We start from the raw sequence: 54,646 nt of genomic DNA, 5'->3' as shown, positions 1-54,646 counted from the left end.
CCACCTCCACCATCGTCCGGGGCTTCCTCAACGTGGACATCATGGGCTTGCCCAAGGAATTGCAGGACGTCATCGAGGCCACCATCAGCGAATCCGAAAAGGACATGTTCTAAACGGAGTTCGACCATACGAGGGACGTGCGCAATTCACCTTGCCGGGGTCCGGGGGGATGATCCCCCCGGTGGGGCCAGGGCAAAGCCCTGGCCGCCGGAGGCGTCCTTCTACGGCGAATGCTGATGTCTCGCATACGCACGCCAACCGCCGCGACCGGACAGGTCGCGGCGGTTTTTTGCTTGCCAAGGCCGGGCCGCTTGTCGTAATCCCCGGACCGGTCGGCAGTTCACCCAGGCGTCGCCGCCCCGCAAGGGGAGCTAAACCTGCCGCGTTTCTCCATTCCGCACCGACACCTTATCCCGTGCCGCGTCGGAAGCCGGCGACCACCGACATCCTCCTTCCCGGACAGGCACGCTTGCAAGGATAAGCGATGTCACGAGAGTCTTTTCCCTTTTCCGTGGACGACATTTCCGCCTTGGCCAAGGCCCTGCGCGGCGGCCTCGCCGACGCCGAGGGCACGCCCGGCCATGTCGAGATGCTCAACATCCTGGCCCGGGCAGCCGGCTGCCGCAATTTCCAGCACTTCCGGGCCAACGCCAAGGCGCAAACCCGCCTCGACGCGCCTGCCGCCCCGGCCGTACCGGCGCAGCCCGTGGATTACGCCCGGCTGCGCCGGCTCCTGCGCCACTTCGACGCTGCCGGCCGCCTGGTGCGCTGGCCCTCCAAGTGGAGCGAACAGCAAGTGATCTTGTGGTTGCTCTGGTCGCGCCTGCCAGCCCGGCAGATCATGACGGAAAAGGCGGTCAACGCCTGCCTGGAGGCCTGCCACACCTTTGGCGACGCCGCGCTGTTGCGACGGATGCTGTGCGACGGCGGCTTGCTGGCCCGTACCCCGGATTGCCGGGAGTACCGGCGGGTGGAAGCCCGGCCCGAGGCCACCGGCCGGGAGCTCATCCGCCGCCTGGGCCGGGTGGGTGAAGCCGGGGAGACGCCACGATGAACGCCGGATTGTCCCCCTGCCGCATTGAGACGTCTCTTGGTCCGGTGGAGTACGCCGCTTACGGCGACGGCCCACCGCTGTTGTGTCTGCACGGAGCCATGGGCGGCTTCGACCAAAGCGCGATCCTGGGCCGGTTGCTGGCGCCCGAGGGCTGGCGAGTTCTGGCCGTATCGCGTCCGGGCTACCTGGGCACGCCCCTGGGCGTCCGGGAGGCGCCCGAAGCCCAGGCCGACCTGTGCGCCGCCCTCCTTACCCAGCTGGCTGTTGGGCCTGCGGCGGTCATGACCGTCTCGGGCGGCGGCCCCTGCGCCCTGCATCTGGCGCTTCGCCATCCGCGCCTGACACGCGGTTTGATGCTGGTTTCCACCTGCTCCGGGCGCATCACGGAACGCTTGCCCCTGGCCTGGCACATACTGCGTCTGGCGGCCCGGTTCCCCCGGCTGGGGTCGCTCATGCGCCCGAAAGCCGCCTCTCCCGAACAAGCGGTCAAGCGCGGCTTTCGCGATCCGGCCTCGCATCGGGCCGTCATGAACGATCCCGAGGCCTTGGCCCTTTTCGCGGAACTCTCGGCCCAGACGCGGTCTCGCCTGGGGGAGCGGCTGGCCGGGACCGTCAACGACGTGGACGTGACCCGCAGCCGCGACTATCCCCTGGAGGACATCGCCGTGCCGACCCTGGTCGTTCACGGCACGGCCGATCCCCATGTGCCCTTTGCCGCCCATGGCAAGCAACTGGCCGAGCGCATCCCCGGGGCGCGGCTGGTCGCCCTGGCCGGCGGTGAACACGCCGCCATCTTCAGCCACAGAGGGCAGGCCCAGCAGGCCGTGGCCGCCTTCCTGTCCGGCTTCCCCGACGCTTGAGGCCGGCCCATCCATGGCGCGTTCAGCCGTTGCCGATAACGCAAAAACCCGCCCGGGCTTGAAGCTCGGGCGGGTTTTTGATGGATGGGCGCCAGGCTTCTTCGACGAAACCGTGGCGTGGATATTACGAAGATTGGCCGCGACGTCGGGCAGGGCGGTCGCGGCGCGGCGCAGGCTGGCCGTCACGGCGCGGTCCTGTCCCGGTCTTGCCGCCGCTGGCCTTGGTTTCCGGCCGTTTGCCGCTGGCCTGGGGAGGACGGGCCGGACGCGGCGGGCGCGTCGTATCGCCCCCGGCTGCCTGCCAGGGCGGTGGCGGGGGTGACGCGACGTCAGGTGCATCTAAAGCCACCGATTGGCGCAGGGCGGCCAGTTCGGTCGGAGCCAGTTCGCGGCAGGCCCCCGGCGACAAGTCGCCCAGCGCCACCGGCCCTTGGCTGACCCGGGCCAGGCGCAGCACGGTCAGGCCCAAATCACGGCACATGCGCCGGATCTGGCGATTGACGCCTTGATGCAGCTCCATTTCAAGAATCGATCGGTCCTGGGCCGGCCCCTCGACGAGGCGGGCGGCCACCGGAGCCAGGCGCTCGCCCTCGGCCAGGCGCATGCCCCGGGCCATGATGCCAAGCATGTCCGGCGTCACCCGGCCGCGCACGGTGACCCTATAGCGCTTGGGCACGTGCCAGCGCGGATGGGTCAGGCGCAGGGCCAGCTCGCCGTCGGTGGTGAGCAAAAGCAAGCCTTCGGAAAAATAGTCCAGCCGCCCCACCGGAAACAGGCGCTTGCCGCGCCAGGGCTCGGGCAGGCCGTCAAAGACCGTGGGCCGGCCTTCGGGATCGCTGGCCGTGGTCACCACGCCGGGCTTTTTATGCAGCGCCAGGGTCACCGGCATTTCCACAGCCAGATTGACCGGCGCGCCGTCCACGGCCAGGGCGTCGCGGGCAGGGTCGATGCGAAGCCCGGCCTCGGTGACCACGGCCCCGTTGACCGTGACCCGTCCGGCGGCGATGAGGTCGTCGGCGTGACGCCGGGAGCACACGCCGGCCGAGGCCAAGGCCTTGTTGATGCGCGTGAGGCGCGAATCCGTTGTGTCCATGGCGTCAGGCCGGCAGTTCGAGGGTAAAGCGCGTGCCGTCCTCGGCCGTGGAAGTGAAGCTGATCTCGCCGCCCAGGCACTGGCGGGCAAAAAGGCGCATGCTGTAGGTCCCAAGCCCACGGCCTTCGCCCTTGGTGGAGAACCCCTTCTCGAACAGGCGCAGTTGCACCTCTTCGGGCATCATGCCGGGGTTGGCGACCCACAGCCGCACAGCGCACTGGTCGGTTTCCTCAGCGCCAAGGGTCACGGATTGCCCGGGGCCGGCCGCTTCAAGGGCGTTTTTGACCATATTGACCATGATGCGCTGGATGATGCGCAGATCCGAGGAGAAAATCCTCGCTGCGGCCTGGGGCGCGACGTCGATGCGGCGTTTGCCGCCGTGGTTGAAGGACTGGCAGTAGGAGGCCAGGTAGTTGAGAATGTCGATGGTATAAAGGCGCGTGTAGTTTTGCCGGTATTCCTTGGCCTCGACAGCCAGAAAGTCGCGTTGGGTATCGACGATGTCTTGCAAATCGTCAATGGAGCGGCGCAGCAGTTCCAATTCCCGCAGATAGTTGTTGGGCAGTTCCAGGGACAGCAGGTCGCTTATGCCCTTGATGCCGGTGACGGCGTTGATGATGTCGTGGAAAAAGATGCGTTCAAAACCGCGCAGGGCTTTTTCATGGGCAATGTCCAGGGCGGAGTTGAGCACCAGCTGGTGGCCTTCAATCTCCATGGGCACGGCCCATACTTGCAGGTTGAGCGCGTCCAGCGTTGAGGCCGCAACCCGGTTGATGGCGCATTCCTGGGTGCCGCATTCGCCTTCAAGGCTTTTGACGATGGCCTGGGCCGCGCCGCAGTACTGGCAAAACCGGGTGGTGCCGCAACCGCCGATGTTGTCGTCCACATGTTCGCAGCCCAGGGCTTCGCCAATGCGTTGGCCGATGACGTGGCAGGCGTCATCCTGGTTGGCCAAGGCCAGGAATTTGGCGTTGGCGTAGACGATCTGTCGGGTGTCGTTGACAATGACCACCGCCAAGGGGATGGCCGCCAGGGTCAGGGCCGAAGGAGAATGGGCGATATCCCGGGCAATAGCATCAATGGCCGGCTGTTCGAGGCGTTCGGCCGGCAGAAAAAACGTGGGCAGGGGCGCGTCCGACATGGGTACATCCTGAAAGTCTGACGCGTGCCGGTCCCGCTGGCGAGGCTTCGCCAAGGATGGGCGGCCTTGCGGCGCGCAAGCGGGCCGCCCCGGGCAGGCGGCCCAAGGGATTACGGCGCGTCAGATTTGCACAATTTTATCGGCCAGATCGAGACTTGTGACGACATCGAGCATGTTGGTGGTCTGGCCGACCTCTTTCTTGTCCAAAATGCCGTAAAAGTCCAGGCAGGTGCCGCACACCAGAATGGACACGCCGGCCTGTTCCAGGGCTTTGAGTTTATCGATGACCGGGCTGCCGGCCACGGCCAGGCGCACGCCGCCGTTGACCAGGACAATGCGCCACAGGCGTTCGCCCAGCTCCGGCAGGGTGCCGACAAAATTAACCATGAGTTTGGCCCCAAGGGTGTCGTCGCCCCGGCCGATGACGTCGGCGGTGATGAAAACGACAGTGCGGCTGCCGGTTTCGGCCTTGGCGGACAGCGACTCATTGGGCGTGGCGACGGGAGCGGCTCCGGCCGTGGCGGTCAGGGTGAAAACGCCGCCTCCGGCCTCGGCCACGGCGACGGCGTAGCCGCGCATGGTCAGAAACCGGCTGACGTTTTCCCGGGCGGCTTCATTGTCCACGGTGACGGCCAGGGTATCGGGGGCGTCAGATTCGATGCATTCCTTGCAGCGAAGGACCGGGCCGGGACAGGCTAGGCCACGGCAATCAAGGGTAGTGGGCATGGGGGACGCTCCTTGCGATTTGCCGCAAGGTAGCCGAAAGCCCCATGCTTCGGTCAAATCGAATGATATGATGCATTCGCCGTCTGTCGATCACGCCAACCGATGCAAGATCGACATCCCCTCGTTCCCCCTTTCCAATCGGGGGGGCCGGGGGCCTCAGGCCCCCGGACCCCGGAGGCATCTTCGCCTTTGTCACCCTTAAAACGGACTGGTGAACCCGAACGTCTGGGCCAGCCATTCCATGTAGGCCCGGGCCGAGGCGCTGGCCTGGCCGCCCTTGAAGGCCTGCCGGGCCAGGTCTTCGGCCTGGGAGAGCAGCCCGGCCATGCACAGGATGTAGACCCGGGCCGGGGCCAGGTTGCTGGGGTAGCCGAGATCCTGGGCGCGCTTGAGCTTGGCTTCGGCCAGCAGGTAGTTGCGGTCGGCCAGGGCTTTGACGCCGAGTTGGAATTCGGTCTCGGCCGAGGGCGGCATGCCGGCGGCCATGGCCTTTTCCACGATGTCCACTTTTTTGGGGTCGGACTTCATGAGCCACAGCGGCAGCACGGTGAGGTCCGTACCCGCCAGCACGTAGTTGACGGCCGGCAGTGGCGGCGGCGGCGGGATCATGTTGTTGAGGTAGGTGTTGATGATTTGCTGGGTTTCGAACCAGGCTTCGGCTTCGGCCTTGACGGACTGGGGCAGGAGCAGTTCGGCCTGCTTGGAGGCCGCGAAGCGTTCCTTGGAGGCGTTGGCGTCCATGAGCGCGTTGTGGGCGGCCACGTCGCGCTGCTGTGCCTGGGGCGACTCGGGGTAGCCGGTGAGGCGCTTGGGGTAGTTGTCGGTCAGCGGCTTGGCGTCGCCGAGGTAGTTGGCCATATCCTGGCCGTCGAGCATGAAAAGTGCGCCGAGTTGGGCCGGCTCTTCCACGGCGATCTGGCGCAGGCCTTCGGCTGTGGGCGCGGTCTTCCAGGGCGCGGGGAAATCGGCCGCCGGTTTGGGGCCCTTGGGTTTTTTGACGCCCACCATCATCCAGTTGAAGTTGTCGCCGGTCCACAGCGAGGCGTTTTCGAACACGTCGCTAAAGGCCTTGAGGATGGCCTTGGCGTCGCCGGGCGAGATCTCGAACACGGGCAGCCAGTAGGTGACCATGCCGCCGTCGTTTAGGCGGTCGCGCATGAGCGCGAAGTATTCACGGGAATAGAGGTTGACCACGCCGGCCATCATGGGCGGCGGCGGCTCGGCCGTAATGATGTCGTACTTGCGCTGGCTGGCCAGCAGGTAGAAACGGCCGTCCTCGACATGGGCGCGCACCCGCGGATCGTCCAGGGGATTGGTCCCGGGCTGGGGGTAGACCACCTGGCTGCCGGCCAGGACGTCGCGGGAGATGTCCACCACGTCGATGCGCTCCAGGGCCTTGTTTTCGACCAGGGCCGAGGCCGTGGAGCCGGTGCCGAAGCAGATGAGCAGGGCGGACTTGGGATTTGGCAGCACGGCTTGGGGGAAGTAGGCGAAAAGCTTCATGTAGCGCCGTGCGCCCCGGTCGGTGGAGGACATGGAGTAGCCGTCGGTGACGAGGCGGTAATAGAGCGGCTGGCCGAGGTAGTCCTTGCGCAGGTATTGAAGCGTGCCGGTGACGCCTTCCACGGTGCGCACGAGGATTTCGCCGTCCTTGAGGAAATCGACGCAGGCCTTGTTCAGGTACTGGCGCATGACGCCGAAGGGAAAGACGGCCAGGAACAGGGCAAAGACAGCGGCGGCGATTTGCAGGAAACGGCCGGAGCGAAAGGACGGCCAGGGCGCGCTGCCGCCGGCGCACAGCAGGGCCGGCGCGAGATACAAGGCGCAAAGGGCAAACAGGGTCTTTTCCATGCCCAGGGCCGGGATGAGGACAAAGCCGCCCAAAAGCGGGCCGGTCATGGCCCCCAGGGTGTTGGCCATGGCGATAAGGCCGGCCGAGCGCGCCCGGTCGCCGACTTCGCGGTGGAAGGCCTCGCCCAGGGCCGTGAAAAGGATGCCCGAGAGGAAAGCCGCTGGGAACATGAGGGTGACCGACAGCACGGACACGTAACGCCAGTCCAGGGACTGGTAGCCATCGATGGTGACGCCCGAGGCGGCTTCGAAAAGCCGAAAGGAGAGCAAGGCGGCGGCGGCCGTAAGCAGGGCCAGGGGCGCGGCGATGCGCCGGCCGTCGGCCTCGCGCCGCAGCCACCAGCCGGCGAACATGCCGCCAAGGCCGATGCCGGCCAGGATCACGGCCAGCATGACGGCAAAGGCCAGGCTGGTGGAGCGCACAAAGAGCTGCAAAAAGCGCATCCAGACGACTTCCAGGGCCAAAAAGGCCGCACCACAGCAGAAGCCAGCCGCCAGGAGCCGTTTGGCCCGAGTGCTCAGGCGGGCGGGAGCGGCCTTGGCCGGCTCGTCTTCACGAAGGGGTTCGTCCCGGAAACGTTTGGCGATGGCCAGAGCCCCCACGGCGGCCAGGAGGTTCAAGCCGCAGGCCACCAACCCCGTGCCGGAAAGGCCCAGGGGGGCTATGAGGACCATCTCACCGAGCAGCGCCCCCAGGCAGGCCCCCAGGGTGTTGATGCCGTAAAGACGTCCCAGCGCCTTGCCGAATTCGCCGGGCCGGCAGGCCAGGGCCTTGACCAGCAGCGGCAGGGTGGCGCCCATGGCCGTGGCCGGCAGCAGGAACAGCAGAAAGGAGAAGGAAAATCGCAGGGTATTAAGAAGCATCGGCTTGTCCAGGGCAGGATGGAGCACCGCCCCGAGCCAGACGGTCAGCCAGGGAAAGCCCAGGACCAGCATCAATCCCCACAGGCCGACCAGGACTTCCATGGCGGCGTAGAACCGCACCGGGTCGGTGATGTCGCGGCCAAAGCGGGAAATAAGTCCGTTGCCCAGGGCCAATCCACCCATGAAGCTCGAAAGGACGAGCGCGCTGGCATAGACGCTGACGCCAAAGGTCAGTCCGGCCAGATGGAGCCAGAGCGTTTCAAACAGCAGCGCCGACGCGCCGGAAACGAGAAAGACGGCGGCAAGGACCAGTCTATCGGCGCGGGTGGCATGGGGAGAAGCGGTGGTGGCCGGCATGGCAGACCTCGGGATCGCGCCGCCGGGGAGCCGGCGGGCCGGCCGACCCGAAGCGGGCATGGCGTAAAAGCGTCACACCCCGTGTTTGGGGCAGACGTCGTTGAGCACGCAGTCGCCGCACCGGGGGCGGCGAGCCTTGCACACCTCGCGTCCAAAAAGAACGAGGAGGTGGTTGATCTCGCCGTAGGCCTCGGGGGCGAACAGGGGCATTAAATCTTTTTCAATGATGACCGGGTTTTCCGACGTCGTCAAGCCCAGGCGAAAGGACAGGCGGCGCACGTGGGTGTCCACGGCGATGCCGACGTTTATGCCCAGGGCATTGGACAGGACGATGTTGGCGGTCTTGCGGGCTACCCCCGGCAGGGCGGTCAGTTCGGCCATGCTGGCCGGTATCCGGCCCCCATGGCGTTCGACCAGGATATTGGCGGCGGCCACGAGGTTTTTGGCCTTTTGCCGGAAAAAGCCGGTGGAATGCACCACGCCTTCGACCTCGCCGACCGCGGCCTGGGCCAAGGCGGCGGGGTCGGGCCAGCGGCGGAAGAATTCCGGCGTGACGGTGTTGACCCGGGCGTCGGTGCACTGGGCGGCCAGCACCGTGGCCACCAGCAGCTCGTAGGCGTCTTGGTGATCCAGGGCCGGCTTGGGGTCGGGAAAAAGCGGGCGCAGGCGGTCATGGATGACCGCAGCACGCAAAGCCGCGTCCATCATCGGGAGCCCCGGATGGACGCGGCCGGCTGGCAGGCGAGGGTTGCCCCGGTCAGTCCCATGCGGGCCTAGGGGATGAAAACCACCGCCGAGATGGTCGTGGTCCACATGCCCGTTTCACCGGTGGTGACGCAGGGCATGGAAGCCGAGTCGATGATCTTGCCGCTCATGAGGTAGGTCTGGCGGCGCTCGTCGTAGGCGGTCTCGGGGTCGAAGTCGATGCCGAGCGTGGTGGCCAGCATGGTGGAGGCCAGATCCTCGGCGAAGTCGCCGATCTCCTGCTCTTCCGCGCCAAAGCCGGTGTGCTCGGAGATGTAGCCATAGTTCGACTTGTCGGCCGGGAAGGCCATGCCCACGGCGGAGCCGACCAGACGGTTCTTTTCGTCGGTGGCGTTTCTGGCCATGACGCAGAAGGTGATCTGCCCGGGGCTCAGCAGCTTGACCCCTTCCTCAGGGGTGAGCAACTGGCAATGGGGCGGATAAATGCTCGACACGTAAACCAAGTTCAGCTTTTCGATGCCGGCCTCGCGAAGGGCCAACTCGAACGACTGCAGCTTGTTCTTGTGGCGGCCGACGCCCTTGGTGAAAAACGCCTTGGTGGGAACGGAAGAGCCTGGAAGCATGGGCAGTCCTCTTTACACTCTGATTTGCCGCGAAAGCGGGGAATCCTCATAAGGGTTTTTTGCCGAGAAGTATAGCGCCTTTTTCGCCGCTCTTCTTGAGGGAGTCGGATATTTCCGCATCCGACCCCTTCACCTGGATAGTGACCCGAAATACCACGTTATTGCCGGACTTGGCCTCGCGCACCGAAGCGGTCACGCCCTTTTTCGCCAGATCCTTGACGTGGGTTTCGGCCTGGGCTTTGCCCGGGAACGAGGCCACCTGATAGGTGGCGGTATAGCGCGGTCCGGTCTTTTTGTCGAAGGTCGATTTGGGATCGACCTTGGGCGTGTCGGCTGGCTTGGCCGGCGGGGGAACGACGGCCGCCGCCCGGGGCGCGGCCGGTGAAGCCGGCGACGTGGCCGGACGGGGCGTGGCCCCAGCCGCCGCGCCGCCCACGGGACGCACTTCGGTCTGGTCGTGGGGTTTGGCCGGGGCGGCCTGTTTTTTGGGCTCGGCCGGAGTTTTGGCCGGCGCGGCGTCGGCCGCCTCGGCTCCGGGCTGGTTGTGGACATCCTCCATGAACTGGAGATCCTCGGGCTTGAGCACCGACGGCGGGGCCTTGGCTTCGCCGTCTGGCAGCTTGGCTTCGGTGGTCGGCATCATCTGGGCGATCTGGGGCACGGCCGTCTCGGGCTTGTAGCCCCGGCCGACCAGGATGCCGAGAATAAACACCCAGCACATGCCGAGCACGACCACAATGCCGACGGACACCACGCCGGACATGCTGATCTCAAAAGTGAATTTGCGCGGCCCCCCGTTTTCGCGGGTGGCGTTTAGGCGGCTTAAAAGCTTCATGGGCAAGGTTCCTCGTCTGCCGACAATGGCCGATCACGAGGCAATGTCAAGTCGGTTACATCTTGTCCGGCGCACTGACGCCAAGCAGGTCCAGACCGTTTTTGATCGTCTGGGCCACGGCGTCGAGGAGCCGCAGCCGGGCCGAGGCCAGGTCGTCGCTCCCGGCGGTCAGCACCGGGTTGACGGTGTAGTAGCGGTGCAGGCGTCCGGCCAGGTCGCGCAGATAAAAGCTCACCAGATGCGGTGAAAAGGTCCGGGCGGCGGCGGCCACGGTGTCGGGATACTGCTCCAGGAGCTTGAGCAGCTCCAGATCCTCGTCGGTGGTCAGCAGGGCCAGGAGTTCCGGCGAGGTCTCGGCCACGGCCAGGCCGCGCTCCTCGGCCTTGGCAAAAAGCGAACGTACACGGGCATGGGCGTACTGGACGTAGTAGACCGGGTTGTCCATGGACTTTTCCTTGACCGCGTCGAGGTCGAAGTCCAGGTGACTGTCGGATTTGCGCGACAGGAACATGAAGCGGGCCGAGTCGGCCCCGACTTCCTTGACCACGTCGGCCAGGGTCTCGAACTTGCCGGCCCGGGTGGACATGGCGATCTGCTCGCCGCCCCTCAGCAGGTTGACGAGCTGGACCAAAATGACCTTGAGGCTGGCCTCGGGGTCGCGCCCCAGGGCCGAGACGCAGGCCTTCATGCGCGGCACGTAGCCGTGGTGGTCGGCCCCCCAGATATCCACCACCACATCGAAGCCCCGGCGGAACTTGTCGGCGTGGTAGGCGATGTCCGAGGCGAAGTAGGTCAGCTCGCCGCCGGACTTGACCAGCACACGGTCCTTGTCGTCGCCAAAGGCGGTAGAGGCGAACCAGAAGGCTCCGTCCTGGTCGTAGGCCAGCTTCTTGTCGCGAAGTTCGGTAAAGGCGGCGTCCACGGCCCCGGCCGCGAGCAGGGTCGATTCCGGGAACCAGACATCGTGGTGGACCCGGAAGTCTTCCAGGTCTTTCTTGATGCCGGCCAGGATCTCGCGTTCGCCGTGCAGCCGGCAGAGGTCGGTGGCTTCGGCTTCGGGCATTTCGAGCAGCGTGCGGCCGTGGGTGTCCACCATGTCCTGGGCCAGGGGAATGACGTATTCGCCCCGGTAGTAGTCCTCGGGCTCGGTCACGGGCTCGCCGAGGAGCTCCTTGTAGCGGTAGAGGATGGACATGCCCAGGATGCGCATCTGGCGGCCGGCATCGTTGATGTAGTATTCGGTTTCGACGGTGAAGCCGGCCGCCCGCAGCACCCGGGCCAGGCTGTCGCCCACGGCCGCGCCGCGCCCGTGGCCGATGTGCAACGGCCCGGTGGGGTTGGCCGAGACGAACTCCACCTGGATTTTGACGCCCTGGCCGATGTCGAGCAGGCCGTAGCCGTCGCCGGCCTTGGCCACGTCGCAAACCGTCTCCTGCCAGAAGGCCGGAGTGAAGGCGACATTGAGAAAGCCCGGACCGGCGACCTCCACCGAGGCCAGCCGGGGATCGGCGGCCAGGGTCTGGCGCAGGGACTCGGCCAGCTCCCGGGGCGGCTTCTTGGCCGCCTTGGAGGCCATCATGGCCACGTTGGTGGCCAGATCGCCGTGGGCCTTGTCCCGGGGCGGTTCGATGGTGGTCTTGACCGGCCAGGCGATGCCCTGGCTTTCCAGGGCGCTGGCCAGAAGATCGCGCAAAATGGCTGTGGCGCGCATGGAATCAGGCCTCCAAAGCAGCGGCGTCGGCGGGTTTGGCCACGGAAACGCCCGTATAGGGTTCGCCGCATTCCTTGAGATTGGCGGCTAACAGCTTGGTCAGCACACCCTTGGGGCCAAGCTCCACAAAGGTGCGCGCGCCGGCCTGCCACAAGGCGGCCAGGGTGTCGATCCAACGCACCTGCGAGGTCATCTGGCGGCACATGAGGTCAAGCGCCTGGGCGGCGTCGGGCTCGGGACGGCCGGTGACGTTGTGGTAGACCGGAGCGACGGACGGGGCGCGAAGCCCGGCCCGGCGCAGGGCCTTTTCCAGCTCGGCGGCCGGCTCGGCCATAAGCGGGCTGTGAAACGCGCCGCTGACGGCCAGGGGCACGGCCCGGCCCTTTTTGTCCTTAACCAGGGCGGCGGCGGCCTCCACGGCCTCGGCTTCGCCGGAGAGCACGTACTGGCCCGGGGAATTGTAGTTGGCGACCAGCAGAATTTTGCCCGTCGATTCGGCTGCCTGGCGCACCACGTCCTCAATGTCTGTCAGAGAGAGCTTGAGCACGGCGGCCATGCGGCCGTCGCCGCCGGCGGCTTCGGCCATGAGCCGGCCGCGAAGGCTGGTCAGTTCGAACACGGCCGGGACCTCGACCATGCCCGAGGCGGCCAGGGCGGCGTATTCGCCAAGGCTGTGCCCGGCAAACCCGACCAGCGGGGATAGTTTCGACTTGAGATGAAACCACAGGCCCAGGGTCACGGCGGTCATGGCGGGCTGAAGGGAGCGGGTGTCGGCCATGGCCGTTTCGTCGCCCTCCCAGTAGATTTCACGCAGGGGCAGGCCCGAGGCCTTTTCCGCCATCGTCCACAGCTGCGCCGCTTCGGCCGAAGCCTCGGCCAGTTCGCGGCCCATGCCTTTTTCCTGGGAACCCTGACCGGGGAACAGCACGGCCAGGCGGTTTTCGGTTGCGCTCACGTTCGCCTCTCCTTAAGAGCTTTTCGCATCGTTTCGGCCGCGATTGGTAGAGCAACGGGCCTAAATGTGCAACGGTCAATTTTGACGCGGAGGAACCCGTGGAGCAAGGACAATCGGGGCTGGACGCCGCCGGCGTGGCCCAGGCGGCGGCGGGCCTGGGGCGCGCGCTGACGCCCGAACAAGCCGAAAAACTGGCCGGCTATCTGACGCTTTTGACCCGCTGGCGCGGCCGGGTCAATCTGGTCGGGCCGTCGGATTGGCGCGAGATACTGGAAACGCTCGTCGCCGATTCCTGGCATGTGGCCGATTTTCTGGCCGACCCTGGCGCGGCGTTTTTACCGCCGGTCGGCGAGCCTGTCGTATCCCTGGATTTCGGGGCCGGGGCCGGGCTGCCCGGCGTGCCGCTGCGGGCCTTTTGGAACCGGGGCGACTATCATCTGCTCGAAGCCCGGCAAAAACGGGCGGTATTTCTTGGCGAATGCGCCGCGCGCCTGGGCTTTGCCGGCCTTGTTGCCGCCGAGGGTCGGGTGGAGGCCACTGTGCCGCCCATTGTGGCGGCTCATCCCGGCGCGTTCATCCTGTGCCTGAGCCGTGCCTTCGCGCCCTGGCCGCAGTTTTTGGCCATCTGCCGGGAGCTCGTGCCTCGGCCCATGGCTGTGCTGACCATGACGGGCACGCCGCCACAGGGCGAGGATATCCCGCCGGGCTTTGCCCTTAAGGCGGCTGGCGACTACCGGGTCGCCGGCAAGACACGTTACCTTTCGCTGTTTTCGCCCTGGGCCGAGGCCAGGTAGGCGTCCTTGAAAATGAGCCGGGTGGCCGTGGCGTCGGCGGCCTCGGCCAGGTCCATGAGGGTCTCCAGGAAATCGAGAATCTCGCCCTTGTCGGCTTCGGAGGCGTTTTCGAAGTCGAAAACGATGTCGCCGGAGACGAAATATTCGCGCAGCTTTTCCAGATAGGCGGCGTTAATCAGCGGCAGGGCCATGGTCTGTGATCCTTGTGCGTTAGTGGTGGTAGGGCGCGCCGGCATTGATGGAGGCGGCGCGGTAGAGCTGTTCGTAGAGCACCACCCGGGCCAGTTCGTGGGGCAGGGTGCCCGGCCCCAGGGCCAGGAGGCGGTCGGCCCGGTCGAGAACGGCTTTGTCCAGGCCAAAGGGGCCGCCGATGACAAAGGCGGGAGCGCGGCCCGGATCTTCGATGCGTTTTTTGAGCAGCGCGGCCAGTTCGGTCGAGGGCAGGGACGGGCCGTGCTCATCCAGGACCACCACGAAGTCGCGCGGGGCCAGGACCGCCAGTACGGCCCTGGCCTCCTCGGCCTTGCGCCGGGCCGGATCGGCCGATTTGCCGTCCCGGGCGAGAATCTCTTCGGCCGGCAGGTAGCGTCGAATGGCCGTCAGGTAATGGGAACAGGCTTCGCGGAAGTAGGGGGTACGGACCTGGCCGACGGCGATGAGTCTAAGGGGTTTCATAGGTTTGGCGGCCGCCGTAGCGGACTTGCCGGGGTGGTAGCCGAGGGGGGCGTTGTTGTCAAAGCGGCCGCCTTGGTTTAGGGCATGATCGGTGGGGTCGCGTCTTTCTCCCCACGCTGGAGCGGCATGTCGTTTATGCGCCTTGGGACGATGACACGTCGGCGGTTTGCCGCCTGCCTGGTCTGGGCTTTGGCCGGGGTCTTTTGTTGCGGTGCGTTCGCGCCGGTCTTGGCCCAGGAACTGCTCTTGACCAACCTGGTGCTCAACAACTACGAGGGCCGCATCAGGGTACGCTTCGGCATTGAACCCACCGGCCTTGATCGCATTGCCCAGGCCCTGGACGCCGGCGAGCGCCTGAACCTGCGCTGCCGGGCCAGGCTCTCCCTCAAACGGGATTACGTCTGGAACCAGAGCGTCAGCGCCGCTGCCTGGGAAGGGGAGCTGTGGCGCATCAAGACCGGCGAATACGTCGCCTCCCTGCCGGACCAGGGATCGGCCGCCGACAAGGACCTCGGTTCGCTTTTTCGCAAACATCTTGGCGAAATTCTTATTGATCTCGGCCCTTGGGACCGACTGGAGCGCGGCGTGACCTACGTCCTGTCCCTGGAACTGTCCCTGACCCGGCCGGACGTGTCGCCCTGGCTCAAAAACGGCCTTTTTTTCTGGTCCTTCGATGCCGCCCGGCCCGTTTCCTATCAGCTCGATTTCACCTACTGAGTCCGTGCGCGAGTTGCCATCCTCCCGGGATCCCGTATATTGAAGCCAGCCGTTTGGCGGAGCAAGGAGGGCGTCATGCGCGTGGTCATCCTGGGCGGTTCGGGGTTTATCGGTCGGACCCTGACCCGTTCCCTGATCGGGGACGGGCAGGAGGTCGTCATTGTTTCGCGCGGCGTGCCCCGGGCGACCGCCGGCGGCGTGTCCTATGCTCCTTTTGACGGCCGAAGCGGCGCGGGCTGGCGGGAGAGCCTTGACGGGGCCGACGCCCTGGTCAATCTGGCCGGCGAGAACATCGCCTCGGGCTATTGGACGGCGGCGCGCAAAGGCCGCATCCTGGACAGTCGTTTGGCTGCCGGCCGGGCCGTCATGGACGCCCTGGCCTCGGTGGCTTCCCGGCCGGCCGTGCTCGTCCAAGGCTCGGCCACGGGCTACTACGGCGACCGGGGGGACGCCCCCGCCGCCGAGGACGCTCCGGTTGGACGGGGTTTCCTGGCCGAGGTGGCCGAGAAATGGGAAGCTTCCACAGCCGGGGCCGAGGCTTTGGGGGTGCGACGGGTCGTGGTCCGAACGGCTGTGGTGCTCGACGGCCGCGGCGGGGCTTTGCCGCGAATGCTCGCTCCTTATCGCTTTTTCGTCGGCGGGCCGATGGGGTCCGGCAATCAGTGGTTTCCCTGGATTCATCTCACCGACGAGGTGCGGGCCATTCGTTTTTTGCTGGAATGCCCCGAAGCCCAAGGCCCGTATAATCTGGCCGCGCCCGGAGCCGTGACCCAAAGGCAATTGTCCCAGGCCATCGGCCGGGCGCTTTCCCGGCCGGCCTGGCTGCGCACGCCGGAGACGGCGCTGCGGCTTATACTTGGGGAAATGGCCCAGGAACTGTTTTTAAACGGCGTCCGGGCCGTGCCGGAACGGCTCACGCGCCTGGGTTTTGCCTTCCGTTTTCCAACCCTGACCGCCGCTCTGGACGACATCCTGGGCGGATCGGACGCCGTCCATGCATGATCTGGCCAGCGAAAACGCCGTGCCGGCCCGGGTGCTCGTCATCGAGGACGAGGCCGTGGTGGCCATCGACGTCTGCCACCGGCTGCGCCGTCTCGGCTACGTCGTGGCCGGGCAGGCCGATACCGGCGAGGAGGCCGTGCGCCTGGCCGGCGAACTGGCCCCGGATCTGGTGCTTATGGACATCATGCTGGCCGGGCAAATGGACGGCATCGACGCCGCCGCCGCCATCCGCGACCGTAACGGCGTTCCCGTGGTCTTTTTGACCGCCCATTCCGACCGGGCCACCCTGCGCCGGGCCGGCGCGGCCGGTCCCTACGGCTATCTCATCAAGCCCTTCGAGGAACGGGAGCTGCAAAGCGCCCTGGAGATCGCCCTGTACAAGTCGCGCATGGAGCAGCGCCTGGCCCGGTCCGAGCGTCTGACCGCCGTGACCCTGCGCTGTCTGGGCGAGGGCTTGCTCACCACCGACGAGACAGGACGGGTGGTTTTTGCCAATCCGGCCGCCGAGGCGCTTTTGGGCGTGGAAGCGGCCGCGCTGGCCGGCCGCTTCCTGGCCGAGGTCTACCAGGCTACCACGGACGAGAGCGACGGCCCAAACGGCCGGGAAACCGCCACCCTCCACCGTGCTGACGGCCGCGAAGTGCCCGTGGAGCAGACCGTGTCGCCCATTCTCGACGGCCGGGGCGTGTCCATCGGTTCGGTGCTGGTTTTCCGCGACATGACCCATCGCCGTGAGGTGGAGCGGGCATTGCGCGATTCCGTGGACAATCTGCGCCTGACCCTGGCCGAAACCGTCAACGCGCTCACCGTCACATCGGAAAAGCGCGACCCCTTCACCGCCGGCCACCAGCAGCGCGTGGCCGCCCTGGCCGTGGCCCTGGCCGCCCGGCTGGGGCTATCCGACGACGAACGCGAGGGGATTCGCGTGGCCGGGCTGGTCCACGACATCGGCAAAATACACGTGCCCTCCGAGATCCTGGCCAAGCCCGAGGCTCTAAACGCCATGGAGATGGGCATCGTGCGCGACCACAGCGCCGTGGGCCACGAAATCCTCAAGGACATTCCCTTCCCCTGGCCCGTGGCCCGCATGGTGCTGGAGCACCACGAACGCCTGGACGGCTCGGGCTATCCCAAGGGACTTTCCGGCCAGGACACCCTGCTCGGTTCCCGGCTTTTGGCCGTGGCCGACGTTGTGGAAGCCATGAACTCCCACCGCCCCTACCGGGCCGCCCTGGCCCTGGATGTCGCCCTGGACGAGCTGCGTTCCGGTCGCGGCAGCCGGTACGACCCCGACGTGGTCGATGCCTGCCTGGAGCTTTTTCTCCAAGACGGCTACCGCTTATAATCGAGGTAGGGGAGAAAAGGCCTCCGGCGGCCGGGGGGATGATCCCCCCGGACCCCTCGACGGGAAAAAGGGCGAGGCCAGTGCGGCGTTTGCCGGTTGTTTTCTTCTATTCTCCCTTGATCCAGATGAGGCTGGCTTGGCGGCCGGTCGATTTGTCGCGGCGGTAGGAAAAAAACAGCGGCAGGGACAGGGTGCACAGGTCCAGGGCATAGATGCGCTCGCCGTCCAGGCCGGCCTTGACCAGCTGGTCGCGGGTGAGCCGCCACAGATCGACCCGGCGGGTGCGGTAGTCGTACCAGGGCCGGAAGGCCTCGCCGAATTCGCCCGCAAAAGCCGTGAATTCCGAGACGCCCGGCCCCAGGCTCGGCCCCCGCACGGCCGACAACTCGGCCGGCGACAGGCCGTAGCGCACGCAAAACGAGCGCACCGCCCGGGCGCAAAAATCCTGGACATTGCCCCGCCAGCCCACGTGCAAGGCCATGACGTAACGCCCCGAGGCATGGGCGATGAGCACCGGCTGGCAATCGGCGGTCTTGATGGCCAGGGCATGGCCGGGCCGGGTTTCGGTCATGCCGTCGCCGGCCTCGATGCTCGGACGGTCCAGGGTCTCGAATTCCGGCTCGAAAATCATGTCCACGCCATGCACCTGCCGCAAGCTGTGCCAGGCGGCGAAGCCCAAGGAGGCCTTGAGGCTTTGCCGAACGGCGATCACGTCTCCGGGATCGGCCGCGCCGGTAAAGGCCATGGTGCGCGGCCCCGTGCCGAAGGCGCAGGCCACATTGGGGATGTCCGGGAAGGCGAAGGGTATGTAATTCATGGTGTTGTCAGGAGGGTTTGCCGGTCGGTGACCACGGCGTTGACGGGTTTGTCCCAGGGATCGGCCGGGAGCAGGGCGACAAGCTGGAAATCGTAGCCCAGGCCTACGGTGAACGCGTTTTGGGCCATGGGTAGGGCGAGCAGGCGGTCGTAGTAGCCGCCGCCGAAACCAAGCCTGTTGCCGCGCCGGTCGAAAGCCAGGCCCGGGACCAGGATCAGGTCCGGCGAGAAGGCTTCGGGGGGCAGGCAGGCCTCGCGCGGCGGCTCCGGGATGCCGTAGCTCCCGGGGGCGGCCTCGGACAGGCAACGTACGCAGCCCAGATCAACCTGCCCTGGCGCGCCGTCGCGGCAGCGCGGCAAAAGCAGCCGTTTGCCGTCGGCCAGGGCCTGGCTGGCGATCAGCCCGGCGTCAAGCTCGTTGCGCACGGCCATGTAGGCCAGGATTTCCCGGGCCTGGACATAGGCGGGCAGGGCAAGGACGCGCTTGGTGGCCAGTAAACCGGCCGCGGCAACGGCTTGCGGCGTCAGGGCGGCCCGCCGGGCCGACATGTCGCGGCGCAGTTCCGCCTTGGCCAGGGCTTTACCGGTATCGGTCGGCTGATCTGGTTGCAATGTTTTCACAACCGCTTCATAGTAACAGGCGAACCCCGTCAGGGGAAGGGCGCGTAACCAGGGAGGACAGGGTGAGCGCAGACGCATTCTGGATCGGCATGGGCGATATCCATGACGACGTGTCCATGCTCGGGCGGATTCCCGATCTGGCCGCGGCCGTCGGCGTGGTCGTCAGCGGCGATCTGACCATCAAGGGCGGGGCCGCCGCCGCCAGACGGGTCATCGCGGCTCTGCGCGAGGTCAATCCGGTGCTCATGGCCCAGATCGGCAACATGGATCTGGCCGAGGTGGACGCCTACCTTTCGGGCGAGGGGATAAACCTCCACGCCACCGGCCGGGTCACGCCCCAGGGCGTGGGGTTTTTCGGCTGCGGCTGGTCCACGCCGACCCCGTTCGGCACTCCCAGCGAAGCCGGCGAGGACCGTATCGCCGCCTGGCTCGAAGCCGCCTGGCAGACCGTGGCCCATTGTCCCAACCTCGTCCTGGTCTGCCACACGCCGCCCTACGGCACGGCCACGGATCAGGTCGGCGGCGGGGTCCATGTCGGCAGCCGGACCGTGCGGGAGTTTATCGAACGCGTGCAGCCGGCCGTGTGCCTTACCGGCCACATCCACGAGTCCACGGCCATCGATGCCATCGGCCGCACCGTGGTGGTCAACCCCGGAGCCTTGGCCGGCGGGGGATACGCCCGTATCGAACGGAACGCCCAGGGGCTAACCGCTCGATTATGTCAGGTTTGACCGTTGGCATGGCCCCTGGCCTGCCCCGACATTACGACAACCGGTCCTGTCCGGCCACGCGATGACCGGTAAGCGCCGCCATCTGGAACCGCCCGGAGATTCGATGCTGATCGTCAATATCATCGACATCCTGTTCTACCGGGCCTTTCTGAGCAAAATTTATCTGACGGCCGGCGTCGATTACCGGTTTTTGAGCCCGGACGCGGCCCACGAACTGGCGGCCCTTGACCCTCCGCCCGATGCTGTTTTGGTGCAGGACTCCTATGCCGGCTGCGACTGCCGCGATATGTTGGGAACGGTTCGCGAGGCCGGCCGGGCACTGGGGCGGGAGTTGCCCATCTTGTGCCTGCGTCCCTTCGAGGAAGGTCTGCATCAGGAACACCAAGCCTGCCAGAGCCTTGGCCCGGGGGTGAAACCAGTCAACCGTCTGACCCTGGCCGGCGTGCTGGCCGAACTCAAGGCCGCCTCCCAGACCCGCCAGCCCGTTGCCGGGCCCCGGGAAATTCTCTTTGTCGATGCCGGGCGCACCTTGCTCCATGTGGTGCGCGCCGCCCTGGCCAGCAGCGGCTTTCGGGTGGTTTCGGCCCGAAACGCCGAGGACGCCTTGGCGTTGTGCCGCCGCCATGCCTTCGAGCTGGTGCTGACCAGCGTGCTCTTGCCCGGCATGTCCGGCCTGGAGCTGTGCCGCAAGCTCAAGGAAGACAACGCCGGACCGTACCTCCCGGTCATCATGCTTTCCAGCAGCGACAATGCCCTGGACATGGACACGGCCTTCAACTACGGGGCCGACGACTATCTGCTCAAGTCGTTCACCGCCGAGATGCTTTCCAAGAAAGTCTCGGAACACCTCGACATCGCCGAACGCAAGCGCCACAACAAAATTCTGGTCGTGGACGACAGCAAACTCATCCGGGAAATGCTGCGCCACAATTTCGTGAAAAACGGCCACTGCGTCCTGACCGCCGAGAATGGGGCCAAGGCCCTGGAACTTGCCCTGGCCGAGCAGCCCGACGTGGTGGTCACCGACATCGAAATGCCCGAGATGGACGGCTACGAGCTGTGCGAACGCCTGCGCAAGCAGCCCGAGCTGCGCAACACCCTGGTCGTCATCATGAGCGCCCGGGGCCATGCCAGCGACATCAAGCGCGGCGAGCGGCTTGGCGTGTCACGCTATTTCGTCAAACCCTTTGACGTGGAAAAGATGCATCTGGTGGTGGAGCAGCTCCTTGGCGAAAGCTACCGCCACCTCAAAAAAGAGCACGAACACGTCCTGTCCAGCATGTCGGCGCTCATCACCGCCCTGGAGGCCCGGGACGAATACACCAAGGGCCACACCGCCCGGGTGTCGCGCATGGCCATGCGCCTGGGCCGGGCCATGGGCCTGGGCGAACGCGAACTGCGCAACCTCGAAATCGGCTCCAATCTCCACGACATCGGCAAGATCGGCGTGCGCGACGCCGTGCTGCTCAAGCCCGGCCGGCTGACTCCCGAGGAATACGCCGTTATCCAGGAACACGCCGTCATCGGGGCCGAGATCCTGCGTCCCATCGCCTCCCTGGCCCCGGTGCTGCCGCTGATCCTGCTGCACCACGAACGCTGGGACGGCCGGGGCTATCCCACGGCCATCAGCGGCGAGGACATACCGCTGGGTGCGCGCATCATCGCCATTGCCGACGCCTTCGACGCCATGACCACCGACCGGCCCTACCGCCAGGGCATGGCGCTGACCCATGCCTTGGGCGTCATCCGGGACGAGGCCGGCCGGCAGTTTTGCCCGATCTGCGCCGAAGCGTTTTTGGCCATGCTCGATGGAGAAGCAGCTGCCGCTAGCGAAGATTTTGCCGAGGAACCCGCATGATGCCGCCGGTTGGCTCCAGGCCACTGTCTCGGGGCCTGTCTGGCAGAGCTGTCAACAAGGATCCGCATGATACTGGTGAGTTGGAACGTCAACGGCCTGCGGGCCGTGGTGCAGAAGGGCTTTTGGGAATGGCTGGCCGGCAGCAGCGCGGACGTGGTCGGCATCCAGGAGTCCAAGATCCAGACCGGCCATGAGGCGGATTTCGGCCACACCGACCAGTACAAGACCGTCTGGTGCAGTTCCACGGTGAAAAAAGGCTATTCCGGCGTCGGCTGCTTCTACCGGGCCGAGCCCCTGGCCATCGCCATGGAACTGCCCGATCCCGCCTTCGCGGGCGAGGGAAGGCTGCTGCACCTCGAATACGAAGAATTCCATTTCTTCAACATCTATTTTCCCAATGGCGGCCGGGGGCCGGAGCGGCTGGCCTACAAACTCGGTTACTACGACGCCTTCCTGGCCCATGCCGAAGAACTCCGCAAGCACAAGCCCATCGTGGTCTGCGGCGATTTCAACACCGCCCACACCGCCCTGGACCTCAAAAACCCCAAGGCTAACGAAAAGACCTCCGGCTTTCTGCCCGAGGAACGCGCCTGGCTCGACCGCTTCGTCGCCGCCGGCTACGTCGACACCTTCCGTCTGTTCACGTCCGAGGGTGGGCATTATTCCTGGTGGGACTACCGGTTCAAGGCCCGGGACCGCAACGTGGGTTGGCGCATCGACTATTTCTTCGTGTCCGAGGAACTGCGGCCCAAGGTCAAGCGGGCCTGGATCGACGCGGCCGTGATGGGGTCCGACCACTGCCCCGTGGGCCTGGAGCTTGACTGTCGGTAGGCTTGTTCGAGGCGGCCGCCTCAGAGGACCTGAGGCTCAGGTCCCGCCACAAGACGACAGGGAGCATGGCGGCGGCCGAGCGAGGTATAGCCATGGGAGAGGGCGCGGACAAGAAAGTTTGCTGGTGCTTCGGCTACAAGGTGGCCGACATCGAGGCTGATCTGGCCCGTAACGACGGCCGTTCGAGCCTTATGGAAGGCATTGCCGCCACCAAGGCGGCCGACGGCTGCCGTTGCGCCGCAGTGAGTCCCAGCGGGCGGTGATGCCTGCCGGAAGTCCGTCAGGTGGCGGACGCCTGGAAAACTCACCATGGCCGGCTGTTCGGTTGTCCCTTTGCCAATCCCACGAGCCCCTGACCCTGATCTCCCCGGTGGGGGGGCCAGGGGCCTCAGGCCCCCAGCCGCCGGAGGCTCTCTTCCTCCACAACCAGCTTCCAACCTATCTCAAATATCAAGCACGTCGCCTAGCTTGGCGTAGCAAAAAAGCGTCGTGCCGGGGCGGGTCAGGCGGGGGGCGAAGGCGTCGAGGTAGTGGACATGGCCGCCGAGGTGCATGGGGACAAAAACTCGGGGGCGCACCCGGTCAAGGAGTTCCGGCGCGCCGCACAGGCTTTCCGGCAGCCTTGGGTCGGTATTGGAAAAGGCCACGTCCAGGCGCTTGCCTTCAAGGCGACCCAGTTGCCGCCGCCAGGTCATGCCCACGGCTCGGTTGGCGGCGGGCGTGTTGCCCGGCCAGTCCCACAGGGCCATGTCGCCGCCGTAATAGACCGTCAGTCCGTCCATTTCGAGCAGATAGGCCAGCCCCAGGTCGTTGCTTTCCAGGGCGGTCACGGTCAGGCCGTCCAGGTCCACCCGGTCCTCGGGTTCCATGGTGATCCGTCCCGGCGGCAGGGCGTCGCCGTAGAGGTCGGCCACGTCGTCGGACACCACGAACTGCCGGGCGGCTGCGCCGCTGGTCGCGGCGACGATCTCCGGATCGAAGTGGTCGTCATGGCTGTGGGAGGCAAAAACAGTGAGTTGCCGGCCGGCCAGATGGGAAGCGCAGACCCGGGCCACCGCCTCGGGCAGATAGGCCGGGGCGGGGTAGTCGAACAGCAGCGTTCGTTCCCCCGCCTCCAGCACGAAGCAATTGTGGTGTATGTAGACGATGCGTGGCATGTCTTTGGCTCGCGGCGCTCAAAAAATACGAGCGTATTTTTTGAGCATACTTCTCGTTCTCATGCGTTTGCAGGGCCGTGCATGAGACGTTTTTCGCGGGCGCGACACTAGGCGATGTCCCACTGCGGGCCGGTCGGCGTGTCCATGACCGTGACGCCAAGGCCGGCCAGCTCGTCGCGAATGGCGTCGGAGCGGACGAAGTCCTTGGCCTTGCGGGCGTCCTGGCGCTCGGCCACCAGACCGTCCACCCGGGCGGCGTCGATGCCCAGGCGCGTCAGGCGACAGGCCTTGAGCTCGGCCAGGAAAGCCGCCGCGTCGGTGCCGAACACCCCAAGCACCTCGGCCCAAACGGCGAAATTGGCCAGGATGCGGCGCAGTACCTCGGCCGTCTCGCGGCTCTTGGCCAGGGTCTTGTCTTCCATGAGCCGGCCGGCCAGGCGCACCAGGCCAAACACGTGGCCCATGGCCTGGGCGGTGTTGAGGTCGTCGTCCATGGCGGCGGTGAAGCCTTCCTCGTGGCGCGAAAGCTCTTCCGTCACGTCGGCCGGCAGCTTGGTCTCGCTCCACTTGGCGCGGCCAAGCGCCTGCTCCATTTGCACCTTGGCGGCGTAGATGCGCTTGATGCCTTTTTCTGCCTCGTCCAGGCCCTGGTCGGAATAGTCGAGCGGGCTTCTATACTGCGAGGAAAGAAGGAAAAACCGCAGCACTTCGGGCAGGTAGCGGGCGTAGATGTCGCGAATGGTGATGAAGTTGCCTAGGGACTTGGACATTTTCTCGGTGTTGATGCGTACAAAGCCGTTATGGACCCAATAACGGCAAAATTCCCCGCCGATGGCCGCCTCGCTCTGGGCGATTTCGTTTTCGTGGTGGGGGAAAATGAGATCCTGGCCGCCGCCGTGGATGTCGATGGGCATGCCCAGGAGCTTTTCGCTCATGGCCGAGCACTCCAGGTGCCAGCCGGGACGGCCTGGGCCAAAGGGACTCTCCCAGACCGGCTCGCCGGGCTTGGAAGCCTTCCACAGGGCAAAATCCAGGGGATCTTCCTTTTCCTCGCCCGGGGCCACTCGCGCGCCGGAACGCATGTCTTCCACGTCGCGGCCGGAGAGCTTGCCGTAGCCGGCAAAGGAACGCACCCGGAAATACACGTCGCCCGACGGCGTGCGGTAGGCGTGGCCGCTGTCGATAAGCCGCTGGGCCAGGGAAGCCATCTCGCCGATGTATTCCGTGGCCTTGGGCTCGGCGTTGGGCCGCAGTATCCCGAGCTTGTCCATGTCTTCGTAAAAGGTCGCGATGTAACGCTCGGCGACCTCCTGGGAGGTCGTCTCCTCGGCGTTGGCCTTCTTGATGATCTTGTCGTCAACGTCGGTGAAGTTGCGCACGAAGGTCACGTCAAAGCCGATATGGCGCAGATAGCGCACGAGCACGTCGAAAACCACCGACGAGCGGGCGTGGCCGATGTGGCACAGGTCGTAAGCGGTGATCCCGCACACGTACATGGCCACCTTCCCCGGCACGCGGGAAACGAACGGCTCCTTGGTCCGGGTCATGGTATTGTACAGCTGCATCCTCGCCTCCCGTCGAAAAGTTCCCACCCTTTGCAAAGCCAAGGGCCAAAGTCAACCAGGGGGAGGAAACCCCTTTTTGAAAAAAGGGGTTTCCTCCCCCTGGACCCCCTCCTTCCCCAAAAACTTTTTAAGGGGGTGGGGTGCGATAGTTCAAGTTTAACTTTAACGTTATTATAGCCAGCCGCCCGGTTACGTTGTTGCGCTCATGGGCAACCCAGGTTGGGGGGCCGGGGGCTAAGCCCCCGGCGGGCGCCGGGCAGCGCCCGGCCGGGTCTGGGCAGAGCCCAGCACCTTACGGGCGTCGCCAGCCGGTGACTAGGGCGACGGCTTTGATGCCTTTTTTCTCGCCGGTGAAGCCCAGACCTTCCTCAGTGGTGGCCTTGAGGTTCACTTGCTCTTTATTGAGCCCCAAAAGCGCGGCCACGTTGAGGCGGATGGCCTCGGCGTGGGGGCTGATCTTGGGAATCTGGGCGATGATGGTCAGGTCCACGTGGGTGATGGTCAGGCCCTTGGCCTTGGCGGCCAGCAGGGCTTCGCTTAAAAACACGCCCGAGGCCATGTTGTCGAAATCCGGGTTGCTGTCCGGGAAGAGCCGGCCGATGTCGCCGCCGGCCACGCAGCCCAGCACCGCGTCGGTCAGGGCATGGAGCAGCACGTCGCCGTCGGAGTGGGCCAGCACCTCGGGCGCGCCGAGGATGGGGAAGCCGCCGAGCTTCATGGGGCGCGGGGGCTGTTTGCCGGGCTTTTGCGGATCGGCGTAGCGGTGGACGTCGTAGCCGTAACCGGTCACGGGCACGGGAGGCGCGGCCGCCTCGGCCAGGCTGGCCAGATCCTCGGGATGGGTGATTTTCATGTTGCGCGGCGCTCCGGGCACGGTGAAAACGGGCTGGCCGTAGTGTTCGACCAGGCTGGCGTCGTCGGTGACGTCGAAATCCGGTCTGGCGTGGGCATAGGCTTGTCGCAGCAGGGTCAGGTCGAAGCCCTGGGGCGTTTGCACGGCGGCCAGCTCATGGCGGGGCAGGGTGGCGGTCACCCTGTCGCCGTCCACCTGCTTGACGGTGTCGGTGACGGGCAGGGTCGGGATGACGGCCTTGCGTCCGGCGGCCAGGGCGTCGGCCACCCGGGCGATGAGCCCGGCATCGACAAAGGGCCGGGCCGCGTCGTGGATCAGCACCAGACGCGCTTCGCGGGGCAGGGCGTCGAGGCCGTTTTGGACCGAATCCTGGCGTCTGGCCCCGCCTGCGGCGGTCAGGACCGGCAGGCCCGGGTGGCTTACGTCGAGATAGCCGGCCAGCTCGCGGGCAGCCTCGGCCAGATCGTCGGGCGCAAAAACCACGACCACGCCGGCCACGTCCGGGGACTTGGCAAAGGCGGTCAGGGCTTTCCAGTAGAGCGGGCGGCCGCCAACGGAGAGAAACTGTTTCTTGACGCCGCCCGAGGCCTGGGCCAGACGGGTTCCGGAGCCGGCGGCGAGCAGCACGGTCCACAGGGACACGGGGAATCCTTTGCGCTAAAGCGTGGATAAAAAAGGGGGAGTCGGCCGATAAGCCGGGTTTTGTTCCCCGGATAAACCGGGGCGGCCATCATTCCTCTAGGACCACGATTGCTCGCGGCCTCAAGCAACCTACCCGAAGGCACGGCCGGGCCAGCCTTAACGCCTTCCTATTTGGTCTTGCTCCGAACGGGGCATGCCGAGCTTGCCGCGTCGCCGCGGCAACTGGTGGGCTCTTACCCCACCGTTTCACCCTTACCGGCGCATGCGCCGGCGGTTTGTTTTCTGTGGCGCTCTCCCGGGATCGCTCCCGCTGGACGTTATCCAGCGTCCTGCCCTGTGGAGCCCGGACTTTCCTCCCCGGGCCTTGCGGCCCGCGACGACAGCCTGTCCGACTCCCCGGGGGAGTCATAAGGCCCTTTTGCCCCTGCGTCAAAGGGCGACGCGGACATTGCCGGCTTGAGTGCCGGCTTTGAGAATGCTAATAGCCTGAAACCGTTGTTTTCCGTCCTCGGGAGGTGTGCGATGCGCCTGATGTTGCTGCTTACGGCCCTGGTTTTCACGCTGGCCGTCTGCCCGCCGGCCCAGGCCACGGACTGGCGTTTTCTGGCCGCCCATGACGACCGGTCCGTGGAACTCTACTATGACCGGCATTCAGTGCGGATTTCGGGCGAGGTGCTGCGGCTTCGAATCAAGAGGGTGTTCGACGAGGCCGAGGGGCTGGAGATCGCCCATGAATTGGGCTTTCCCACCGGCGTGGCCTATGCCCTGGAGCGGGTGACCCTGGACTGCGGCCAGGGGCGGATTATCCGGCAGCAGGCAGCCTGGGTCGGGGTGGACGGCAAATTTCTGGACCGCACGTTGTCGCCCACTTCGGGGTGGCGGCCCATGCGGCCGGGGGGCCTTGGCGAAGCCGTCTGCCGGGAACTGGAATAGGGCGGCGGGTCCCCCTCTCAGTCGTCCTGGCGGCCAAGGAGCCCCTGCATGGCGGCGAGCAGGGCGCTGCGGCGAACGGGCTTGCTCAAGTAGGCAGAGCATCCGGCCTCAAGGCAGGCGGCCTCGTCCTCGGGAAAAGCCCGGGCGGTGATGCCGATGATGGGCGTGGGTCCAAGGCCGGACGCCCACTCATGTTCACGCATGGCCCGCACGGCGGTCAGCCCATCCAGGATTGGCATGACGTGGTCCATAAGCACGATGTCGATGCCGCCTTTCTTGAACCGGTCCAGGGCATCCTGGCCGTTCTCCACTTCTTCCAAGATAACCGGCTGATTTTCCAGGAACAGGCTGACGACTTGACGGTTGCCTACAGAGTCGTCGGCCAATAGCACCCGCCAGGGCTGGCCGCCGGCGTCGGAAAGCTCCGCAACGGCCTGGGTTTCCGGCGCAAGCGCTCCCGATGCCGCTTCGGCGGCAACCTCCAGCCTGACCGTGGCCGTGACGGTGGCCCCTTGTCCAAGGACGCTTTGGATGGACAATTCCCCCTGCATCAGTTCGGTGAGGCGCTTGGAGATGGCCAGCCCCAGGCCTGTCCCCCGGCGTTGATTGCCGCCCACCTGGAAAAAATTGTCGCAGACCCGGGCGATGTCGTCCGGGGCGATGCCGACGCCGGTGTCCCGGCAGGTCAGGCGCAGGAGGAAGGCGGAAGGGCCAAGGGGCGTGGCTGTGGCCGACAAGCGGATCTCCCCCGCGTGGGTGAACTTGCAGGCATTGGCCAAAAGGTTGGCCACGATCTGGGTGAGGCGGATGGGGTCGCCGTAAACCTGGCGGGGCAAGCCGGGATCAAGATCGCAGTAAAGCGGGAGGCCTTTTTCCTCGGCCTGGGGCGTGAACACGGCGCAGGTCTGGAACAGGGCTTCGGGCAAGTCGAAAGGTTCGGGCTCCAGGGTCAGCTTGCCGGCTTCAAGCTTGGACAGGTCGAGGATGTCGTTGATGACGCGCATGAGGATCTGGCCGGAGTGTTGGAAGATGTCCACATAGCGCTTCTGGCGGGGTGTGAGCGGGGTGTCGGCCAACAAATCGGCCATGCCCATGATGGCGTTCATGGGGGTGCGGATCTCGTGGCTCATGTTGGCCAGGAAGTCGGACTTGGCCCGATTGCCTTGCTCGGCCCGTTCCCGGGCGGCCAGAAGTTCGCTTTCCAGGGCCTTGCGCTCGGTGATATCGGCGATGAGCATAAGCAGGCAACGCCGTTCGAAAGCCTCGATGACCGTGCAGGAACAAAGCCCGATAATACGACGACCGTCGGCATGGCGGAAGGCCAGTTCCCGGTTGGTGACGGAATCGGCGACTTGCAGTTCGATCAGCAGTTGTTGGCGATCCTCGAAGCGTTCCCAAAAGCCGAGTTCCTCGGACGTGTGGCCGATGGCTTGGTCGGCCGGGATGCCGGTCAGTTGGGAAAAGGCCTCGTTGACGCGCAGCATCCGGGCGGACTGCTCTTCGCTGATGGTGACGGCCAGGGGCGAGAATTGGAAAATGGCGGAGAAGCTCAGACGGCTGCGGTGCAGGGCTTCTTCGGCGGCCTTGCGGTCCTCTATTTCGTTTTCGAGGTCAGCGGTGCGGCGACGCACGGTTTCCTCAAGTTCCCGGCGACGCTTCTCCAGGGCGGAAACCCGTAGTCTGTAGCCGCCATGGAGCAAGGCCAGGGCAGCCAGTCCGGCCAGGGCGCGAAACCACCAGGTGCCCCAAAAGGGCGGGGCCACGGCAATGGCCAGCGTCAGCCCTGTTTCGTTCCAGACGCCGTCATTGTTGCAGGCCCGAACGCGCAGGCGGTATTCCCCGGGGGAAAGATTGGTGTAGGTGACGGTGTTGTTGCCTGCCGGGGGGGAGAATTCCGGGTCAAAGCCTTCGAGCTTGTGGGAGAAAAGGTTTCGGGGCGGATCGGCGAAATCCAGGGCGGCAAAGGACAGTTCCAGGACGTTGTCCTCGTGGCCAAGGGCCAAGTTGCTCACCGTGACGGGGTTGGCGGCATAGGGTTTGTTGCGGATGCTCAGCCCGGTCAGGACCACGGGCGGCGCGTGGGGGTTGGGGCGGATGCGGCTGGGGAAAAAGGTGGTCAGGCCGTTTGTGCCGCCAAAAAACATTTCGCCGTTTTTGCCCTGGGCGTAGGCGTTCATCCAGAATTCCAGGCCGGCCAGTCCATCCCGATCCGAATAGTTGCGCACCTCGCCGCTACCCGGACTGTAGCGGAAAAGCCCCCGGAAGGTGCTGCACCACAGATTGCCGTCCTTGTCCTGCAACATCCCCTGGATGCCGTCGTTGGCCAGACCGTTGGCCATGGTGACGCGCTGGAAACGCCCGGTGCGCGGCTCGAAACGGTTGAGTCCCGCGTCGGTGCCGATCCACAAGGCCCCGGACGGATCAAGGAGGATGGGAGTTACGCGGTTGTTGGACAGGGAATTGGCGTTGTCCGGGTCGTGTTCCCAATGGGTGAAGGTTTCGGTGCTCTTGTCGAAACGGTTGAGTCCGCCATTGGTGCCGATCCACAGGATGCCTCCCGGGGCAGGGGTAATATGGCGCACCCGATTGTGGCTGAGGCTGGCCGGATTTTGGGGATCGTGGCGGTAGACCTTGGCCTTGCCTGTTGCCGGGTCGAAGCGGTTGAGTCCGCCCGAACTGGAACCCAGCCACAGGATGCCCTCTTCGTCCTCGGCGATCCACCAGATCTTGTTCTGGCTGATGGACTCGGGGTTTTGGGGGTCGTGGCGGTAATGGATGAAGCGGCCGCTGCCTGGGTCGTAGCGGTCCAGCCCCCGGTCGGTGGCTCCGATCCAGAGCCGGCCCTGGCGGTCAAAGCGCAGGCAGTTGACGCCGTCGTCGGCCAGGCTGTCCGGGTTGGCCGGGTCGTGGCGGAAAACCGTGACCTCGCCGGTGCGGCGATCAATGCGATTGAGACCGTTGTAGCGGGTGCCGACCCAGACGACATCGGCGCTTTCCTGGGCCACGGCGCTGACTGCGCTGCCGGACAGGGCGGTAGGCAGTCCCGGTCCGGCCCGGTAGACGGAAAACGCCTGATAGGCGGGATTGTAGCGGCTCACGCCCCCGGAATAGGTGCCGAACCACAGCAGGCCGCCGGTATCCTCCAGGGCGCACAGCACCTCGTCCTGGGACAGGCTTTCCGGGTCCAGGGGATTGTTGACGGCCATGGACGGGAGCAACTTTCCCGGGTGGTCCGGGTCCGGCCACATCCGGGCCAGCCCTCGGTTGGTGCCGATGAAAAGCCCGCCCCAGGAGTCGCGGAAGGCAAACCAGGTGGCTAGGCCGGGCAGATGATGATCGGACCGGCCGGTGGCTTGATTGAAGCGATACGCGCCATGTATTTCCGTGAGCACCCAGAGCGTGTCCGGTCCGTCGCAGGCAATGCCGTTGATGCGCGCGTCGGCCGGAAGCTCGCCCAAGGGGCCGGGGAGCAGGGGCGTGGCTTGGCCGTCGGCCAAGTTTACGGCATGAACGCTCCGGCTGGTGGCCACGAACAGACTGCCGTCGGCTCGGGCTTTGATGGCGATGACCGGACTTTTGACGGCATTGCCGTTCTGGTCAGACAAGGCCACGGCTTCCACGATGCCGGCCGGTGAGATGCGGGCCAGACCGGTTGCGCCGCCCACCCAGAGGTTGCCCGACCCGTCACGGGCGATGGCCCGGATTTCCTTGTCTACATCGCCGCTGGGGTAGGGGGTGGCTGCAGGATAGGGGCGGAAACGGTCGGCTTCGCGGTCATAGACGGCCAGACCGCCGTTTTTGGTGCCCACAAGCAGTGTGCCGTCCTCCGGGTCGACGAAAAGCGTGCGGATGCTGTTGTCAGGCAGGGAATCGGGCCGGCCCGGGGTGTTGCGGTAGACCACGACATTGGTCCCGTCGTAGCGGTTGAGGCCGTCGTAGGTGCCGATCCACAGAAATCCCAGCTTGTCCTGGGCCATGCAGACGACATAAGATTGGGAAAGCCCTTGTTCCAGGGACAACCGCTGGAAGCGAGGCTGGGAATTGCCGTGGGCCGACGGCGGCAGTACAAGGAAAGAGATCAGTGCATAAAGGCCGAGAAGCAGGCTCAGGCCTGGGCGTAGGAGAGAGGCTGCGTCGGAAGACCTGGGTTGCGTCATAGTTGTTGCACAAGTGTTGCCGGTGCGCGGGTTCGACGACGTTATGCCCCCCAACGAACTGAAGACCGAAGGAATATGCAACAATACCGGAAGGAATTCAATTGGTTTTCCACGGTTCATTGCGCCTGATGTCCAACTCCTGCGCTGGACCTTCACTGCGGGGTTTATCCCCAGAGCGTTGAGGAGGTTGATGTGTTCAAGATGGTTATGCTGGCGATTTTGTTGTTGCTTTTCGCAGGATTTGCCAATGACGCCCAATCTTCTGGCTATCTTGACCACTACGGTGCTTTTTTGGCCGCCCATGTACGCGGGGGCGTGGTGAACTATGCGGGCATCAAGGCGGACATGGCCCGTCTTGATGCGACGTTGGCGCTCATGGCCGCCGAAAACCCCGAGGCCCTGGCCCGGCCTGATCGCGTAGCACTCTATATAAACGCCTATAACCTCTGGACTATCCGCCTCATCATGGACCATTGGCCGGGGATATCCTCCATCAAGGAAGCCGGCGGCTTTCTGGCCTCGCCCTGGAAACGATCCTTTGTGCGCTTGGGCGGCCGGAAGCTGTCCCTGGACGACATTGAGCACGGCATCCTGCGTCGGCAATACCCGGACCCCAGGCTCCACTTTGTGCTCAACTGCGCCTCCAAAAGTTGTCCGCCGCTTTTGTCCGTGCCCTACCGGGGTGAGGTCCTGGACGCCATGCTGGATGCGCGGACACGGGCCTGCCTGAATGACCCGGTCGGGGCGCGGGTAGACGGCGGCCGGTTGCGTTTGCTCCGCATTTTTGACTGGTATGCCGAAGATTTCGGCGGCCGGGACGGGCAGTGGGGATTTGTGCGCCGCTTTGCCGGGCCGGCGCTGGGCGCGGCGCTTGACGCCCTGGCGGATCGCCGGCCAGTTTATGATGACTATGACTGGTCCCTCAATGATGCGCCAGGGCCGTGGACTTCGGCCCTGGTCGGCGCGGACGCGCCACCGTCCGGCGTCGGCGCGGATACGCCACCCTCTGATGTAGGCAAGGATGCGCCGCTTGTTGGCGTTGGCGGCTATGGACCGCCTTCAGGCTTGGCTCCGGGCCAGCAGCCCCTGGGCAACGGCGCGGGAAGTGCGCCTGCCGCAAGGCCGGAGCGCCCGTGACACGAAGGCTTCCAAGCGGGCATCAGGCGGCGTGGGCTGAAGCGGCCTGTCCGGCCAGGGCGTTTGCCGGCTTGCCTGGCCACGTCTGGCGCGGACTGCTTTGCCTGGCGGCCCTTGTCGTCCTGGCCCTGTGCGGCCGTTTTGAGACCGGGCGCTATGTCTATGCCACCTGCTTTGCCGGGGCTTTCGCCGCCCTGGTCCTGGCCGTGCGCGGCTGGCCGGCCGGGCATCGCGGCCGGGTCACCGTCGCCGTTGTGGCCCTGGGCCTTGGCGCGCGGCTGCTCTTTGTCTGGGCCTGGCCGGTAGACACCGACGTCTTTCGCTACATCGTCGAAGGCGACATGCAGCTGGCCGGGGGCAATCCTTATTTGATCGCGCCCGGCGACCCGAGGCTGCCCAGGCTGTTGTCCGCCCAGGCAGCAGCCGTCCTTGGCCGGGTCAACCACCCTGAGCTGACCGCCGCCTATCCGCCCCTGGCCGAGCTGTTCTGCCGGGCCGTGGCCGCCGTCTCGCCCACCCCCTGGCTTTCCGGGGAGCTTTAGCCCTGGCCGACTTCATGGCCGCCCTGGCCCTGGCCGTGGTCCTGGCCAAGCGTCGGCTGCCGCCGGCCTGGCTGGCCCTGTATGTGCTTTCCCCCCTGTCCCTGATCATGGGCGCGGGGGAAGGGCACCTCGACGCGCTGGTGGCCTTGGGCGTCTCCCTGGCCCTGGCCGCCTTCGCGACCCGCCGCGACGGCTGGGGTTTTTTGTGCCTGGGCGCGGCCGGGCTGGTGAAATATCCGGTTTTGCTGCTCATTCCGTTTTTCATGCGGCCTGGCAATCTGCGCCAGGCCGTCGCCTGTCTCGTGCCGCTGGCGAGCTTTTGGCCTTACCACACGGCCGGGCCGGCCTTGTTTCAGTCACTTGCAACCTTTGCCGGCCACGTGGCCCAGGGCGGACCGTTAACGGCCTTGTTGTGGCCGATTTGCGGCCCCCTGGCCCCGGCCGTGTCTCTGGCCCTTGGCGGCGTGGCGCTTGCGGTCGGCTGGCTGGTCGTCCAGGATCGCGGGCGTGGGCCGCTTTTCGCCGGTCTGGCCGGGTTTGCCGCCTTGCCCACGGTTTATCCTTGGTATTTCCTCCTGGTCCTGCCGCTGTGGACCCTGCGTCCTGGACGGCCTGCGCTGTGGCTTCTGGCCGCCCAGGGCTTGGCCGTGACCCCGACCTGGCTTCGCGCCCAGGAACTTGGCGGCCAGGGACTGGCCATGGCCGCGATCTGGCTGCCGTTTTTACTGCTCCTGGCCCTTTCCGCCTGGCGACCCGGGCTGGCCGTCCCGATCGGCCCCGCGCAAAGACCACGGCGGCTCTCGGTGGTCGTGCCGACCCGAAACGAGGGCAGGGGACTTGGGCGATGTCTGGAGAGCCTTAGCGGCACGGGCGTGCACGAGGTCGTGGTGGCCGACGGCGGCTCCACCGACGGCACGGCCTCCCTGGCCGCCGGATTTGGCGCGAAGGTGGTCGCCGCCGATGGCGGCCGGGGCGGGCAGATCGCGGCTGGTCTGGCCGCCTGCAGGGGCGAGGTGGTCCTTGTTCTGCACGCCGACGCCGTGGTCGCGCCCGACGTGCCGGCCCGGATTCAGGCCGCTTTGGACCGTTGCCCCGAGGCGGTCGGCGGCGTGGTCGGCATGGCCTACGACACGCGGCGTCCCGGGCTTGGCGTCCTGGGGTTGCTCAATGCCCTGCGGGCGCGGTTTGGCGGCATCGGCTTCGGCGACCAGGGCCAGTTCTTCCGGCGCGAGGAACTGGAGGACGCTGGCGGTTTTCCGGCGTTGGCGCTCATGGAAGACGTGGAGCTGTCCTTGCGCCTGCGCCAGGCCGGGGAGACGCTGTGCCTGGGCGGCGGCGTCACGGCTTCGGGCCGGCGCTGGGCCGGGGCGGGCTTTGGCGGCAAGGCGGCCGGTGTCGTGGCCATGTGCCTGGGCTATCTGGCCGCCCGGCGGCTGGGATTGGCCGACGTTACGGGCCGGCGCTACTACCGCCGCTATTACGGCCGGGAGCCTTAGCCGTAGAGTCTCGACACGTGGACGATCTGGCCAGGAAATCTGGAGGGTGGACGGCCTGTCTGAGGCACAATCCTGTCAGCGGGGCAGCGGGGCCTTACCAGACGGCCGTGTAGGCCAGGGGCGCGAGATCCCAGGTGCGGCCGTAGACATGGACGCGCCTGGTCGGCGCGCCCGAGGCGTCGACGAGAGTTCCACCGGCGTGGAGCCAGCCCACTATCCCGGCGGCCAGATTGGCGGCGGCCATGCCCTTGGCCGCAAGCTTCTGGACCAGCACCCCGCTACGGTAGCCGATGGTGCAGTAGATGACGGCCTGCTTGCCGGCAAACCGGTCTGGAGCGGCCAGATAGGCCTGTTCCGAGACGGCTCCGGGCAGTGTGGAGACGGCCCGTTCCGCTTCCGAGCGGGCGTCGATGAAGACCACGCCGCCGTCTTGCCAGCGTTTCAAGGCCTCCTCGGGACGTATTTCCGTGACCTCGGGAAAATCCTTTTTGTAGCCTTCGTACAGGGCGTAGGCCTTGGCTTGGCGCTCCGGATCGGTTTTGGGCTGGCTGTCGCAAGCGGCCAACAAGGCCAGGACGCCCCAGAGGGCCAGGGCGAGAAAGGCGAGGGGACGGCGAGCAGGGCGACGGGGCATGGGCAATCCTTACGGCCGGTGGCGGTCGGCGTCATCGGCGGCGGAGGGCGTGTGTTCAGGCGGTCGCCGACGGCGACAGGTCTCGGGCAGTCAGGTGCCGCCGGGCTGCTGTCTGGCGCCGCTTAAGCAAAAGGCGAAAAGGCCGGCCACCAGCGTGGCCAGGAGAACAAGCCATTCCATGGCGGCAGCCTACCACGTGCCTCGCGTGTCGTCGATGGGCAACGGATGACAGTCCGGGCGAAAGGGTCTATGACGGGCGGCATCGAAAGCGCCGTGACGGCGCGCTATCTGGAGGAAGCATGGGCAAATGGAAAGTGCTCGTCGCGCTGGCCGTTATTGGCTTTACGGCCATGCCGGCCGCGGCCGACGACGACCTGGAGCGGGTTCGCAGGGTGCTGCGCGAACATCCTGAAATCGTGGTCGAGGCCATTCGCCAGCAGGGTCCGGCCGTTTTGGAAGTCATCGAGACCACGGCCCGGGCGCGCCAGAAAGACCTGGAGCGGGCGCGCTTCAGCCAGTCCCTGGCCAAGCCGCTCACGCCGGTCATGGAGGCCGGCCGGATTGCCCTTGGTCCGCAAAGCGCCCCGGTGACCATCGTGGAATATTCCGATTTCCTGTGCCACTTTTGCGGCCAGGCCTCGGGTACTGTCAAAAGCGTGATGGAAAAACGCCCTGACGACGTCCGACTGGTGTTCAAGCACTTTGCCACGGGTAAAAACAGCGTGCGGGCCGCGCTGTATTTCGAGGCCATCGCCCAGCAGGACGCCAAGAAGGCCTGGAACTTCATGGACAAGGTCTTTGCCCGGCAAAAGGACGTGGCCGAGAAGGGCGACGAAGTTCTTGACGCCATCGCCAAGGAAGTCGGCGCGGACGCCAAGAAGCTGGCCGAGGACGTCAAGAGCAAGGCGCTTGCCGACAGGGTCGCCGCCGACACCAAGGAAGCCCGGGACTTCGGCTTCGAAGGCACGCCGGTGTTCCTCATTAACGGCGCGCCGGTGCGTGGGGCCGTGCCCTACGAAGTTTTTGACGAATTCGTCGGCGTGGCGGCCAAGACCCCGGCCGCGGCCAAGAACCAGTAAGATCCTCCCCCTTTCGTGTCGCGCTCCGCTTCGGTCCGGTCTTGTCATCGGACCGAAGCGGGCCTACTTTGGAGGAGTTGTCTCCAAGGGGCCGGGAAGCGCCATGCCAAGCGTCAGACAAATACTCGTCCAAAACGTCATCAAGACCATACCCGTGGGCCTGCTCGTCATCGGCCCGCGCGGCACGATCATCGCCGCCAGTCCTTCGGCAGTCCATCTCTTGGGCTTGCCGCAAGACAGCCTTGAGGGCCATGATTGGCGCAAACTGCTCCTGTCGGCCCCGGCCAATGAATCGTTTAATCGCAATCTCGTCGAAGCCGTGGAAAACGGCCGGCCCTATCGCCAGTGCCTGGCCGATTACCAGCGCCCGGACGGCGAGATGCGCCGCTTTTCCATGACCGCCACCTGTCCGAGCGTGGACGGCAAGCCTATTGGCGTCACGCTCCTTTTTGACGACGTCACGGCGCTGTATCGCAGCCGGGAGCGGGAAAACGCCGCTCTTCGCGAAAAAAAACCGTCTCCAGCACGACATGATCGAAAGCCTCAACAACCTGGCCTTGTCCGTGGCCCATCAGGTGCGCAATCCGGCCGCGGCCATCGGCGGCTTTGCGCTCAAGCTCCTGCGCGACCACAAGGAACGCCGCCTGCCCGTGGAATATCCCGAGATCATCTTCCAGGAAGCCCGGCGTCTGGAAGATCTGGTCGGCGCGGTGGTGCGTCTTTCGACCCTTGGCGGCCCCCGATTTGCCGCCGTGCGCCTGCCCCGGCTGGTGGAAGAGGCCCTTTCCCGGGCCGCCCGCAGCGCCGAAGGACTGCACAAGCGCCTGGAGAGCCATCTTTCCCTGGAAGACGTGGAGATCGTAGCCGACGAGGCCTTGCTTTCCCTGGCCCTGGACGAGCTGTTGCTCAATGCCGTGGAATTTTCCGGCCATGAACTCGTGCGCGTGTCCATCCAGCTGGCCCGGCGAGACGACGTCAGCCATCTCACCATTGCCGACGACGGCCCAGGAGTGCGGCCCGAACTGCGCTCGTTTGTCTTCGACCCCTTTTTCACCACCAAGGCCCGGGGGGCCGGCATCGGCCTGACCTTGGCCCGCAAGGCCGTGCTGGAGCACAACGGCGAGATCGACCTGCGCCAGGGCGACGACGGCGGCGCGGTGGTGGCGGTGCGGCTTTTCGACACCCCCGAGGCGGGTCTGGGACGCGAGGCGTTTTATGGTCCCATGGGCCTGGATGTGCGCGAACTCATGACCAAGGCGCGGGAGCTGGGTCTGGACGTCTCGGGGCTGACCACCATCGACGCCGTGCGTTCCATCCAGCAGCGCGAGGGCTTTGCTCCGTGTTTCGCCTGGGGCGTTCATGACCGCTGCGGCCAGGAGCTGTGCGCCTTTCGCCGGGAATGCGTCAAGACCCTGCGCATCGACGACGGCCGCCGTTTCGTCTACGGAGGCAGTTGATGCGCCGCCGGTATTTCGCCACGTCTTGTCTGCTGGCGGCAGCCGTCTGCTGCCTGCCGCTTTGGGCCGCCTCGCCGGCCCAGGCGCGCACCGTTTACGGCTATGAAGACAGCCTGGGCATGCTCCATACGAGTCCGAACAAATTAAGCGCGCACTACAAGCCGCTCTACGACAGCGAAGCCAAGGCCGACCACCAGGCCTTGGTCAAGGCGCTCCGGGACCAAAACGCCCTGGGCGGCCCGCCGATCACCCGAGGGGCCGTGCTGCCGGCCGACATGGGACCGCTGTCCGAAGTCGGGGAGCGTATCCTTCGCGCCGCCGAACCTTACCTGGGGGCACCCTATCGATTGGGCGGCGACACTCCGGCCGGCATCGACTGTTCGGGCCTGACCAAGGCCGTTTACGCCAGTTTCGGGTGTTCCCTGCCCCGGCAAAGCCGGCTCCAGGCCGGGCTGGGTTCGGCCGTGGCCACGGCCGAACTGGCCCCGGGCGACCTGCTCTTTTTCGCCACCAATCTGGACGTCGGCATCAGCCATGTCGGCATCTATCTCGGCAGCGGCCGGATGCTCCATTCCAGCCCCAGGCGCGGGGGCGTGGGCGTGGACAAGCTTTCCGGCACGGATTACGAACGCTGGTTCGTGGCCGCCCGCCGCCTGCCGCGCGCTCCCGGGACCGAGGCCGGTTCTCGTGAGGCCGGCGCGGCGTCTCGCAAGGCTGGACGGAAATAGTTTTCGCAAACATAAGGCATGGTGCGCATGGGGAGTGATTCGCCGATACTGGACGCCGCCGCCTGCGTGGGCTGCGGGGAGTGCGTGGCGGTCTGTCCGTCCGGGGTGTTGTCCCTGGGCGACGGCCTGGTGGTGGTGGCCGGGGCCGGCTGCATCGGCTGCGGCCAGTGCCGGGCCGTGTGCCCCCAGTGCGCCCTGACCATTCCCGGCGACGATCCCTGGGCCCAGGCTTACGACGTCATCGAGTCCTCGGGCGAGCAGATCGCCCCGGGGGGCTGTCAGGCCGGGCGCTTGGTCGATCTTATGCGCTCCCGGCGTTCCTGCCGGCGCTATCTGGAACGGCCCGTGCCCGGCCCCGTTATTGAGGATGTGATTCGCGCCGGGATCACCGCGCCGTCAGGCACCAATTCCCAGGCCTGGACCTTCACGGTGCTGGCCACCCGGGCGGCGGTCATGAGCCTGGGCCAGGCCGTGGCCGGATTTTTCGGCCGCGTCAATCGCCTGGCCGCCAATCCGCTCGTGCGCAAAGGCTACGCGCTCCTGGGCCGTCGGGAGCTGGAAGACTACTACCGTGAGCATTATGCGTCGGTGGCCGAGGCGTTGGCTGCCTGGGAGCGCGACCGCACGGACCGGCTTTTTCACGGGGCCACGGCCGTGGTGGTGGTCGGCTCCAGGCCCGGGGCGAGCTGTCCGGCCGAGGACGCGCTGTTGGCCACGGGCAACATGCTTTTGGCCGCCCACTGCCTGGGGCTTGGCTCCTGCCTTATCGGCTACGCTGTCGAGGCCATGCGCCACGACAAGCGGGTCAAGGCGGCGGCGGGGTTGCCCCGGGAGGAAACGGTCCATGCCGTTTTGGCCCTGGGCTGGCCGGCCGTGTCCTACGCCCGGCCAGCCGGCCGGCGGCGGCCGCTGGTGCGGTATAAAACCGCCTGATCCCGTTTGGGCTTGTCGGGACGGACAGTTTATGGCAAGGCCGGACAGTGCGGGAGACTGGATGCGTCGGAGGATGGGAACGATGCGGGGATGGATTTTCGGGATCGCGGCGCTGGTTTTGGCGGCCGCGACGCCGTGCGGGGCGACGGAACAGCCCACTGAGGCAATGCGCCCGCGTGAAGTGGCGCTTATTGAGGGGACTACCGGGACAGCGACCCAGGAACCCGCCGCCAAAGCGGCGGCCAAACCCTCGGCAGCGCCCATTGCGATAAAACCGGCTATCGCCGCGCCCGCCATGGCCTATGCGCCGGTGGCCGACGGCGGCGGGCTGGACCGCTTCCTGGCCACCCTGGCCCCGTCCCAGACCACCGGCGAACCCGTGGCCCCGGAAGACGCCGCCGCCTACAATGCCCGCAAGAATCATTATTCCATCGAGGTCCATCTGTCCCAGCGCAAGCTTTTCCTCTATGAAAATCTGCCTGATGGATCGCGCCATCTGGCCCGAAGCTACGTGGTGGCCGTGCCGGGCCGGGACATGGAAGCGCCCCAGGGCTGGGGCGTGGTCACGGGCATCAGTTTCGAGCCCTCCTGGCGGCCCACGCCGGCCATGAAGGAACGGGCGCTCAAAAAAGGCAAACCCCTGCCCGAATACGTCGGTCCCGGGGTCAAGGACAATCCCATGGGACCGTTCAAGATCATCCTGTCCCATGGCTACGGTTTTCGCATCCACGGCAACAACAATCCCAATTCCATCGGCCGGCCCGTCACCAGCGGCTGCATCCGCATGCGCAACGACGAGGGCAAGGACATGGCCAAATTGATCGACGTCGGCACCGAAGTGGTGTTTCTCGACTGAACATGCCCAAGGAATGACGTTTATGGCAGCCGACGAGGAACATGGGGAAACCGCCGCCCGTCGTCCGGCGACGTTTGACCCTGAAGCCGCGCGCCGCCATATGGGTGTGGACGCCGACGGCTTTCGGCGCGTGTTCGACTGCATCTGGGATGAGGTGAGCCGCCGGCGCAGCCTCCTGGATGCGGCCTATGCTTCGGGAGACCTGGAAGGCGTGGCCTTGCAGGCCCATACCATCAAGAGTTCCGCCGCCTCCATCGGGGCCGAGGCGCTCAGCCGAGCGGCGGCCGCCGTTGAAACGGCGGCCAGACAGCAAACCGCCGAAGCCCTGGCCCTGGCCATCGGCCGATTCAACGCCGCCAGGGAAACCTTGAGCCGGTTGGCGGGCATCTGCTGACGCGGCCCCGCCGGCGTCGTCCTTATCAGGGAGGAGTCCCCTTGAACCGTTGTTTGCCCATCGCGGCGCTTCTGCTGGCCTTTGGCCTGTGCGGCTGCGCCTCCAACAACAAGGATTTTGAAAAAGAGATTTGGGGGCAGCAGGCTCCCGAATCGCCAAGCGACACGGGTTGGCCACGACAGTCCGCCACGCCGCCCCCTCCTCCTCCACCGGCCTACGCCCCGGCTCCGTATGCCCCCCCGCCGCCGCCCGCGCCGGCCGCTTCCCGGCCGCTGCCGGCCCAACCTGCCCCAGCTGCCGCCGCGCCACCCATGCCGGCGGTCTTGGGCGGGACGGGACGGACCATCGCGCCGCCCGTGGTGGAGCCGGCCCCGGCCGTGACCGACCCCCGGTTCGTGCCCAAACCCTTCAAGCCCGGTGCGGCCGAGGTTGAACAGGCTGCCGTGCCCCAGGGCGGCTATGCCGGCGTTCCCGGGGCTGCCAACTCACCGGCAGCGGCTCCGGCGACAGCCGCGCCGGCCGCCGCGCGTCCCGCTCCCATGCCCGAACCGGCCGGCCCGACTTCGGAAGAACCGGCCGGCGCGCCGTCGGACCGGGCAACCTTCACCTTCATGGCCGGTTCATTCGCTCACAAGGAAAAAGCCTCGGAGCTCATGAATGCCCTGGAGTCGCGCGGATTTTCCACCCGCATCGACCAGGGCAAGCTCAACAACAAGACGTTTTTCAAGGTCTACGCCGTCAAGGAAGGCAACCGGGCCGAGCTTGAAGGCGAGCTTTTCGCCGCCGGCGTCACCGAGCCGCACCTGACCGAGGAGCGGCCCCTGGACCGGGGCGGCGCGCCCAAGGCCGGCGCGGCCGGGTCGGCCAAGACGGCTCCGGCCGCCACAGGCGCGGCCAAGGCCCCGTCGCCCAAGCCTTCGGGCAACATCCCGCCGCCCATTGTCGAGCCGGCGCCGCCCCTGCCCGACGGCTACGTGCCGCCGCCGCCCAAGGCCGGCGGATCATAAGCCCGCCGGGGCCACCATGGACGCCTTTTGCCGGGGCGGTCAGGGATGCGAATCCCGGACCGCCCCGGTTTTTTTGCGCGCTCCGCCGGCCAGACACAGGATGCCGGCCAACACCCCGGCGCAGCCGGCCATTTCCCGCCAGCCAATGGTTTCTCCGCACCACAGCGCGGCGCAGGCCAGGGCGGCCACGGGCATGACGCCGCAGGCCACGCCGGCCGTGGCCGCGTCCACCCGCACCACGCCGTAAAACCAGAACATGTAGGCCGCCGCCGTGACCCCCAGGCCGTAGTAGACGACCTCGCCCACGGCGCGTGGCGGGATATGGCCGAGGTCCAGGGTCAGGGCCTCCCAGACGCCGGGGACAAGAAAGAAGAGTCCGCCCAGAAGCGACACCCACATGGCGGCGGCCAGGGGTGACAGCGGCTCGCGCACGGTGCGGCGCAGGAGTAAAAACACCGCTTCGAAGCACACGGCCAGAAGCACCAGGGCGTTGCCCCAGAAAGGAGCCGGGCCGATGGCCGGCCCGTCGGACGCGAAACCCAGGACCGCCAGCCCGGCCGTGACGCAGCCGATGCCGGCCAGGGCCAGGCGGCCCGGACGTTCCTTGAAGCACACGGCCCCAAGGAGCGTTACCATGGCCGGCGTGGCTGACGCCGTGACCCCGGCCGAGGCGGCTCCGGTGAGCCTCAGGCCCGAGAGCAGGCAGGCCGTGAAGGCAAAAGACCCGCAAGCGGCCTGGGCCAGCAAGGCGTAAAAGGTGGGCCGCGACACCCGGGGAAAACGGCCCTCGACGATCATCACCAAGGGCACGAGCGCCAGGCTCGCCAACAGGAATCGGGCCAGGGAAGCCAAGGACAACGGCAACGCAGCCGTCATGGAGCGGCCCACGGCCACGGACGAGCCGACCAGGACCATGGCCGCGACCAGGGACGCGACCGCCTTGAGGCGTGAAGACATGGCAAGACCTCCACCATCGTCAGGATGGCGGAAACTAGCGGGGACGGCAGCGCTTATCTTGAACGATCTTGCGCCAGGCCCCGGGAGGCAGGCCGAACCGGGCGCGGAAAACCCGGGTCAGGTGGCTTTGGTCGGCAAAACCCACGGCCAGGGCGATGTCGGCCAGGGATTCCGGTCCGGCCAGGCGGTCCCGGGCGGCCCGGCAGCGGTATTCCAACAAATGAGCATGAGGCGGCAAGCCGGTATGGCGGGTCACGGCCCGGGCCAGATGCCAGGGGGACAGGCCGGTCGCGGCGGCCAGTTCCTCCAGGCGCACGTCTTCGGCAAAGCGCTCGGCCAGGATGGCCAGCGTCTGCCCCACGGCTCCCGGTTCCCGGCCGATGGGCGGGGCGGCCGGATGGTCGTCGCCGTGGCGGGCGATCCAGGCGGCCAGCAGGGCGAGCAGGCGCGTCTGTTTGGCCAGGCTCGGGGCCTGGGGCGTCATGAGCAGGCCATGGACACGGCCGAACAGGTCGGCCAGGGCGGCGTCCTCGATGACGCCCGGTCGAAAGTGCGGCAGGCTCGCGCCGGCCGGCAAGGCTTGGGCCAGGGCCGTCGGCGGGAGATAGAGCATGTGGTAGCGCCAGCCTTCGGGCACGGCGGATGCGCCGTCGTGGGGCACGCCCGGCTGGGCCAGGGACAGGCTGCCGGCCGGGGCCACCACCTGGGCTCCCCGGTAGCGGAAGCCCAGGGCTCCCGATTCGATGCGGCCCAGGGCGTATTCTTCATGGACATGGCGGGAAAAACGCTGGCTGCGGTAGCTGGCGCAAAGGGCCAGGACGCCGCCGAGCAAGGGCAGGCGCAGGGCGGTTGTCGTCTCGGCATCAGGGGAGCGCGCCTCGGGTTTGACGGCATCAGGCCGGCCGTGACGGGCTGGTGGGCATGGGGCCTTGGCTGTGGGGGACATGAAATCGGGCCTGTTCCATGAAAAACGCCGCCGCGCCCGGGGGCGCGGCGGCGTCGGTTGTCGCGGCTGGTTACTGGGAGACGGCGTTTCGCCGGTACTGGATGTAGGCGTCCTTGACGGCGGTGTAGGGATCGACCGCCGGTTTGACCACGGCGTCGTAGGATTCGAGCTTGTTTGGCAGGTTGTTGAACACGTCGGCACCCTTGATGATGTAAGACCAGTACCAGGGGTTGTCGTCGCCGTAGATGGACCAGGGGCCGAAGATCCAGGTGAGCGGATTGGCGGCGGCGTCGCCGGCCATGCCGATGGTGTCGCGGGCGGTGGAGGGGCCAAGGAGCGGCCAGACGATGTAGAAGCCATCGCCAACGCCCCAGCGGCCCAAGGTTTGGCCGAAGTCTTCGTTGCCCGGGGCCAGGTTGGGGTCGGCCTTGGCCACGTCGACCAGACCGCCAATGCCCAGCGTGCTGTTGATCATGAAGCGCCCGAACTCCTTGGAAGCCTTCTTGAAGTCCAGCTGAAGCAGGGCGTTTAAGAAGCGGATGGGAAAGATGAAGTTCTGGTAGGCGTTGGTCAGGCCGCTGCGTACCTGTTTGGGGACCACGAAGGCGTAGCCCTTGGCAAAGGGGCGCATGAGGCCGCTGTAGAAGAGATCGTTGAATTTAAACCACGTTTTGTTCCAGTAATAGAGCGGATCGGGCGTGGGCTTGTAGGGCGTTTCCGCGTAGTCGTCAGCCTGGGGTGTGGCCGGGGCCGTCTGGGTGACGGCGGCCACGGGCGCGGCGGCCGGCTTGGCGGCGACGGCTTCGGTCGAGGCGGCAGCTGTCGGTGCAGGAGCCTGGGCCGGCGTCTGGATGGCGGCGGGAGCCGGCGTCTGGACAGCGGCGGGAGTCGGCGCGACGGCCTTGTCGAAATCCTTGCTGGTCTTTTGGCGGCCGTTGCAGCCGGTCATGACCAGGACCGACAGCAGGAGCAGGGGGAGAAGGCATTTTCGGGACAAGGCGGCGGTCATGGCAACTCCACACGGTTCAGCGTTGCGGGAAAGGCAAGCCATCCAAAGCGTCGAACTTCTCTTCGGTAGTGCCTCACGGGCCAGGGCATGTCAAAACCTAATCACGACCAATCGGCGGAATGCTTTCGAAATTTAGGGTCAGGAGCGTTTTTGCGAGATTTTGGCGATCACGGCGTCGGGACTCTCGTTCATGAGGAGCTGGCCGAACTGGCTGCGGTAGTTCTGCACCAGGCTGACCCCTTCGATGACCACGTCGTAGACCTTCCAGCCGCCGCGATCCGTCAGGCGGTAGGCAATGGGAATTTCCTTGCCCTTGCCCATGACCTTGGTGCTCACTTCGGCCTTGCCGCCGCCAAGGTCCTGCTCGGTGAGATACTGCACATTCTCATCGGTATAGCTCTCAATCTTGTCGAGATAGGTGTTTTCCAGCAGTGTGCCGAAAGCCTTGACGAACCGTTCCTGCTGCTCGGGGCTGAACTTGTTCCACTCCGGCCCCAGGGCGCGGCGGGAGAGTTCCTTCATGTCGAAGATTTCGCCGATGGCGGCGATGAGCTTGGCCCGCATGGCCGGCCGGGTATCGGACGCCTTGTAGGCCGGATCGGCCAGCAGGGCGATGATCTTGTCCACGGACTGGGACAGGGTGTCGGTGGCCGGTCCGGCCTGAGCGCCGGCCACGGTCGCGGCCAGCAGGACAAGGGTCAAAACGAGGCGGGAAACGAAACGCTGCATACCGGATACCACCGCTGGTGAGGATGCCGAGGGTGCGGGGAAGGGCTACTTCACGCCGCCGAAAACGTATTTGCCGATAAGATCGCCGAGATCGACCGAAGACTCGGTCTCGACAATCATGCCGCCGGGCGCAAGCGCGTCATCGGACCCGCCCGGGGAAATCTTGACGAACTTGTCGCCGATAAGGCCACTGGTCTTGATGGAGGCGATGGCGTCGTCGGTCAGCCGCACGTCCTTGTCCAGGGTCAGGCCGACCAGGGCGGCGTGGTCCTTGGGATCAAGGCGAATGCCCGAGACCCGGCCGATGCGCACGCCGGCCATCTCCACGTAAGCGCCGTTTTTGAGGCCCGTGACGTCCTTGAACTTGGCCGTGACCTGATAGCCGTCGCCGCCGACGACTTCCAGCTTGCCGAGTTTGACCGTCAGATAGGCCACGCACAGCAGGCCAGCCAGGACAAAGACGCCCACAGACGTTTCCATCGCGTATTTTTTCATGCAACCGGCCTTTTACGGCCAACGTGTCCGGGATGCAACACGCCGGTCCCTTTCTACAGCAAAAACGAGGTCAGGACATAGTCCGCGACCAGGATGACCACGCACGACAGGACCACCGCCGAGGTGGTGGCCAGGCTCACGCCCTTGGCCCCGAAACCGCCCTGGCGGGCATGGGTGAAATAGCCCTCATAACAACAAATGGCGGCTACGAGCAGGGCGAAGACCACGGACTTGATAAACCCACCGGTCACGTCGGCCAGCTCCACCGTGGCGTCGATGCGGTCGAAATACACGCCCGGATTGATGCCCAGGAGCACGCAGCCCGAAAGATAGCCGCCCAGGATGCCGACCACGTCAAAAATGGCCGTCAGCAGGGGAAAGCAAATAAGCGATGCGGCTAGCCTCGGGGCCACCAGAAAGCGCATGGGGTTGATGTCCATGGTGGACAGGGCGTCGATCTGCTCGGAAATGCGCATGATGCCCAGTTCCGCCGCCATGGACGAGCCGGCCCGGCCGGTGATCATGATGGCGGTCAGGACCGGCCCGAGCTCGCGGATGATGGACAGGGCCACGGCCGCGCCGAGAAGGCCCTCGCTGCCGAATTTGACCAGGGTGTAATAGCCCTGCAGCCCCAGCACCATGCCCGTGAAAAGCCCGATGAGCGCGATGACGAAGATCGATTTGACGCCGATGAAATAGACCTGCTGCACGATCTTGGGCCAGGACGGGGCCGGGACAAGGATGCGCCAAAGCCCCTGGAGCGTGAACAGGAACAGTCCGCCGAGTTCGGCCACGAAGCGCAAGGCCGCGCGGCCCACGGCCGTGGCAGGGGATAAAAGCAGGGAAAGGGCGGTCTGGGTCATGGTCGCCTTGGGCCGGGGCGTGGCTGTCTCCCGCTGGCCGGATCACGGATTACACTGCTTTAATCCAAATGGGAAGCGGCGTTCATGTTCTCCTTGACGGTTTCGACTATTCGGTTTAACCAAAATTTTAAACCAAACGGTTAAGTTGGAGTACGCCATGGAAATACCCCCGGACATCGCCTCACGCATCCTCGACGCCGCCGCCGAGGAGTTCGCCGGCCAAGGGTTCGCCGGAGCCAAGGTCGAAGCCATCGCCAAGCGGGCCGGGGTCAACAAGGCCGGCCTGTATTATCATGTGGGCAACAAGGAAAAGCTCTACGAAGCCGTGATGCTGCGGCTTTTCGGCCAGGTGGCCGGAGCGGTGGAACAGGCGGCCGTGCCCGGGCTGTCGCCGGGCGAGGCCCTGGCCGCCCTGGCCGAGGCCCTGGCCGGCCTATTTACGCGCCTGCCCATGCTGCCGCGCATCATGGCCCTGGAGATGGCCTCGGGCGCGGCCAATATGCCGGCGGCGGCCATGATGGAATTTCGCCGCATCTTCGGCGTCACCCGGGGCATTCTGACCCGAGGGCAGGAGGCCGGGCTGCTGCGGCCGGCCGAGCCGGTTTTCGTGCATTTGACGTTGGTCGGCGGCATGATCGTCTACAGCCTGTCCGAGCCGCTGCGCCGGCGCTTTGCCCAGGTGGCCCAGGCCATGGGCATGCGCACGGACATGCCGGTTGGGGAAATGGGCGCGTTTTTGGCCGGCGTACTGGCCAGGGGGCTGGCTGCGGAACCCAAGGAGGGCGGGGCATGAGAGCATTTTTCTGCGCTGCGCTGAGCCTGATGGCCGTGTGCGGCCTTGGTGGCTGCAAGCCGGACGGCCAGACGAGCTATCAAGGCTATGTCGAGGGCGAATTCGTGTACGTTGCCGGCAAGATCGGCGGCCGGCTCGACGAGTTGACCGTTTCGCGCGGGCAGCGCGTCACCCCGGGGCAGCCGCTCTACGTCTTGGAACATGCCTTCGAGACAGCCGCCCTGGCCCAGGCCCAGGCCGATCTGCGCCAGGCCGAGGCCACCCTGGACGACCGCAAGAAGGGACTGCGGCCCGAGGAGATAGACCAGATTGAGGCCGATCTAGGGCGGGCCCAAGCGGCCCGGGATTTGTCGCGCCTCGAATATGACCGCCGGATCAAGCTTTACGGCAGCGAGGTCATCGCCAAGGAAGAGCTCGACACCTCGCGCACCACCCACACCCGCGACAAGCAGCAGGTCCGGGAGTTGGAGGCCAAGCTGGCCACGGGCAAGCTGCCCAGCCGTATCGACCAGATCCGGGCGGCGGCCGATGCCGTGGACGCGGCTCGGGCCATGGTGGCCCAGGCGCGGTGGAACCTCGATCAGATGCGCCAATCCGCCCTGGTCGGCGGGCTGGTCTACGATCTGCTCCACTACAAGGGCGAGTGGACGGCGGCCGGCAGTCCGGTGGTGGTGCTGTTGCCCGACGCCAACGTCAAGGCCCGGTTTTTCGTGCCCGAGGCCGTGGCCGGCAGCCTGAAGCCCGGCCAATCCATCCGCGTGGCCTGGGACGGCGGCGGCGAGGCGGTCGCGGCAACCATCAGCTACATCGCGCCCAAGGTGGAATACACCCCGCCGGTCATCTACAGCCAGGGCTTCCGGGAAAAGCTCGTGGTCATGGTGGAGGCGTCCTTTGACCCCGCCGTCGCGCCGCGCCTGCACCCGGGCCTGCCCATCGACGTCTCCCTAGAGCCGGCCGGGGCAGGGGGCAAGCCGTGAACGCCGGGGGTTCGCCGGCCGTCATCGACGTGACCGGGCTGACCAAGATTTTCGGTCGCAAGGCCGTGGTCGATCACATCGACATGCGGGTCAACCGGGGTGAGATCTACGGCTTTCTTGGCCCCAACGGCTCGGGCAAGACCACGTTTATTCGCATGTTGTGCGGGTTGCTGCGCCCCGATGACGGCCACGGCATGTGCCTGGGCTTCGACGTGCGGGAGCAGGCCGAGCTTATTAAGCCCCACGTGGGCTACATGTCCCAGAAGTTTTCCCTCTATGAAGACATGACCGTGCGGGAAAACCTCGATTTCATCGCCCGCATGTACGCCGTGGCCGACCGGGCGGCCGGGGTTGCCCGCTCCATTGAGCGCATGAACCTGGGCCGGTTTCGCGACCAGTTGGCCGGCACGCTCTCGGGCGGCTGGAAACAGCGCCTGGCCCTGGCCGCCTGCATGATCCACCAGCCGCGCCTGCTGCTCCTGGACGAACCCACGGCCGGGGTCGATCCCATGGCCCGGCGGGATTTCTGGGACGAGGTCCACAAGTTGGCCGGCGAGGGCATCACCGCCCTTATCTCCACCCATTATATGGACGAAGCCGAGCGCTGCCACCGGCTGGCCTACATCGCTTATGGCCATCTGCTGGCTACCGGCACGGTGGGCGAGATCGTGGCCCAGGAAGGGCTTTTCACCTACGAAATAAGCGGCCCGGACCTCTACGGCTACATTGACAAGCTGCGCGGCCTGCCCGGAGTTGAGCAGGTGGTGGCCTTTGGCGTGACGCTGCACGTCAGCGGCCGCGACGGCGACGCTTTGGCCGCAAGCCTCGCCCCCTACGGCGCGCCGCCGCTGACCCTGCGGCGCATTGCCTCCAACCTCGAAGAGGTCTTCATCAGCCTCATGCGCAAGGCGGTGTCGTGATGTCCGGCTTCCTCGGCTTCTCCCCGGCCCGGTTCGGGGCCATGGTGTCCAAGGAATTCACCCAGATGCGTCGGGACCGGGTGACCTTTGCCATGATGGTGGGCATTCCGCTGTTGCAGCTTATCCTGTTTGGCTTTGCCATCAACTCCGACCCCAAGCAGCTGCCCACGGCTATCCTGGACAACGACCGTTCGGTCTTTTCCCGCGACATGGCCGCGGCCATGAAAAACAGCGACTATTTCAAGTTCACCAAGGCAATCAGCACAGAAGCCGAGGCTGACGAGCTGTTGCGCCTGGGCCGCATCCAGTTCGTCCTGACCATCCCCCAGAACTTCGGCCGCGATCTGGTTCGGGGCGTGCGCCCGGTTGCCCTGCTCGAAGCCGACGCCACCGATCCGGCCGCCACCTCCAACGCCGTGGCCGCCATCCGTCAGGCGGCCACCGACGCCTTCAACCGCGACCTCACCGGACCGTTGCTGCCCCTTCGGGCCAAGGACGGGCCGGTCGATCTGCGCCTGCACGCCCGCTACAACCCCGAAGCCGTGACCCAGTACAACATCGTGCCCGGGCTCATGGGCGTGGTGCTGACCATGACGCTGGTCATCATCACGTCCCTGGCCATCACCCGCGAGCGCGAGCGGGGCACCATGGAGAACCTGCTCATCACCCCGGTGAGGCCCACGGAAGTGCTACTTGGCAAGATCCTGCCCTATATTGTGGTCGGCTACATCCAGATGGGCCTTATCGTGGTGGCGGCCAGGCTGTTGTTCGCCGTGCCTTTCGTGGGCAGCCTGCCGCTGCTCTTTTTGGTGTCCTTTCCCTTCATCGCGGCCAACCTGGGCGTGGGCATCACCTTTTCCACCATCGCCCAGAATCAGTTGCAGGCCGTGCAGATGTCGTTTTTTTTCTTTTTGCCCTCGATTCTGCTGTCCGGCTTCATGTTTCCCTTTCAGGGCATGCCCCAGTGGGCCCAGTGGCTGGGTTCGGTCTTGCCGCTCACCCACTATCTGCGGGTGGTGCGGGGTATTGTGCTCAAGGGCAACACGTTTGTGGACATCGTACCGCACATGTGGCCCATCGGGCTGTTCCTGCTCGTGTCGGTGGGGATCGGGATTAAGCGTTACCGGCAGACGCTGGATTGACGTGCAACCATTGCGAGGGGCCGGGGGGATCATCCCCCCGGCGGGGCGCGGGGCGGAGCCCCGATTATTGCCTAGACCCCAAGCGCCTCCACAGCCGCCGCCTTCTCCTTTAAATCCTTGCCTAACAGCGCCAGATTGTCGCGCCACAGCCGGTCGGCGTCGGCGTCGGACACGCAGTATTCAAGCTTGATCTTGTTGCCGAGCACCTGGCTCACTTGGGCCTGGGTCTGGGCCAGGGCCAGGCTTGATCCTTGCTTGTGTCGCACCCGCACGGTCCCGTCGTAGACGCTGGGGAATCCGGCCAGAAACGAGCGGATGTCGCGCTCCAGATCGTCGAACTGGGTGGGATTGAAGCGGATGTCGAAGGGACCGGCCGCCTTGATGGCCTTCTGTGAAAGCAGGTGGCAGCAACCCGACACCGACAGGCAGGGCCTCACGTAGGCGAAAAGCCCGACATCGGCCGCGCCTCGACAGGGTTCGCAGACAAAAAGCCGCTCCTTGGCCTCGGCCATGGACGGCCGGCCCATCTGGGGCGGAAAGAGGTTGAAGTCGGCCGACTGGTGGTCGCGGGGCGGGTCGCAGTCGGTGATGGCGCAACCGACCACCCCGGCCTGGGGATGCTCCCGGGCCGTGGCCAGCAGGCGTGAGAGCCAATTGCGCTCGGGAAAGGCGTCGTCGTCGAGAAAGGCGACATGTTGACACGCCGCCACTTCGGGCACGGACAACAGCCAATTGCGCGCCCCGGGCGCGCCGATGTTGACCGGCAGTCGCACAATGACAAAGCGCCCGGCCGGGAACAGGCCGGCTACGGCTTCGAGCATGGCTCCCGTGCCGTCGGTGGAGCCGTTGTCCAGGACCGCAACCATGGCCTCGCCAAGGTCTGTGGCGGCCAGGTGGGTCAGGCACTCCCGGAAAAGCGCTTCCTTGTTCATGGAATACAGGCACACCGCCGCCTCGCCGGCCCGGGCCGGGCGCGGCGCTTCGCGCTTGCGCGACAGTTCGAAGGCCCGAAGTGTGAGGTTGACGTGCTGGGGCAGGACGCGCCGGACAGCCAGACAGGCGGCCTGGGCGGCCGACCGGTCGCCCAGGCGTTCCAGACAATGGGACGCGCCGACCAGGGCAAACAGTCCCCAGGTCTCGACGTCCAGGGTCAGCAGCTTTTCCAGGGCCGTCTCGGGGGGGCGGCGAAGCCAAGCGAATTCGGCCTCCAGGCGGGCAAAAAGCGGCGGCGGTACGATAGGGGCAAAGCCGCGCAAAAGCGCCTCGGCCTGTTCAACATCGGGCAGGCGACAAAGCGCATGGAAGGCCGGGGCCAGCCGGGCCAGACCGGCGGCGTTGTCTCGGGCGGAAATTTCCAGATAGCGCGCAAGAAGCTCCCGGTCGCCGCTGGCGGCGATGGCCGCGTAGGAGACCTCGTCGTTTTCAAGATTGGGCAGCGCGGCGAGCAGGCCCGTCACGGCCGCCGCCTTGGCCGGCAGGAACGGGGCGTCGGCCTGGGGCCGGGCCAACAAGGCCAGGCTCTCCCGGTCAAAGGGGTCGCGCTGGAAGGCGTAGGCGAGCAGCCCCTTGGCGGCGGCGGCGCAGTCGGGCCGGCCCGGCCCCTGGGCCAGGAGCAGGCCGGCCAGGGAGCGGCGCAATTCCTTTTGCTCGCTGGTCAGGGCCCAATAGGGCAGGGCGTCCAGGACGGCCGGCAAAAAATGGGGAGAGAGCGCGGGCAGCGGCGACAGGGCAGGGCGGCGCGGGTCGATGGGCATGGCGGTCCTTTTCCCTTGGGGGCATTGGTGCTAGGTTGCCTTGGCCCATAGCCCGTCCGGGGCGGCAAGTCCAACTGCCGCCTGCCCGGCGCATCGGGACGCGGCAAACACTCAGGCGGCGCATCCATGCACACGACATCCCTGGCCCGGGCGGCAGCCATCCTGCGCGCCGGCGGCTGCGTGGTCTATCCCACGGAAACCTACTTCGCCCTGGGCGCGCTGGCGGACAACGCCGCTGCCCTGGAACGCATTGTCGCCGTCAAGGGACGGCCTGCCCACAAGCCCTTGCCGCTGCTGGTGGGCGAGCTGGCTCAGTTTATCGAAGTCGTGCCGCCGGGCTTCGCCACCGGGCCGCTTGGGGCCGATTTCGGCGAATTGGCCGCGCTTTTTTGGCCCGGCCCGCTGTCCCTGGTGGTCCCGTGCCGCGAGACGTTGCCCAGGTTGGTCAAGGACGCCGACGGCCGGGTGTCGGTGCGCTTCACACCCCACGAAACGGCGGCGTCGCTTTGCCGGCTGGCCGGCGGGGCGCTGGTGGCCACCAGCGCCAACGTCAGCGGCGGCCCGCCAGCCGCCACGCCTGAAGCACTGGACCCGGAAGTGACGGCGGCCGTGGACGCGGTGCTGACCGCTGGCGCACCCCCGGCCGGCGGCCCGGCCTCCACCGTGGCCGGCCTGTGCGGCGGCAAGCGGCTGACCATTTTTCGCCAAGGCGCGACGCCGGTATCCATCCTGGAGGCGGCCGGCTACCTGTCTGAGGACGTCACGAGCTGACCCGGTTCAGTTTCCTTGTTGGCGGGCGTGTGGTCGCATCGCCGTCAGGGTCATGAGCCGTTCCAGAACGACCTCGTGGCTAACGTCCGCCAGGCAGGGCAGGGGTCGCGGGCAGGCGGCGGCGAAGGCCCCGGACGTCACGACCGCACAGGGCGCGCAGGCCATCCCCGCCGTTATGATGTCCAAGCCGACCGGCCCCCACTGCCGGGGCGAGGTCGGGCCGAAGACCGCCACCCCAGGCACGCCGTGCAGTCCGGCCAGATGCAGGGGGCCGCAGTCCGGCCCAACCACCGCCTGGGCCGTGCGCAGCGCCAACGACAATTCTTCCACCGTCTCGGGCAGCACCATGTCGCTTCCGGCCGGGGCAAGGCCGCGTTCCAGTTCCGCCGGGCCCAGAACATAAACCGGGCGCAGCCCGCGCGCGGCCAGACCCTTGGCCAGGTCGGCCAGCCGGTCCAGGGGCCAGCACTTGTCCGGGTGGCCGGCTCCGGGAAAGAGCAGCACGTCGTCCGTGGTCGGGGCATGGCTTCCGAAAAGCGTTTGGAAGGTCTCGCGCCAGTCCTCGGCCCAGGGGATGCCGTGGGCTTCCAGGGCCTTGCGGTAGAGCGCCCGAGGACTCTCCAGGCTGCCGGGCACGACGCCCGGCAGGAACAGAAAACGGTCGTTTGGCGGCAGCTCCGGCCGGGCGGCCAGGCCGGGGCGGATCAACAGGGTATTGGCCAGGGCCTCGGGCCAGACGGCGGCGGCGAAGCGGGCGTCGAGAGCTCGGCGCAGATCGGGTGGGCAGGGCGCGGCCAGAAACGCGAGCCAGCCGGCCAGGGATGGACGCACGGCCGCAAAGGCGGGCACACCCGGAAAATGCCGGACAACCGACAGAAAAGCCGGCCAAGCCAGGAAAAAATCACCAAGAGCTCCGGCATGTTCCAAAACGATCTTGTCAGGGGGGTTCATTTCGCGTACCCTTGGAAATAGAAAAAGACGTATCTTTATAATTGCTTGAGACTTATTCGGGAAACCGGGCCGGGCAAACGCCCGCCGACAACCACCGCGTCCGCCTGGAGCATGTGACCATGGCCCTTGTCAAACCCTGCCCGCAATGCGGCCACTCCATCGTCCATTACCGCAATCCCGTGCCCACGGTGGACACGCTCATTCATCTGCCCGGACGCGGCGTGGTGCTCATCGAACGCCTCAATGAACCTTATGGCTGGGCCTTGCCCGGCGGGTTCGTGGACTACGGCGAATCGGCCGAGGCCGCCGCCATCCGCGAGGCCAAGGAAGAAACCGGCCTCACTGTGGAGCTGACGAGTCTTCTTGGCGTCTACTCCCACCCCTCGCGCGACCCCAGGCAGCATACCCTAAGCGTCGTCTACATTGCCCAGGCCCTGGACCCCGACGAACTGGCCGCCGGCGACGACGCCAAGAACCTGTCCGTTTTTCCCGTGGGGCAGTGGCCGAAACCCTTGTGTTTCGACCACGAACGGATTTTAAACGACTATGCCACGCTATTAAAACGGGTCAAACCGCTGTGACGCGGCCGGCCTTACGCCAAGGG

At 66.3% G+C, this 54,646-nt stretch carries 54 protein-coding genes, 1 other RNA gene and 1 pseudogene (1 of these 56 cut by a window edge); 29 read left to right on the top strand and 27 right to left on the bottom strand.

The window, feature by feature from the left end; translation table 11 throughout:
- From C3Y92_RS11500 to C3Y92_RS11490, 3 genes are all read left to right on the top strand, one after another.
- Positions 1-113, top strand: the final stretch of a protein-coding gene (locus tag C3Y92_RS11500) for a SufB/SufD family protein (protein WP_043600540.1). 1,045 nt of this gene lie to the left of the window's left edge; 113 of the gene's 1,158 nt are visible here — the last part of the coding sequence; its start codon lies beyond the left edge, outside the window; it ends in the stop codon at positions 111-113.
- Positions 114-484: 371 nt separating this feature from the next.
- Complete coding sequence (locus tag C3Y92_RS11495; protein ID WP_129352656.1) at positions 485-1,054, top strand: DUF2087 domain-containing protein; 570 nt, start codon at positions 485-487, stop codon at positions 1,052-1,054.
- Positions 1,051-1,914, top strand: a complete 864-nt coding sequence (locus C3Y92_RS11490; RefSeq protein ID WP_129352654.1) for an alpha/beta fold hydrolase — start codon at positions 1,051-1,053, stop codon at positions 1,912-1,914. Before C3Y92_RS11495 ends, C3Y92_RS11490 begins: the two co-directional genes overlap by 4 nt.
- A 124-nt stretch (positions 1,915-2,038) precedes the next feature.
- Here the strand turns inward: C3Y92_RS11490 and C3Y92_RS11485 are convergent, their stop codons facing one another.
- The 9 genes from C3Y92_RS11485 to C3Y92_RS11445 all read right to left on the bottom strand — a co-directional run bounded on the left by C3Y92_RS11485 (position 2,039) and on the right by C3Y92_RS11445 (position 12,775).
- Positions 2,039-3,007 carry a pseudouridine synthase gene (locus tag C3Y92_RS11485; protein WP_129352652.1) on the bottom strand — a complete coding sequence of 323 codons (969 nt, stop codon included), beginning with the start codon at positions 3,005-3,007 and terminating at the stop codon, positions 2,039-2,041.
- A 4-nt stretch (positions 3,008-3,011) separates the two neighbouring features.
- Positions 3,012-4,148, bottom strand: coding sequence for a sensor histidine kinase (locus C3Y92_RS11480; RefSeq protein ID WP_129352650.1), 1,137 nt, complete (start codon positions 4,146-4,148; stop codon positions 3,012-3,014).
- A gap of 120 nt (positions 4,149-4,268) precedes the next feature.
- Entirely contained in the window at positions 4,269-4,874 is a 606-nt protein-coding gene (gene yedF / locus C3Y92_RS11475; RefSeq protein WP_129352648.1) for a sulfurtransferase-like selenium metabolism protein YedF, read from the bottom strand.
- 198 nt (positions 4,875-5,072) lie between these two features.
- Positions 5,073-7,946: a fused MFS/spermidine synthase gene (locus C3Y92_RS11470; protein WP_129352646.1), complete on the bottom strand. Its 2,874-nt coding sequence runs from the start codon at positions 7,944-7,946 to the stop codon at positions 5,073-5,075.
- 72 nt (positions 7,947-8,018) lie between these two features.
- On the bottom strand, positions 8,019-8,654 hold the full coding sequence (nth, locus tag C3Y92_RS11465; RefSeq protein ID WP_129352644.1) for an endonuclease III: 636 nt from the start codon (positions 8,652-8,654) through the stop codon (positions 8,019-8,021).
- A gap of 65 nt (positions 8,655-8,719) precedes the next feature.
- On the bottom strand, positions 8,720-9,274 hold the full coding sequence (locus tag C3Y92_RS11460; protein ID WP_129352642.1) for a pyruvoyl-dependent arginine decarboxylase: 555 nt from the start codon (positions 9,272-9,274) through the stop codon (positions 8,720-8,722).
- 46 nt (positions 9,275-9,320) lie between these two features.
- Positions 9,321-10,109 carry an SPOR domain-containing protein gene (locus C3Y92_RS11455; protein ID WP_129352640.1) on the bottom strand — a complete coding sequence of 263 codons (789 nt, stop codon included), beginning with the start codon at positions 10,107-10,109 and terminating at the stop codon, positions 9,321-9,323.
- A gap of 55 nt (positions 10,110-10,164) precedes the next feature.
- Positions 10,165-11,820: an arginine--tRNA ligase gene (gene argS / locus C3Y92_RS11450; RefSeq protein ID WP_129352638.1), complete on the bottom strand. Its 1,656-nt coding sequence runs from the start codon at positions 11,818-11,820 to the stop codon at positions 10,165-10,167.
- A 4-nt stretch (positions 11,821-11,824) separates the two neighbouring features.
- Entirely contained in the window at positions 11,825-12,775 is a 951-nt protein-coding gene (locus C3Y92_RS11445; protein WP_129352636.1) for an ACP S-malonyltransferase, read from the bottom strand.
- A 98-nt stretch (positions 12,776-12,873) separates the two neighbouring features.
- Between C3Y92_RS11445 and C3Y92_RS11440 the strand changes: the two genes are divergently transcribed.
- A complete protein-coding gene (locus C3Y92_RS11440; RefSeq protein ID WP_129352634.1) occupies positions 12,874-13,569 on the top strand; it encodes a 16S rRNA (guanine(527)-N(7))-methyltransferase RsmG in 696 nt (231 codons plus the stop codon).
- Here the strand turns inward: C3Y92_RS11440 and C3Y92_RS11435 are convergent.
- On the bottom strand, positions 13,530-13,760 hold the full coding sequence (locus tag C3Y92_RS11435) for a hypothetical protein (protein ID WP_129352632.1): 231 nt from the start codon (positions 13,758-13,760) through the stop codon (positions 13,530-13,532). The two genes, C3Y92_RS11440 and C3Y92_RS11435, sit on opposite strands and share 40 nt — an antisense overlap.
- A 19-nt stretch (positions 13,761-13,779) precedes the next feature.
- On the bottom strand, positions 13,780-14,244 hold the full coding sequence (locus C3Y92_RS11430; RefSeq protein WP_129352630.1) for a 23S rRNA (pseudouridine(1915)-N(3))-methyltransferase RlmH: 465 nt from the start codon (positions 14,242-14,244) through the stop codon (positions 13,780-13,782).
- Between the two features lie 126 nt (positions 14,245-14,370).
- Here C3Y92_RS11430 and C3Y92_RS11425 point away from each other — a divergent pair, with 126 nt between their 5' ends.
- The 3 genes from C3Y92_RS11425 (at position 14,371) to C3Y92_RS11415 (ending at position 17,308) form a co-directional block, all read left to right on the top strand.
- Positions 14,371-14,961, top strand: a complete 591-nt coding sequence (locus C3Y92_RS11425) for a DUF4390 domain-containing protein (protein WP_129352628.1) — start codon at positions 14,371-14,373, stop codon at positions 14,959-14,961.
- A gap of 75 nt (positions 14,962-15,036) precedes the next feature.
- Positions 15,037-15,963 (top strand): TIGR01777 family oxidoreductase, encoded by a 927-nt coding sequence (locus C3Y92_RS11420; protein ID WP_129352626.1) that lies wholly within the window; start codon positions 15,037-15,039, stop codon positions 15,961-15,963.
- Positions 15,956-17,308: an HD domain-containing phosphohydrolase gene (locus C3Y92_RS11415; protein ID WP_129352624.1), complete on the top strand. Its 1,353-nt coding sequence runs from the start codon at positions 15,956-15,958 to the stop codon at positions 17,306-17,308. The genes C3Y92_RS11420 and C3Y92_RS11415 overlap by 8 nt, the downstream gene beginning before the upstream one ends.
- Before the next feature lie 106 nt (positions 17,309-17,414).
- Here C3Y92_RS11415 and C3Y92_RS11410 read toward each other — a convergent pair whose 3' ends face one another.
- Both C3Y92_RS11410 and C3Y92_RS11405 read right to left on the bottom strand, forming a co-directional pair.
- Positions 17,415-18,125 carry a polyphenol oxidase family protein gene (locus C3Y92_RS11410; RefSeq protein ID WP_129352622.1) on the bottom strand — a complete coding sequence of 237 codons (711 nt, stop codon included), beginning with the start codon at positions 18,123-18,125 and terminating at the stop codon, positions 17,415-17,417.
- Positions 18,122-18,745 (bottom strand): 5-formyltetrahydrofolate cyclo-ligase, encoded by a 624-nt coding sequence (locus tag C3Y92_RS11405; protein WP_207213994.1) that lies wholly within the window; start codon positions 18,743-18,745, stop codon positions 18,122-18,124. Before C3Y92_RS11405 ends, C3Y92_RS11410 begins: the two co-directional genes overlap by 4 nt.
- An 89-nt stretch (positions 18,746-18,834) precedes the next feature.
- Here C3Y92_RS11405 and C3Y92_RS11400 point away from each other — a divergent pair, with 89 nt between their 5' ends.
- From C3Y92_RS11400 to C3Y92_RS11385, 4 genes are all read left to right on the top strand, one after another.
- The gene (locus C3Y92_RS11400; RefSeq protein WP_408021679.1) at positions 18,835-19,476 is read left to right on the top strand and encodes a metallophosphoesterase family protein; all 642 of its coding nucleotides are present in this window, start codon (positions 18,835-18,837) and stop codon (positions 19,474-19,476) included.
- 103 nt (positions 19,477-19,579) lie between these two features.
- Positions 19,580-21,334, top strand: coding sequence for a response regulator (locus C3Y92_RS11395; RefSeq protein ID WP_129352618.1), 1,755 nt, complete (start codon positions 19,580-19,582; stop codon positions 21,332-21,334).
- A gap of 66 nt (positions 21,335-21,400) precedes the next feature.
- Positions 21,401-22,165, top strand: a complete 765-nt coding sequence (locus C3Y92_RS11390; RefSeq protein WP_129352616.1) for an exodeoxyribonuclease III — start codon at positions 21,401-21,403, stop codon at positions 22,163-22,165.
- A gap of 92 nt (positions 22,166-22,257) precedes the next feature.
- Positions 22,258-22,428, top strand: a complete 171-nt coding sequence (locus C3Y92_RS11385; protein ID WP_129352614.1) for a bacterioferritin-associated ferredoxin — start codon at positions 22,258-22,260, stop codon at positions 22,426-22,428.
- Between the two features lie 180 nt (positions 22,429-22,608).
- Here C3Y92_RS11385 and C3Y92_RS11380 read toward each other — a convergent pair whose 3' ends face one another.
- The 4 genes from C3Y92_RS11380 to rnpB all read right to left on the bottom strand — a co-directional run bounded on the left by C3Y92_RS11380 (position 22,609) and on the right by rnpB (position 26,778).
- Complete coding sequence (locus C3Y92_RS11380) at positions 22,609-23,322, bottom strand: MBL fold metallo-hydrolase (protein ID WP_129352612.1); 714 nt, start codon at positions 23,320-23,322, stop codon at positions 22,609-22,611.
- Positions 23,323-23,429: 107 nt separating this feature from the next.
- Complete coding sequence (gene cysS, locus C3Y92_RS11375; RefSeq protein ID WP_129352610.1) at positions 23,430-24,887, bottom strand: cysteine--tRNA ligase; 1,458 nt, start codon at positions 24,885-24,887, stop codon at positions 23,430-23,432.
- Between the two features lie 292 nt (positions 24,888-25,179).
- Positions 25,180-26,382, bottom strand: a complete 1,203-nt coding sequence (ispD, locus tag C3Y92_RS11370; RefSeq protein WP_129352608.1) for a 2-C-methyl-D-erythritol 4-phosphate cytidylyltransferase — start codon at positions 26,380-26,382, stop codon at positions 25,180-25,182.
- A 33-nt stretch (positions 26,383-26,415) separates the two neighbouring features.
- Positions 26,416-26,778: RNase P RNA component class A (rnpB, locus tag C3Y92_RS11365), an RNA gene on the bottom strand.
- Positions 26,779-26,904: 126 nt separating this feature from the next.
- Here rnpB and C3Y92_RS11360 point away from each other — a divergent pair.
- Complete coding sequence (locus tag C3Y92_RS11360; protein WP_129352606.1) at positions 26,905-27,315, top strand: hypothetical protein; 411 nt, start codon at positions 26,905-26,907, stop codon at positions 27,313-27,315.
- A gap of 17 nt (positions 27,316-27,332) precedes the next feature.
- Here C3Y92_RS11360 and C3Y92_RS11355 read toward each other — a convergent pair whose 3' ends face one another.
- Complete coding sequence (locus C3Y92_RS11355) at positions 27,333-31,472, bottom strand: hybrid sensor histidine kinase/response regulator (RefSeq protein WP_268932575.1); 4,140 nt, start codon at positions 31,470-31,472, stop codon at positions 27,333-27,335.
- Between the two features lie 201 nt (positions 31,473-31,673).
- On the opposite strand from C3Y92_RS11355, the gene C3Y92_RS11350 reads away from it, so the two are divergent.
- From C3Y92_RS11350 to C3Y92_RS11345, 3 genes are read left to right on the top strand one after another with little or no spacing between them, the layout of a single operon-like run.
- The gene (locus C3Y92_RS11350; RefSeq protein WP_235669701.1) at positions 31,674-32,609 is read left to right on the top strand and encodes a DUF547 domain-containing protein; all 936 of its coding nucleotides are present in this window, start codon (positions 31,674-31,676) and stop codon (positions 32,607-32,609) included.
- Positions 32,606-33,151, top strand: a complete 546-nt coding sequence (locus C3Y92_RS21480) for a hypothetical protein (RefSeq protein WP_235669467.1) — start codon at positions 32,606-32,608, stop codon at positions 33,149-33,151. The genes C3Y92_RS11350 and C3Y92_RS21480 overlap by 4 nt, the downstream gene beginning before the upstream one ends.
- A 14-nt stretch (positions 33,152-33,165) precedes the next feature.
- On the top strand, positions 33,166-34,647 hold the full coding sequence (locus C3Y92_RS11345) for a glycosyltransferase (RefSeq protein ID WP_235669466.1): 1,482 nt from the start codon (positions 33,166-33,168) through the stop codon (positions 34,645-34,647).
- A gap of 94 nt (positions 34,648-34,741) precedes the next feature.
- Here the strand turns inward: C3Y92_RS11345 and C3Y92_RS11340 are convergent, their stop codons facing one another.
- The gene (locus tag C3Y92_RS11340) at positions 34,742-35,281 is read right to left on the bottom strand and encodes a rhodanese-like domain-containing protein (protein ID WP_129352600.1); all 540 of its coding nucleotides are present in this window, start codon (positions 35,279-35,281) and stop codon (positions 34,742-34,744) included.
- 299 nt (positions 35,282-35,580) lie between these two features.
- Here C3Y92_RS11340 and C3Y92_RS11335 point away from each other — a divergent pair, with 299 nt between their 5' ends.
- The 8 genes and pseudogenes from C3Y92_RS11335 (at position 35,581) to C3Y92_RS11305 (ending at position 41,735) form a co-directional block, all read left to right on the top strand.
- Complete coding sequence (locus C3Y92_RS11335; RefSeq protein ID WP_129352598.1) at positions 35,581-36,360, top strand: DsbA family protein; 780 nt, start codon at positions 35,581-35,583, stop codon at positions 36,358-36,360.
- Between the two features lie 103 nt (positions 36,361-36,463).
- Positions 36,464-36,787, top strand: a pseudogene (locus tag C3Y92_RS21475) (PAS domain-containing protein); the annotation flags it as partial.
- Positions 36,788-36,890: 103 nt separating this feature from the next.
- Complete coding sequence (locus C3Y92_RS11330) at positions 36,891-37,817, top strand: sensor histidine kinase (protein ID WP_235669465.1); 927 nt, start codon at positions 36,891-36,893, stop codon at positions 37,815-37,817.
- Positions 37,817-38,545 carry a C40 family peptidase gene (locus C3Y92_RS11325; RefSeq protein WP_129352596.1) on the top strand — a complete coding sequence of 243 codons (729 nt, stop codon included), beginning with the start codon at positions 37,817-37,819 and terminating at the stop codon, positions 38,543-38,545. Before C3Y92_RS11330 ends, C3Y92_RS11325 begins: the two co-directional genes overlap by 1 nt.
- 27 nt (positions 38,546-38,572) lie before the next feature.
- Positions 38,573-39,478 (top strand): nitroreductase family protein, encoded by a 906-nt coding sequence (locus tag C3Y92_RS11320; RefSeq protein ID WP_129352594.1) that lies wholly within the window; start codon positions 38,573-38,575, stop codon positions 39,476-39,478.
- A 166-nt stretch (positions 39,479-39,644) separates the two neighbouring features.
- Positions 39,645-40,334 (top strand): L,D-transpeptidase, encoded by a 690-nt coding sequence (locus tag C3Y92_RS11315; protein WP_129352592.1) that lies wholly within the window; start codon positions 39,645-39,647, stop codon positions 40,332-40,334.
- Between the two features lie 22 nt (positions 40,335-40,356).
- The gene (locus tag C3Y92_RS11310; RefSeq protein WP_235669464.1) at positions 40,357-40,728 is read left to right on the top strand and encodes an Hpt domain-containing protein; all 372 of its coding nucleotides are present in this window, start codon (positions 40,357-40,359) and stop codon (positions 40,726-40,728) included.
- A gap of 41 nt (positions 40,729-40,769) precedes the next feature.
- Positions 40,770-41,735, top strand: a complete 966-nt coding sequence (locus tag C3Y92_RS11305) for an SPOR domain-containing protein (protein WP_129352588.1) — start codon at positions 40,770-40,772, stop codon at positions 41,733-41,735.
- A gap of 39 nt (positions 41,736-41,774) precedes the next feature.
- Here C3Y92_RS11305 and C3Y92_RS11300 read toward each other — a convergent pair whose 3' ends face one another.
- The 6 genes from C3Y92_RS11300 to C3Y92_RS11275 form a co-directional block, all read right to left on the bottom strand.
- On the bottom strand, positions 41,775-42,692 hold the full coding sequence (locus C3Y92_RS11300) for a DMT family transporter (RefSeq protein WP_129352586.1): 918 nt from the start codon (positions 42,690-42,692) through the stop codon (positions 41,775-41,777).
- Between the two features lie 34 nt (positions 42,693-42,726).
- Positions 42,727-43,638 (bottom strand): AraC family transcriptional regulator, encoded by a 912-nt coding sequence (locus tag C3Y92_RS11295; RefSeq protein WP_129352584.1) that lies wholly within the window; start codon positions 43,636-43,638, stop codon positions 42,727-42,729.
- Between the two features lie 70 nt (positions 43,639-43,708).
- A complete protein-coding gene (locus tag C3Y92_RS11290; RefSeq protein WP_129352582.1) occupies positions 43,709-44,647 on the bottom strand; it encodes an MlaA family lipoprotein in 939 nt (312 codons plus the stop codon).
- Between the two features lie 138 nt (positions 44,648-44,785).
- Complete coding sequence (locus tag C3Y92_RS11285; protein WP_129352580.1) at positions 44,786-45,376, bottom strand: Tgt2/MlaC family protein; 591 nt, start codon at positions 45,374-45,376, stop codon at positions 44,786-44,788.
- Positions 45,377-45,421: 45 nt separating this feature from the next.
- A complete protein-coding gene (gene mlaD, locus C3Y92_RS11280; RefSeq protein WP_129352578.1) occupies positions 45,422-45,871 on the bottom strand; it encodes an outer membrane lipid asymmetry maintenance protein MlaD in 450 nt (149 codons plus the stop codon).
- Positions 45,872-45,924: 53 nt separating this feature from the next.
- Positions 45,925-46,734, bottom strand: a complete 810-nt coding sequence (locus C3Y92_RS11275) for an MlaE family ABC transporter permease (RefSeq protein WP_129352576.1) — start codon at positions 46,732-46,734, stop codon at positions 45,925-45,927.
- Positions 46,735-46,891: 157 nt separating this feature from the next.
- Between C3Y92_RS11275 and C3Y92_RS11270 the strand changes: the two genes are divergently transcribed.
- Genes C3Y92_RS11270 through C3Y92_RS11255 form a run of 4 tightly spaced genes read left to right on the top strand, consistent with a single transcriptional unit; the run spans position 46,892 to position 50,566 of the window.
- Positions 46,892-47,527: a TetR/AcrR family transcriptional regulator gene (locus C3Y92_RS11270; protein WP_129352574.1), complete on the top strand. Its 636-nt coding sequence runs from the start codon at positions 46,892-46,894 to the stop codon at positions 47,525-47,527.
- Positions 47,524-48,504 carry an HlyD family secretion protein gene (locus C3Y92_RS11265; protein ID WP_129352572.1) on the top strand — a complete coding sequence of 327 codons (981 nt, stop codon included), beginning with the start codon at positions 47,524-47,526 and terminating at the stop codon, positions 48,502-48,504. The genes C3Y92_RS11270 and C3Y92_RS11265 overlap by 4 nt, the downstream gene beginning before the upstream one ends.
- Positions 48,501-49,424 (top strand): ABC transporter ATP-binding protein, encoded by a 924-nt coding sequence (locus tag C3Y92_RS11260; protein ID WP_129352570.1) that lies wholly within the window; start codon positions 48,501-48,503, stop codon positions 49,422-49,424. The genes C3Y92_RS11265 and C3Y92_RS11260 overlap by 4 nt, the downstream gene beginning before the upstream one ends.
- On the top strand, positions 49,424-50,566 hold the full coding sequence (locus tag C3Y92_RS11255; RefSeq protein WP_129352568.1) for an ABC transporter permease: 1,143 nt from the start codon (positions 49,424-49,426) through the stop codon (positions 50,564-50,566). Before C3Y92_RS11260 ends, C3Y92_RS11255 begins: the two co-directional genes overlap by 1 nt.
- A gap of 71 nt (positions 50,567-50,637) precedes the next feature.
- On the opposite strand, the gene C3Y92_RS11250 is transcribed toward C3Y92_RS11255, so the two are convergent.
- Entirely contained in the window at positions 50,638-52,320 is a 1,683-nt protein-coding gene (locus C3Y92_RS11250) for a glycosyltransferase (RefSeq protein WP_129352566.1), read from the bottom strand.
- A gap of 126 nt (positions 52,321-52,446) precedes the next feature.
- Here C3Y92_RS11250 and C3Y92_RS11245 point away from each other — a divergent pair, with 126 nt between their 5' ends.
- Positions 52,447-53,091, top strand: coding sequence for an L-threonylcarbamoyladenylate synthase (locus tag C3Y92_RS11245; protein WP_129352564.1), 645 nt, complete (start codon positions 52,447-52,449; stop codon positions 53,089-53,091).
- A gap of 6 nt (positions 53,092-53,097) precedes the next feature.
- On the opposite strand, the gene C3Y92_RS11240 is transcribed toward C3Y92_RS11245, so the two are convergent.
- Positions 53,098-54,042 carry a glycosyltransferase family 9 protein gene (locus tag C3Y92_RS11240; protein ID WP_129352562.1) on the bottom strand — a complete coding sequence of 315 codons (945 nt, stop codon included), beginning with the start codon at positions 54,040-54,042 and terminating at the stop codon, positions 53,098-53,100.
- Between the two features lie 119 nt (positions 54,043-54,161).
- On the opposite strand from C3Y92_RS11240, the gene C3Y92_RS11235 reads away from it, so the two are divergent.
- Positions 54,162-54,623: an NUDIX domain-containing protein gene (locus C3Y92_RS11235; protein ID WP_129352560.1), complete on the top strand. Its 462-nt coding sequence runs from the start codon at positions 54,162-54,164 to the stop codon at positions 54,621-54,623.
- Positions 54,624-54,646: the final 23 nt, after the last annotated feature.

This window comes from Solidesulfovibrio carbinolicus (genome assembly GCF_004135975.1).
In the GTDB taxonomy this organism is placed as follows: Bacteria; Desulfobacterota; Desulfovibrionia; order Desulfovibrionales; family Desulfovibrionaceae; genus Solidesulfovibrio; species Solidesulfovibrio carbinolicus.
The sequence above is the reverse complement of the archived record's forward strand: the minus strand, read 5'-3'. Positions and strand labels throughout refer to the sequence as shown.

Excerpts from the sequence above, each read along its gene's own strand:
- C3Y92_RS11495 (WP_129352656.1), top strand. The coding sequence starts at position 485 with ATGTCACGAGAGTCTTTTCCCTTTTCCGTGGACGACATTTCCGCCTTG.
- C3Y92_RS11490 (WP_129352654.1), top strand. The coding sequence starts at position 1,051 with ATGAACGCCGGATTGTCCCCCTGCCGCATTGAGACGTCTCTTGGTCCG.
- C3Y92_RS11485 (WP_129352652.1), bottom strand. The coding sequence starts at position 3,007 with ATGGACACAACGGATTCGCGCCTCACGCGCATCAACAAGGCCTTGGCC.
- C3Y92_RS11480 (WP_129352650.1), bottom strand. The coding sequence starts at position 4,148 with ATGTCGGACGCGCCCCTGCCCACGTTTTTTCTGCCGGCCGAACGCCTC.
- yedF (WP_129352648.1), bottom strand. The coding sequence starts at position 4,874 with ATGCCCACTACCCTTGATTGCCGTGGCCTAGCCTGTCCCGGCCCGGTC.
- C3Y92_RS11470 (WP_129352646.1), bottom strand. The coding sequence starts at position 7,946 with ATGCCGGCCACCACCGCTTCTCCCCATGCCACCCGCGCCGATAGACTG.
- nth (WP_129352644.1), bottom strand. The coding sequence starts at position 8,654 with ATGATGGACGCGGCTTTGCGTGCTGCGGTCATCCATGACCGCCTGCGC.
- C3Y92_RS11460 (WP_129352642.1), bottom strand. The coding sequence starts at position 9,274 with ATGCTTCCAGGCTCTTCCGTTCCCACCAAGGCGTTTTTCACCAAGGGC.
- C3Y92_RS11455 (WP_129352640.1), bottom strand. The coding sequence starts at position 10,109 with ATGAAGCTTTTAAGCCGCCTAAACGCCACCCGCGAAAACGGGGGGCCG.
- argS (WP_129352638.1), bottom strand. The coding sequence starts at position 11,820 with ATGCGCGCCACAGCCATTTTGCGCGATCTTCTGGCCAGCGCCCTGGAA.
- C3Y92_RS11435 (WP_129352632.1), bottom strand. The coding sequence starts at position 13,760 with ATGGCCCTGCCGCTGATTAACGCCGCCTATCTGGAAAAGCTGCGCGAA.
- C3Y92_RS11430 (WP_129352630.1), bottom strand. The coding sequence starts at position 14,244 with ATGAAACCCCTTAGACTCATCGCCGTCGGCCAGGTCCGTACCCCCTAC.
- C3Y92_RS11425 (WP_129352628.1), top strand. The coding sequence starts at position 14,371 with ATGTCGTTTATGCGCCTTGGGACGATGACACGTCGGCGGTTTGCCGCC.
- C3Y92_RS11420 (WP_129352626.1), top strand. The coding sequence starts at position 15,037 with ATGCGCGTGGTCATCCTGGGCGGTTCGGGGTTTATCGGTCGGACCCTG.
- C3Y92_RS11415 (WP_129352624.1), top strand. The coding sequence starts at position 15,956 with ATGCATGATCTGGCCAGCGAAAACGCCGTGCCGGCCCGGGTGCTCGTC.
- C3Y92_RS11410 (WP_129352622.1), bottom strand. The coding sequence starts at position 18,125 with ATGAATTACATACCCTTCGCCTTCCCGGACATCCCCAATGTGGCCTGC.
- C3Y92_RS11400 (WP_408021679.1), top strand. The coding sequence starts at position 18,835 with ATGGGCGATATCCATGACGACGTGTCCATGCTCGGGCGGATTCCCGAT.
- C3Y92_RS11395 (WP_129352618.1), top strand. The coding sequence starts at position 19,580 with ATGCTGATCGTCAATATCATCGACATCCTGTTCTACCGGGCCTTTCTG.
- C3Y92_RS11390 (WP_129352616.1), top strand. The coding sequence starts at position 21,401 with ATGATACTGGTGAGTTGGAACGTCAACGGCCTGCGGGCCGTGGTGCAG.
- C3Y92_RS11385 (WP_129352614.1), top strand. The coding sequence starts at position 22,258 with ATGGGAGAGGGCGCGGACAAGAAAGTTTGCTGGTGCTTCGGCTACAAG.
- C3Y92_RS11380 (WP_129352612.1), bottom strand. The coding sequence starts at position 23,322 with ATGCCACGCATCGTCTACATACACCACAATTGCTTCGTGCTGGAGGCG.
- cysS (WP_129352610.1), bottom strand. The coding sequence starts at position 24,887 with ATGCAGCTGTACAATACCATGACCCGGACCAAGGAGCCGTTCGTTTCC.
- C3Y92_RS11360 (WP_129352606.1), top strand. The coding sequence starts at position 26,905 with ATGCGCCTGATGTTGCTGCTTACGGCCCTGGTTTTCACGCTGGCCGTC.
- C3Y92_RS11355 (WP_268932575.1), bottom strand. The coding sequence starts at position 31,472 with ATGACGCAACCCAGGTCTTCCGACGCAGCCTCTCTCCTACGCCCAGGC.
- C3Y92_RS11350 (WP_235669701.1), top strand. The coding sequence starts at position 31,674 with ATGGTTATGCTGGCGATTTTGTTGTTGCTTTTCGCAGGATTTGCCAAT.
- C3Y92_RS11345 (WP_235669466.1), top strand. The coding sequence starts at position 33,166 with ATGGCCGCCCTGGCCCTGGCCGTGGTCCTGGCCAAGCGTCGGCTGCCG.
- C3Y92_RS11340 (WP_129352600.1), bottom strand. The coding sequence starts at position 35,281 with ATGCCCCGTCGCCCTGCTCGCCGTCCCCTCGCCTTTCTCGCCCTGGCC.
- C3Y92_RS11335 (WP_129352598.1), top strand. The coding sequence starts at position 35,581 with ATGGGCAAATGGAAAGTGCTCGTCGCGCTGGCCGTTATTGGCTTTACG.
- C3Y92_RS11330 (WP_235669465.1), top strand. The coding sequence starts at position 36,891 with ATGATCGAAAGCCTCAACAACCTGGCCTTGTCCGTGGCCCATCAGGTG.
- C3Y92_RS11325 (WP_129352596.1), top strand. The coding sequence starts at position 37,817 with ATGCGCCGCCGGTATTTCGCCACGTCTTGTCTGCTGGCGGCAGCCGTC.
- C3Y92_RS11320 (WP_129352594.1), top strand. The coding sequence starts at position 38,573 with ATGGGGAGTGATTCGCCGATACTGGACGCCGCCGCCTGCGTGGGCTGC.
- C3Y92_RS11315 (WP_129352592.1), top strand. The coding sequence starts at position 39,645 with ATGCGCCCGCGTGAAGTGGCGCTTATTGAGGGGACTACCGGGACAGCG.
- C3Y92_RS11310 (WP_235669464.1), top strand. The coding sequence starts at position 40,357 with ATGGCAGCCGACGAGGAACATGGGGAAACCGCCGCCCGTCGTCCGGCG.
- C3Y92_RS11300 (WP_129352586.1), bottom strand. The coding sequence starts at position 42,692 with ATGTCTTCACGCCTCAAGGCGGTCGCGTCCCTGGTCGCGGCCATGGTC.
- C3Y92_RS11295 (WP_129352584.1), bottom strand. The coding sequence starts at position 43,638 with ATGTCCCCCACAGCCAAGGCCCCATGCCCACCAGCCCGTCACGGCCGG.
- C3Y92_RS11290 (WP_129352582.1), bottom strand. The coding sequence starts at position 44,647 with ATGACCGCCGCCTTGTCCCGAAAATGCCTTCTCCCCCTGCTCCTGCTG.
- C3Y92_RS11285 (WP_129352580.1), bottom strand. The coding sequence starts at position 45,376 with ATGCAGCGTTTCGTTTCCCGCCTCGTTTTGACCCTTGTCCTGCTGGCC.
- mlaD (WP_129352578.1), bottom strand. The coding sequence starts at position 45,871 with ATGAAAAAATACGCGATGGAAACGTCTGTGGGCGTCTTTGTCCTGGCT.
- C3Y92_RS11275 (WP_129352576.1), bottom strand. The coding sequence starts at position 46,734 with ATGACCCAGACCGCCCTTTCCCTGCTTTTATCCCCTGCCACGGCCGTG.
- C3Y92_RS11270 (WP_129352574.1), top strand. The coding sequence starts at position 46,892 with ATGGAAATACCCCCGGACATCGCCTCACGCATCCTCGACGCCGCCGCC.
- C3Y92_RS11265 (WP_129352572.1), top strand. The coding sequence starts at position 47,524 with ATGAGAGCATTTTTCTGCGCTGCGCTGAGCCTGATGGCCGTGTGCGGC.
- C3Y92_RS11255 (WP_129352568.1), top strand. The coding sequence starts at position 49,424 with ATGTCCGGCTTCCTCGGCTTCTCCCCGGCCCGGTTCGGGGCCATGGTG.
- C3Y92_RS11250 (WP_129352566.1), bottom strand. The coding sequence starts at position 52,320 with ATGCCCATCGACCCGCGCCGCCCTGCCCTGTCGCCGCTGCCCGCGCTC.
- C3Y92_RS11245 (WP_129352564.1), top strand. The coding sequence starts at position 52,447 with ATGCACACGACATCCCTGGCCCGGGCGGCAGCCATCCTGCGCGCCGGC.
- C3Y92_RS11240 (WP_129352562.1), bottom strand. The coding sequence starts at position 54,042 with ATGAACCCCCCTGACAAGATCGTTTTGGAACATGCCGGAGCTCTTGGT.
- C3Y92_RS11235 (WP_129352560.1), top strand. The coding sequence starts at position 54,162 with ATGGCCCTTGTCAAACCCTGCCCGCAATGCGGCCACTCCATCGTCCAT.